The organism is Roseobacter sp. MH60115, from assembly GCF_015644665.1.
Taxonomy (GTDB): domain Bacteria; phylum Pseudomonadota; class Alphaproteobacteria; order Rhodobacterales; family Rhodobacteraceae; genus Roseobacter.
This window is the reverse complement of the sequence record NZ_JADOBQ010000001.1, coordinates 1081812-1139482: the sequence shown is the minus strand read 5'-3', so window position 1 is coordinate 1139482 and position 57671 is coordinate 1081812. Positions and strand designations below refer to the sequence as shown.

At 63.1% G+C, this 57671-nt stretch carries 52 protein-coding genes (2 of these 52 cut by a window edge); 15 read left to right on the top strand and 37 right to left on the bottom strand.

Annotated elements, in window-relative coordinates; all coding sequences use genetic code 11:
* The 3 genes from ISX84_RS05345 to ISX84_RS05335 all read right to left on the bottom strand — a co-directional run.
* Nucleotides 1-546: the 5' portion of a sugar ABC transporter substrate-binding protein gene (locus ISX84_RS05345; RefSeq protein ID WP_195819267.1), read on the bottom strand. The gene continues 366 nt to the left of window position 1, outside the view; 546 of the gene's 912 nt are visible here — the first part of the coding sequence; the start codon lies at nt 544-546; the stop codon falls past the left edge of the window.
* 67 nt (nt 547-613) lie between these two features.
* A complete protein-coding gene (locus ISX84_RS05340; RefSeq protein WP_195819266.1) occupies nt 614-1600 on the bottom strand; it encodes an ABC transporter permease in 987 nt (328 codons plus the stop codon).
* Nucleotides 1597-2391 (bottom strand): ATP-binding cassette domain-containing protein, encoded by a 795-nt coding sequence (locus ISX84_RS05335; protein ID WP_195819265.1) that lies wholly within the window; start codon nt 2389-2391, stop codon nt 1597-1599. Before ISX84_RS05335 ends, ISX84_RS05340 begins: the two co-directional genes overlap by 4 nt.
* A 172-nt stretch (nt 2392-2563) precedes the next feature.
* Here ISX84_RS05335 and ISX84_RS05330 point away from each other — a divergent pair, with 172 nt between their 5' ends.
* Genes ISX84_RS05330 through ISX84_RS05320 form a run of 3 tightly spaced genes read left to right on the top strand, consistent with a single transcriptional unit; the run spans nt 2564 to nt 4972 of the window.
* A complete protein-coding gene (locus ISX84_RS05330) occupies nt 2564-2806 on the top strand; it encodes a UxaA family hydrolase (RefSeq protein WP_229884073.1) in 243 nt (80 codons plus the stop codon).
* 8 nt (nt 2807-2814) lie between these two features.
* Nucleotides 2815-4005, top strand: coding sequence for a UxaA family hydrolase (locus tag ISX84_RS05325; RefSeq protein WP_195819263.1), 1191 nt, complete (start codon nt 2815-2817; stop codon nt 4003-4005).
* Between the two features lie 4 nt (nt 4006-4009).
* Nucleotides 4010-4972, top strand: coding sequence for an aldo/keto reductase (locus ISX84_RS05320; RefSeq protein ID WP_195819262.1), 963 nt, complete (start codon nt 4010-4012; stop codon nt 4970-4972).
* 336 nt (nt 4973-5308) lie between these two features.
* Here the strand turns inward: ISX84_RS05320 and ISX84_RS05315 are convergent, their stop codons facing one another.
* The 4 genes from ISX84_RS05315 to ISX84_RS05300 are packed head-to-tail and all read right to left on the bottom strand — an operon-like array spanning nt 5309 to nt 8628.
* Nucleotides 5309-5860, bottom strand: coding sequence for an OsmC family protein (locus tag ISX84_RS05315; RefSeq protein WP_195819261.1), 552 nt, complete (start codon nt 5858-5860; stop codon nt 5309-5311).
* Nucleotides 5861-5874: 14 nt separating this feature from the next.
* Nucleotides 5875-7110 carry an NAD(P)-binding domain-containing protein gene (locus ISX84_RS05310; RefSeq protein WP_195819260.1) on the bottom strand — a complete coding sequence of 412 codons (1236 nt, stop codon included), beginning with the start codon at nt 7108-7110 and terminating at the stop codon, nt 5875-5877.
* 28 nt (nt 7111-7138) lie between these two features.
* Entirely contained in the window at nt 7139-7699 is a 561-nt protein-coding gene (locus tag ISX84_RS05305; protein ID WP_195819259.1) for an OsmC family protein, read from the bottom strand.
* A gap of 38 nt (nt 7700-7737) precedes the next feature.
* Nucleotides 7738-8628, bottom strand: coding sequence for a class I SAM-dependent methyltransferase (locus ISX84_RS05300; RefSeq protein ID WP_195819258.1), 891 nt, complete (start codon nt 8626-8628; stop codon nt 7738-7740).
* Nucleotides 8629-8821: 193 nt separating this feature from the next.
* Here ISX84_RS05300 and ISX84_RS05295 point away from each other — a divergent pair, with 193 nt between their 5' ends.
* A complete protein-coding gene (locus ISX84_RS05295) occupies nt 8822-9514 on the top strand; it encodes a winged helix-turn-helix transcriptional regulator (protein WP_195819257.1) in 693 nt (230 codons plus the stop codon).
* A gap of 251 nt (nt 9515-9765) precedes the next feature.
* Here the strand turns inward: ISX84_RS05295 and ISX84_RS05290 are convergent, their stop codons facing one another.
* The 23 genes from ISX84_RS05290 to ISX84_RS05180 form a co-directional block, all read right to left on the bottom strand.
* Entirely contained in the window at nt 9766-10494 is a 729-nt protein-coding gene (locus ISX84_RS05290) for an SDR family NAD(P)-dependent oxidoreductase (protein WP_195819256.1), read from the bottom strand.
* Nucleotides 10495-10498: 4 nt separating this feature from the next.
* On the bottom strand, nt 10499-12091 hold the full coding sequence (locus ISX84_RS05285) for an isochorismatase family protein (RefSeq protein ID WP_195819255.1): 1593 nt from the start codon (nt 12089-12091) through the stop codon (nt 10499-10501).
* Between the two features lie 36 nt (nt 12092-12127).
* Nucleotides 12128-12976 (bottom strand): N-acyl homoserine lactonase family protein, encoded by an 849-nt coding sequence (locus ISX84_RS05280; protein ID WP_195819254.1) that lies wholly within the window; start codon nt 12974-12976, stop codon nt 12128-12130.
* A gap of 13 nt (nt 12977-12989) precedes the next feature.
* Entirely contained in the window at nt 12990-13868 is an 879-nt protein-coding gene (locus ISX84_RS05275) for an amidohydrolase family protein (RefSeq protein ID WP_195819253.1), read from the bottom strand.
* On the bottom strand, nt 13865-14953 hold the full coding sequence (locus ISX84_RS05270) for a vWA domain-containing protein (protein WP_195819252.1): 1089 nt from the start codon (nt 14951-14953) through the stop codon (nt 13865-13867). The genes ISX84_RS05275 and ISX84_RS05270 overlap by 4 nt, the downstream gene beginning before the upstream one ends.
* Complete coding sequence (locus ISX84_RS05265) at nt 14950-15825, bottom strand: AAA family ATPase (RefSeq protein WP_326838703.1); 876 nt, start codon at nt 15823-15825, stop codon at nt 14950-14952. Before ISX84_RS05265 ends, ISX84_RS05270 begins: the two co-directional genes overlap by 4 nt.
* Before the next feature lie 11 nt (nt 15826-15836).
* Complete coding sequence (locus ISX84_RS05260) at nt 15837-16868, bottom strand: xanthine dehydrogenase family protein molybdopterin-binding subunit (RefSeq protein ID WP_195819250.1); 1032 nt, start codon at nt 16866-16868, stop codon at nt 15837-15839.
* Nucleotides 16868-18691 (bottom strand): xanthine dehydrogenase family protein molybdopterin-binding subunit, encoded by a 1824-nt coding sequence (locus ISX84_RS05255; protein WP_195819249.1) that lies wholly within the window; start codon nt 18689-18691, stop codon nt 16868-16870. Before ISX84_RS05255 ends, ISX84_RS05260 begins: the two co-directional genes overlap by 1 nt.
* Complete coding sequence (locus ISX84_RS05250) at nt 18688-19170, bottom strand: (2Fe-2S)-binding protein (RefSeq protein ID WP_195819248.1); 483 nt, start codon at nt 19168-19170, stop codon at nt 18688-18690. The genes ISX84_RS05255 and ISX84_RS05250 overlap by 4 nt, the downstream gene beginning before the upstream one ends.
* Nucleotides 19170-19946, bottom strand: coding sequence for an FAD binding domain-containing protein (locus ISX84_RS05245; protein ID WP_195819247.1), 777 nt, complete (start codon nt 19944-19946; stop codon nt 19170-19172). Before ISX84_RS05245 ends, ISX84_RS05250 begins: the two co-directional genes overlap by 1 nt.
* Entirely contained in the window at nt 19943-20389 is a 447-nt protein-coding gene (locus ISX84_RS05240; RefSeq protein ID WP_195819246.1) for an SRPBCC family protein, read from the bottom strand. Before ISX84_RS05240 ends, ISX84_RS05245 begins: the two co-directional genes overlap by 4 nt.
* A 41-nt stretch (nt 20390-20430) precedes the next feature.
* A complete protein-coding gene (locus ISX84_RS05235; protein WP_195819245.1) occupies nt 20431-20868 on the bottom strand; it encodes an SRPBCC family protein in 438 nt (145 codons plus the stop codon).
* Nucleotides 20869-24075 carry a flotillin family protein gene (locus ISX84_RS05230; RefSeq protein WP_195819244.1) on the bottom strand — a complete coding sequence of 1069 codons (3207 nt, stop codon included), beginning with the start codon at nt 24073-24075 and terminating at the stop codon, nt 20869-20871.
* A complete protein-coding gene (locus ISX84_RS05225) occupies nt 24072-24911 on the bottom strand; it encodes a phosphoenolpyruvate hydrolase family protein (RefSeq protein ID WP_195819243.1) in 840 nt (279 codons plus the stop codon). The genes ISX84_RS05230 and ISX84_RS05225 overlap by 4 nt, the downstream gene beginning before the upstream one ends.
* Nucleotides 24912-24914: 3 nt before the next feature.
* On the bottom strand, nt 24915-27080 hold the full coding sequence (locus ISX84_RS05220; RefSeq protein WP_195819242.1) for an ABC transporter permease: 2166 nt from the start codon (nt 27078-27080) through the stop codon (nt 24915-24917).
* The gene (locus ISX84_RS05215) at nt 27077-27847 is read right to left on the bottom strand and encodes an ABC transporter ATP-binding protein (protein WP_195819241.1); all 771 of its coding nucleotides are present in this window, start codon (nt 27845-27847) and stop codon (nt 27077-27079) included. Before ISX84_RS05215 ends, ISX84_RS05220 begins: the two co-directional genes overlap by 4 nt.
* On the bottom strand, nt 27844-28893 hold the full coding sequence (locus ISX84_RS05210) for a branched-chain amino acid ABC transporter permease (protein WP_229884072.1): 1050 nt from the start codon (nt 28891-28893) through the stop codon (nt 27844-27846). Before ISX84_RS05210 ends, ISX84_RS05215 begins: the two co-directional genes overlap by 4 nt.
* Before the next feature lie 7 nt (nt 28894-28900).
* The gene (locus ISX84_RS05205) at nt 28901-29923 is read right to left on the bottom strand and encodes a branched-chain amino acid ABC transporter permease (RefSeq protein ID WP_195819239.1); all 1023 of its coding nucleotides are present in this window, start codon (nt 29921-29923) and stop codon (nt 28901-28903) included.
* A 175-nt stretch (nt 29924-30098) separates the two neighbouring features.
* On the bottom strand, nt 30099-30914 hold the full coding sequence (locus tag ISX84_RS05200; protein WP_195819238.1) for an AraC family transcriptional regulator: 816 nt from the start codon (nt 30912-30914) through the stop codon (nt 30099-30101).
* Between the two features lie 132 nt (nt 30915-31046).
* On the bottom strand, nt 31047-32477 hold the full coding sequence (locus ISX84_RS05195; protein WP_195819237.1) for an aldehyde dehydrogenase family protein: 1431 nt from the start codon (nt 32475-32477) through the stop codon (nt 31047-31049).
* Nucleotides 32478-32489: 12 nt separating this feature from the next.
* Nucleotides 32490-33575, bottom strand: a complete 1086-nt coding sequence (locus tag ISX84_RS05190) for an iron-containing alcohol dehydrogenase (RefSeq protein ID WP_195819236.1) — start codon at nt 33573-33575, stop codon at nt 32490-32492.
* Between the two features lie 103 nt (nt 33576-33678).
* Nucleotides 33679-34944 carry an ABC transporter substrate-binding protein gene (locus ISX84_RS05185; RefSeq protein WP_195819235.1) on the bottom strand — a complete coding sequence of 422 codons (1266 nt, stop codon included), beginning with the start codon at nt 34942-34944 and terminating at the stop codon, nt 33679-33681.
* Nucleotides 34945-35208: 264 nt separating this feature from the next.
* Nucleotides 35209-35898, bottom strand: a complete 690-nt coding sequence (locus ISX84_RS05180) for an ArsR/SmtB family transcription factor (protein WP_195819234.1) — start codon at nt 35896-35898, stop codon at nt 35209-35211.
* 72 nt (nt 35899-35970) lie between these two features.
* On the opposite strand from ISX84_RS05180, the gene ISX84_RS05175 reads away from it, so the two are divergent.
* The 4 genes from ISX84_RS05175 to pobA all read left to right on the top strand — a co-directional run bounded on the left by ISX84_RS05175 (nt 35971) and on the right by pobA (nt 40077).
* The gene (locus ISX84_RS05175) at nt 35971-36294 is read left to right on the top strand and encodes an NIPSNAP family protein (protein WP_195819233.1); all 324 of its coding nucleotides are present in this window, start codon (nt 35971-35973) and stop codon (nt 36292-36294) included.
* Nucleotides 36291-36656, top strand: coding sequence for an antibiotic biosynthesis monooxygenase family protein (locus ISX84_RS05170; RefSeq protein WP_195819232.1), 366 nt, complete (start codon nt 36291-36293; stop codon nt 36654-36656). The genes ISX84_RS05175 and ISX84_RS05170 overlap by 4 nt, the downstream gene beginning before the upstream one ends.
* Before the next feature lie 109 nt (nt 36657-36765).
* Nucleotides 36766-38811: a putative bifunctional diguanylate cyclase/phosphodiesterase gene (locus ISX84_RS05165; protein WP_195819231.1), complete on the top strand. Its 2046-nt coding sequence runs from the start codon at nt 36766-36768 to the stop codon at nt 38809-38811.
* Between the two features lie 96 nt (nt 38812-38907).
* Nucleotides 38908-40077, top strand: coding sequence for a 4-hydroxybenzoate 3-monooxygenase (pobA, locus tag ISX84_RS05160; protein WP_195819230.1), 1170 nt, complete (start codon nt 38908-38910; stop codon nt 40075-40077).
* Here pobA and ISX84_RS05155 read toward each other — a convergent pair.
* From ISX84_RS05155 to ISX84_RS05140, 4 genes are all read right to left on the bottom strand, one after another.
* Nucleotides 40074-41474 carry a TRAP transporter large permease gene (locus tag ISX84_RS05155; protein ID WP_195819229.1) on the bottom strand — a complete coding sequence of 467 codons (1401 nt, stop codon included), beginning with the start codon at nt 41472-41474 and terminating at the stop codon, nt 40074-40076. The genes pobA and ISX84_RS05155 overlap by 4 nt on opposite strands.
* Nucleotides 41474-42103 (bottom strand): TRAP transporter small permease subunit, encoded by a 630-nt coding sequence (locus ISX84_RS05150; RefSeq protein ID WP_195819228.1) that lies wholly within the window; start codon nt 42101-42103, stop codon nt 41474-41476. The genes ISX84_RS05155 and ISX84_RS05150 overlap by 1 nt, the downstream gene beginning before the upstream one ends.
* Before the next feature lie 68 nt (nt 42104-42171).
* Nucleotides 42172-43188 (bottom strand): TRAP transporter substrate-binding protein DctP, encoded by a 1017-nt coding sequence (gene dctP / locus ISX84_RS05145; RefSeq protein WP_195819227.1) that lies wholly within the window; start codon nt 43186-43188, stop codon nt 42172-42174.
* 419 nt (nt 43189-43607) lie between these two features.
* Nucleotides 43608-44204 (bottom strand): hypothetical protein, encoded by a 597-nt coding sequence (locus ISX84_RS05140; protein WP_195819226.1) that lies wholly within the window; start codon nt 44202-44204, stop codon nt 43608-43610.
* A gap of 188 nt (nt 44205-44392) precedes the next feature.
* Between ISX84_RS05140 and ISX84_RS05135 the strand changes: the two genes are divergently transcribed.
* From ISX84_RS05135 to ISX84_RS05125, 3 genes are all read left to right on the top strand, one after another.
* Entirely contained in the window at nt 44393-45004 is a 612-nt protein-coding gene (locus ISX84_RS05135) for a TetR/AcrR family transcriptional regulator (RefSeq protein WP_195819225.1), read from the top strand.
* A gap of 73 nt (nt 45005-45077) precedes the next feature.
* Nucleotides 45078-45464, top strand: a complete 387-nt coding sequence (locus ISX84_RS05130; RefSeq protein ID WP_195819224.1) for a hypothetical protein — start codon at nt 45078-45080, stop codon at nt 45462-45464.
* Nucleotides 45465-45610: 146 nt separating this feature from the next.
* The gene (locus tag ISX84_RS05125) at nt 45611-46051 is read left to right on the top strand and encodes an SRPBCC family protein (protein WP_195819223.1); all 441 of its coding nucleotides are present in this window, start codon (nt 45611-45613) and stop codon (nt 46049-46051) included.
* A gap of 82 nt (nt 46052-46133) precedes the next feature.
* On the opposite strand, the gene ISX84_RS05120 is transcribed toward ISX84_RS05125, so the two are convergent.
* Nucleotides 46134-46586 carry a GNAT family N-acetyltransferase gene (locus tag ISX84_RS05120; RefSeq protein ID WP_195819222.1) on the bottom strand — a complete coding sequence of 151 codons (453 nt, stop codon included), beginning with the start codon at nt 46584-46586 and terminating at the stop codon, nt 46134-46136.
* Nucleotides 46587-47032: 446 nt separating this feature from the next.
* Here ISX84_RS05120 and acs point away from each other — a divergent pair, with 446 nt between their 5' ends.
* Both acs and ISX84_RS05110 read left to right on the top strand, forming a co-directional pair.
* Nucleotides 47033-48997, top strand: coding sequence for an acetate--CoA ligase (gene acs / locus ISX84_RS05115; RefSeq protein ID WP_195819221.1), 1965 nt, complete (start codon nt 47033-47035; stop codon nt 48995-48997).
* A 175-nt stretch (nt 48998-49172) separates the two neighbouring features.
* Nucleotides 49173-49700, top strand: a complete 528-nt coding sequence (locus tag ISX84_RS05110; RefSeq protein ID WP_195819220.1) for a flavin reductase family protein — start codon at nt 49173-49175, stop codon at nt 49698-49700.
* On the opposite strand, the gene ISX84_RS05105 is transcribed toward ISX84_RS05110, so the two are convergent.
* On the bottom strand, nt 49694-53305 hold the full coding sequence (locus ISX84_RS05105) for a translocation/assembly module TamB domain-containing protein (RefSeq protein WP_195819219.1): 3612 nt from the start codon (nt 53303-53305) through the stop codon (nt 49694-49696). The two genes, ISX84_RS05110 and ISX84_RS05105, sit on opposite strands and share 7 nt — an antisense overlap.
* Nucleotides 53305-55122, bottom strand: a complete 1818-nt coding sequence (locus ISX84_RS05100; RefSeq protein ID WP_326838702.1) for an autotransporter assembly complex protein TamA — start codon at nt 55120-55122, stop codon at nt 53305-53307. Before ISX84_RS05100 ends, ISX84_RS05105 begins: the two co-directional genes overlap by 1 nt.
* A gap of 728 nt (nt 55123-55850) precedes the next feature.
* On the opposite strand from ISX84_RS05100, the gene ISX84_RS05095 reads away from it, so the two are divergent.
* Both ISX84_RS05095 and ggpS read left to right on the top strand, forming a co-directional pair.
* Complete coding sequence (locus ISX84_RS05095) at nt 55851-56615, top strand: HAD-IIB family hydrolase (protein ID WP_195819218.1); 765 nt, start codon at nt 55851-55853, stop codon at nt 56613-56615.
* Nucleotides 56616-56618: 3 nt separating this feature from the next.
* Nucleotides 56619-57671: the 5' portion of a glucosylglycerol-phosphate synthase gene (gene ggpS, locus ISX84_RS05090; protein ID WP_195819217.1), read on the top strand. Its footprint extends 447 nt past the window's final position; 1053 of the gene's 1500 nt are visible here — the first part of the coding sequence; it begins with the start codon at nt 56619-56621; its stop codon lies off the right edge, out of view.

The window sequence follows — 57671 nt, the reverse complement described above, 5'->3', positions numbered from 1 at the left end:
GACTTCGTGACCCGCAGCTTCTGCCGCTGTGAGGACGCCGTCACGACGGGCGTTCCCGGTTTGGTGACCCGCAGAGCCGCCCAGGATCAGAACCGACCCCTCACCGCCCAATTGTTCCACGATGTAGTCGCCTGCGATACCGGCAGCCGCCAGATTGTCGGTCTGAACGAGGCTCGATACATGTGAGTGGTCAATGCCTGTGTCAACGGCAACCACCGGAATGCCCTTGGACGCCGCATTGTCGAGCGAGGCATCAAACGCGCGATTGTCGACGGAGCCGATGATGATCCCGTCCACACCCATATCGATCGCGCGGTCCACAGCATCTTTCTGCGCGGCTGAATCCGGCGAGGAGGCCGTCATATCGATGAATTCGATCCCCTGCGCTTTGGCTTCACCCGCAGCGGCGGTCGCGACGCCGATCCAGAAGGTGTTATCCGTGGAATAGCCCGTATAGGCGATCCGCAGGTCCTCGGCGTAGGCCGCACTGGCAATGCCGACAGCCGTTGCAGCTGCAAAAACAGTCTTTGTGATATTGAACTTCATAGTTTCCTCCCAGAAGTACTTGATGACGCCCGTTGGCGGGCTTTGATATGCGCGGCGATAAGATCATTCACCGCGCCGTGCGTCGCCAGACATCCCAATAGACGGCGACAATGATGATCGCCCCGATTGCAATGCGCTGGTATGAGGTGCCGACACCCAGGTAGGACAGTCCGACAATGATGGTTTGCATGATGAACATGCCCAGAAGCGTCTTTCCGACCCCTCCACGCCCGCCAAAAAGACTGGTGCCGCCGATGACCACAGCCGCAATGGCGTAGAGTTCATAGCTTTGACCACGCGCGGGCATGGCAAAGTTCAACTTCGCGACCTCGACAATTGCCGCAAGACCCGCCAGCAGACCGCCCAGCATGTAGTAGTAGATGCGGCTTTTGGCGACCGGCACGCCGGACAGGCGCGCAACCTCCTCGTTGCCGCCGATGGCAAAAGCCCGGCTGCCAAGGCGTGTCTTGGTCAGGAACAATCCGGTCAGAATGGCCGCTGCAAACATGATCAGCATGGGCACGGTGTTGCCGGACCCGAGAAACTTGAACCCATCAGGAAAACGCGACAAATCACGCCCGCTCGCCAGGATTTCAGCCAGCCCCTTGTAGGCAGTCAAACCCCCAAGCGTGACAATGAAGGCAGGGACCTTTGTCAGCACCTGTATGGTTCCGTTCAGCGCGCCCAAGGCGGCCCCGATCACCAGCCCGAGCCCGACGGCAGCAACCGGCGGCAGGCCCCATTCGGCCATGAAAATACCAACCGAAACACCGACCACCGCAAAGATCGAGCCCACGGACAGATCCAGCCCGCCCGAGATCAGAACAATCGTTGTGCCACAGGCGAGAATGGCCAAAATAGACGCCTGCCCGAAGATCGACAGCAACGTGTCGATGCTGCGAAACGGCGGCGACATCAGAAAGAAGAACCCGTATATCAGCGCCAGCGCCGCGAGGACCTGCCAGATCTGCATGAAGTTGTGCCTGGCCAGCTCTAGACCTCCCGCGCTGGTGCCGGGGTTTGAAATACCGGTTTGGCTGTCTGCGCTACTCATGCCTGGCCCTCGGTTTCTTTGGCGCCCGTGATCAGGCCGACCAACGTATCGCCGTCCACCTCCGCCACCTTGCGCACGGCAACCAGGCGGCCCAGTCGGAGCACCATCACGCGGTCACAGTAGTTCAGGACATGCTGCATATTATGGGTGATCATGATCACCGACAGACCGTGGTCTTTGAGAGAACGCACCAGGTCCATCGCCATCTTGCTTTCGCGCACCCCCAGCGCCGCTGTTGGTTCATCCAGAATGGCAACGCGTTTGCCGAACATGACCGTCTTTGACAGCGCAACGGCCTGACGTTGGCCGCCTGAGAATGCTTCCGCGTCGCGGTAGATATCTGCGATCCGAATATCGAGTTTGCCGAAGAGGTCGCGGATCTCGGCGTCCATCTTCTTGAAATCGAGGACACCAAACCAGCGCCCGAGCCAGTCGTCGCGCACGATCTCGCGCCCCAGAAAGACATTCTTGGTGATCGAGATTTCATTGACCAGCGCGAGGTCCTGATAGACGGTCTCTATCCCGGCCGCTTTCGCATCGCTGGGCGTGTCGATCTTTGTCTCTGTCCCGTCAAAGCGAATGACCCCCGTTGTCTTGGAAATCGCACCGGTCAGCGCTTTGATCAGCGTCGATTTACCCGCCCCATTGTCGCCGACCACCGCCAGGACTTCGCCTTCGTTCAAGGTGAGGCCCACCTCATCAAGCGCCACGATCCCGCCGTAATGCTTTGATATCCCACGTGCTTCCAGCACTGGTGGCTTTGCAGCTCTATCGGCTCCAGGGCCCGTCATTCTTGTTCCACACCTCAAAATTGCTCTTTATGCGTAAAAAACATTTTAGGTTGTCGTCAATTGTTTTTTTTGCAAATAATACATTCAAGCGGGGGTAAACGTGATGTCAGAGGGTGAAAAACCGGCGGTCAGACTGCTTCATCTGCACCGAAATGATAACGTGGCGGTATTGATGCAGGACGCTGAAATCGGTGCGACGACACGGCATGGGGCGCGCTGTATTTCCATCCCCACGGCATTGGGCATGGGGCACAAGATTGCCGTTGCGCCAATTGCCAAGGGGGCTGACGTGCTCAAATACGGCGCACCCATCGGTTTTGCAGCCCGCGACATCGCCATCGGCGAGCACGTCCATCTGCACAATGTAACCAGCCGGTACACGGTGATCGAGGACATGGAAGCGGGTCAACGATGACACATGCAATGAGCGGATGGCTGCGCGAAGATGGCCGCAAAGGCATCCGCAACGTGGTGCTTGTCGCCTATTTGGTGGAATGCGCCCATCACGTCTGCACACGCATCGCGCGGTCGTTCTCTGACAGTGAGGCGCAGGTGATCGGATTTTCCGGATGCTTTCCGAGCCGGTACGGCCAGGACATGATGGAGGCGCTCTGTACCCATCCCAATGTCGGCGCTGTGCAACTGGTCTCGCTGGGCTGTGAGAATTTCCGCAAAGCCGATCTGATGCGCCATATCGAAGCCTCTGGCCGTCCTGTGAACCTCATCACCATCCAGAACACGGGCGGGACACGGGCCGCGATTGCAGATGGCACGGCCTGGGTCCGTGAACAGGTGGCCCATCTGCGCCAGATGCCAAAGGTTGCCATGTCCCCATCTGACTTGGTCATCGGGACAATTTGCGGTGGGTCTGATGCCACGTCCGGACTGACCGGCAATCCTGCCGCGGGCCGCGCATTTGACCGTCTGGTGGCGGACGGGGCAACCTGTCTGTTCGAGGAGACGGGCGAATTGATCGGCTGTGAACACATCATGGCCGCACGTGCGGACAACCCCGTGCTGAAAGAAGCATTGATCAGATCCGTGGAGAAAGCCAGCCGCTACTACCGCGCCATGGGGTATGGCTCGTTTTCCCAGGGCAATGCCACCGGCGGCCTGTCCACCATCGAGGAGAAATCCCTGGGCGCCTATGCGAAATCCGGCGACAGCCTGATCAACGGGATCTTGCGCCCCGCCGAGCGACCGCCCGGCGCAGGGCTCTATCTGCTTGATGTGGTCCCGGACGGCCCGCCGACCTTTGGCTTTCCCAACATCAACGATACCGCGGAAATCGTCGAGCTGATCTCTTGTGGGGCCCATGCGGTGATATTCGTCACGGGCAGAGGGTCGGTCGTGGGATCAGCGATCTCACCTGTCCTGAAAGTCTGCGCAAACCCCAGAACCTACGCGGCCCTGCAAGAAGACATGGATATCAACGCGGGGCGCATTCTGGACGGAGACGCCACGCTGGATGACGTAGGGGGCGAAATTTACGACGCCCTTCTGGGCCTGGCCGCCGGGGGAACGACCGCCTCGGAGGACCTTGGGCACACAGAATTCGTGCTCACCTACAAAAACGCCAGCGCGCCGGAACCCGGCTGTCACCCGGCGGCATAACGCGATGGTTTTGACGTCAGATCACGCGTTGTCCTTTGGCACCGCAAGCCTCGGCGGGCTCTACCAGCCCGTGCAGCCCGAAGACGCCCAGGCGGTTCTGCAAACCGCGTGGGACGCCGGTATCCGCTACTTCGACACAGCACCGCATTACGGCAATGGCGCGTCCGAACACCGGTTGGGTGATTTTCTGCGGGACAAGACCGGCTGGGTGCTGTCCACCAAGGTCGGACGCCTCCTGACGCCCGATGCCGCCCCACCCGCCGTTATCAACGGCTTTCACAGCGCGCTGCCACTCAAGCAGCACTTCGACTTCACCTATGATGCTATCATGCGGTCTGTTGAGGATAGCTTTCAGCGACTGGGCCTGAACCGGATCGATATCCTCTATGTGCATGACATCGGCGACCCCGGTGCGGGGACAGACACGGCGCATCATCGCGCCCAGCTTTTGGATAGCGGGCAGAAGGCCTTGCGCCAACTGAAAGCGGAAGGCGTTGTCGCTGCCGTGGGTCTGGGCGTGAATACGGTCGAGATCTGCGAAGAGCTTCTAGGCCAGGTCGAAATGGATCTGATCCTTCTGGCCGGGCGCTACACCTTGCTGGACCAGACTGCTAAGGACCGGTTGTTCCCCCTGCTGTGCAAACACGGGACGAAATTGGTCATCGGCGGGGTTTTCAACTCGGGCATCCTGGCCACCGGACCGCTGCGCGGGGCGATGTATGACTACCAGCCAGCCCCGCAGCATATCCTGGACAGAACGGCCGGGATTGCGCGCATGTGCGACCGGCATCAGGTCTCCATGGCGGCTGCGGCTTTGCAATTCCCGGCGCAAAGCGACCATGTTGTCTCGACACTCATTGGAACGTCAAAACCCGGCTCGCTGACGCGCAATATTGCGCAATACCATCAAGAGCTGCCGCAGGAGCTCTGGGCGGACTTGCGACAAGCGGGCGTCATACGCGAATGAGTGACGTACCAGAGTTTCCGAATGTCGGCACGCGCAGGCTATAGGTGGTCAGAAGCCGCCGTGACCCCGATGATCTGATGGATTTCGGGTCCCTATAGAGATCGCGCAAGCGGTTCCGGTTCAGGCAAAGGACGTTATCGCGCAGCAGACGGTTCCGAAGCTTGCCGAACAGCATCGGTTTACCGCGCCCGGCGGGACGGTGGATTTGCCCGCCCAGCCGATCAGGATGGCCACTCGGCCAAACACACCCCAAGCCTGCGCCCTACCGTTACTACCGGGCTTACGGGTGGGGTTCTGGATCAGCCTGTGAGCCGCGTGCCAATGCATAGGGTCCCGTCACACCGACCTCCGCTGCCATGCGACCGATACTTTCTGCGGATCGCGCAAGGCCAGAAACCAGGGGTCCATCTCGAGGACCCGATTGACCAGATCAGACACGACGTCATCAGGTTCCTCCGTGTCGATCTGAAGTGTGATCCGGGTCTCAAGGGGTCCCGCGTTCCCGCCCCCCAGACCGAAGAGAGCAAGATCGTCGCTCTCCATTTCAAGGTCCACGTGAACGGACCGGAAGACAAGACCTTCGCGGGCCGCGGCCATTCTAGTGGCAATGGCCACGCAGCCGACAATGCCCGCACGGGCAAAGAAACCGGGCGAGGGCCCCCGTGCGTCGCCCCCCATGGCGGCCCCCATGTCCATAATTGCCCGGTGCTTTCCCTGGGTGACATGGCACGCCAGCCCGTCATCGACGGTGCCGGACATTGCCAGCGTGACAACGGCCTTTTCCGGGTCGGCAGACAGACGGTCCATGACCTGTTTCTGGCTGGACCGAATGTGTCGGTCGCGGTCTGTCTGGCGCTGCTTGCTCAGGTTCCTGGTGGTGACTGTCATGATCGTCTTCCTTGTCATGCCACGCGGCTTGCGCGGTTGTGAATGAGATGGTTGGCCAGCACTTCGGCATCGGCGCCAACACCGTCGATGAACGCGGATTTCCGACGCTGCTGGGCGGGCATCCCCAGGACATAGAGGCCGGGGCCAACGACCCCGAATGTATGGTCGAGCCCGCCTTTTGCATTGAACACAGGCAGATCCAGCCAGTGGAAATCCGGGCGATATCCGGTGGCCCAGATCACGGTGCGGATGTGCCCGTCATCCAGCCGCAGTCTCAGGACCGGGTCCCTCCCCACCTCGGTCGGCTCCAGCCGGTGGGGCGGTTTCAACCCGCTGAGGGTCTGGCTCTCCGCCCAGGCGTCGAAGCTCTCCAGCAATCGGTTCAGTTTCAGATCCGACAGCGCGCAGTGATTGGCCAGCGCTCCTGAGAACTGCGCATACCCCTCCCGAATACCAGCAATCCTGCCGACGATCTGAACGCCGCGCGCGCGCAATGTGTTGAGATCCAGTGCCGCAAGTGTCGCGTCCCCGACCAACTGCATAGAGGGCAAGCGCCGGATGCGATCAATGTCGTCGAGGGGATCAAGGCAGGCATCCAGAACACCGCTTCGATCCAGCCACCACTGGATGTCGCGCCCGCGATAAGACCGTGGCGCCCGCAAATGCGAGCCGACCGCGAGCGTGACCTCATGACCGACCGCGCGCAGTTCGGCGGCAATCTGCGTTCCACTGGCCGAGGCGCCGACCACCAGCACGCCGCCGGGATCAAGTTGCGCGGGGGATTTGTAGGACATCGGTGTCATGCTGGTGACGCCCGGTGGCAAGTTGTTGGCCAGCTGTGGGATCTGAGCCTGTGCGCAGGCCCCTGTGGCCAAGACGACATTGTCGCACTGCCAAGCGCCCTGCGTCGTCTCAACCCGATATCCAAAACCCTGAGACGTCACGGATGTGACGGTTGTCCGCTCTTCGACCGGCGCTGCACAACACGCCGCATAGCCGCGCAGATAATCTGCGATCTGCGGCATTGTCATGAAGCCGTCCGGGGCATCACCCGAATAGGCATAGCCCGGTAGTCGGCTTTGCCAGTTGGGGGTCAGCAAACGCAGGCTGTCCCAGCGCTCGCTGATCCAAGCGTGCGCGATCTCTCCCCGCTCGATCACCACATGGGTGACCGACCGGTCCGAGAGACATTTGCTCATGGCGAGCCCGGCCTGACCGGCGCCGATGATGACGGTCGATATGTGTCTCACGCCACGCGCCCTTTCTTTTGAGTGTGCCTTAGGCCACGTCCACAAAGACGTTGGTGGGGTTGGTCAGCAGATCGAAAACGGCGGAGCGCTTCTGTGATTGGGCGACCAGCGCGCGGATGTCGCTCTCAGACGCATCTGCGTCGATCTCGAACCGGACGCGGATCGCATTGAAACCGTTGCGGATGTCGGGGTCCATCCCGAGGATGCCGCGCACGTCGATTTCGCCTTCGATGATCGCCTGCACCTTGCGCAGCTGAATGCCACGGTGCTGGGCCACGGCAGCCACACCGCCTGTGAGGCAGCTGCCAAGCGCGGACAAGACAAGCTCCGGCGGCGTCGGCGCGGTATCAGCGGCTGCGAAAACCTCGGGGTGATCGGCGTTGACCACAAAGGTTTCCTTGCGGATCTGTTCTTCGCCCAGACCGAAATAGCCATTGATCGTATTGCTGCTTTCGGTGCCGCTGACCCAATCACAGGTGCTGCGGAATACGAAAGACGCCGCCTCGGGCATCTGGGAGAACGCCCCCCGGGCACCGATCAGCGCTTCGGTGTTGACGCCATTGTCGACCTTGGTTTCTACGGTATTCATTGTCATTCCTTTCAAAGGTTTAGCTGTGTTGATGGAAGTTACGTGTCCGCAGGATTGCGGGCGGTGATGAGCCAGGAGGAACTGTCCATCCACAGTCCCTGCTCATTCGTCTCAACGGGTGCGAACATCTCGGCCAAAGCAGCCTCGACTTCTGCGCGGCACTCTTCGCCAAGCGCGCCGGCTTCGCGGAATGTCTCACCCGCCGGGCCGATCGCCAGTTGAAAGGCAATCGCCTCCTCTACCGTGCGTCCGACCATGACCTTGGCGTCGATGCGCTTGAAGGCGATGTCGGTGAAACCGGCAGCAATCATCTGGGCGCGGGTGGTGGTTTCGTCCGCCATGGAAAACGGACCGGGGCCGCATGTCAGCGCGTCCTCGCCGGGTTTGGGCAGGATCGTCTGCACAACGTCACGCGCCGCGATCAACCAGGGATTATCGGCGCGCCTGCGCCAGACGATATGGGCCATCCGCCCCCCGGGCCGCATGGCCGCCCGCATGGCACGCAGCCCCGCGACCGGGTTGGCAAAAAACATCGTGCCGAAGCGGGCAAAGACGAAATCAAAGGCACCCGTCCCGACGCTCTGTTCGACATCCCCACAGGTGAAACGCAGGTTTTGCATCTCACTCAACGCGGCCAATTGCGCGGCGTGATCGATAAAGGCCGCGCAGCAATCCACCCCCAGAACGTCACCGCCGGGCCCGACGCGGAGGGCAAGCTCCACCGCCGTGTCGCCAAACCCGCAGCCGACGTCGAGCGCCTTGTCGCCGCTGCGAATGTCCAGCACGGGCATGATTTCGGCGCTGTGCCGGGACAGGCCGCCCACCAGAATATGACGATAGGTCATAAACTTCGGCGCAAGCACGTCGTTCCAGAAGTCAACCAGAGGTGACGGTTCACCCCTGAAAGTCAGTGTATTATGTACGTTCATCTTTGGTCTCCCGTGCCCAATGGGCATCGCTGAAAAGAGCTGTCCGGATGGTGACCGGACTGGATGAGCGAGGTTTTAGGGAGATGGGAGCAGCGCGAATACTTCACGGACAGTAGCGATGCACTACAGAAATCAAAGCAACGAACTACACAAAATGAAGTAACGGTGTTATACTCGCCGTCAGGAGCGCGGCATGACACAGTACAACCAATTTTGTCCTATCGCCAAAGCCACCGAGATCCTCGGTGAAAAGTGGACCATTCTGATCGTGCGCGAGATCCTTCTCGGCAGCACGCGGTTCAACGAACTGCAACGCGGGCTTGGCGATATTTCTCCAGCGCTGCTGACCAACCGGCTGAAGATGCTGGAAGGCAAAGGCATGATCGCCCGCCGCAGAATTTCGGGACAACGCGGATATGAATACTTCCCGACCGAGGCCTGCAAAGCGCTGCTGCCGGTTATCATCTCTCTGGGAGAATGGGCCCTGCTCTGGGCGAGACACACGATTCTGGATTCGGATTTCGACGTCGAGTTTCTGATGTTCTGTCTTGAACGCAGCATCGATCCCTCAAAGCTGATTGGGGGTGAGACAGTCATCAAGTTTCGCTTTACCGATCTGGCCGAACAACCCAACTGGTGGCTGCTGGTTCAAAACGGCAAGGCGCAGGTCTGCCTCAAAGATCCGGGCAAGGACGTAAACGTCTATTTCGACGGCTCGGTCCGCACGATGCATGATGTCTGGATGGGGGACCGCACGTATAAGGACGCGATGAAGTCCGGCGATCTGTCCATTCAGGGGGATCCGGCCCTCACGCGCAACGTGCAGTCATGGCTTACGCCGGCACATTACGTCAACGCAAAGCGCGCGCCGATCCCGGCGGTGTAGACGTTGCTTTGAGGCGGCAAAGGGGCCCGGAGTTTTTCCGGGCGCCTTTTGCAATCGATCCCAGCAGGTGCCGCATGTCATCCTGTCCATCCGACCGTTGTGATGGCGACCCGCAGTGTCACGAAGGCATCGGCCCGGGCCTTTTGAAAGCCCACAGGGATGGGCAGACGAGCCATGTATTTGCGCCGGGAACGTCGCCAAACACGATGATTGATCCCCTCGGGATGGTCCGCTTGTGTCTTTTCAAGCGCCTAGTAGGTTGCGCGCCCGCCCGACAGATCAAAGACGCCGCCCGTCGCAAAGCCGTTCTCGGCGCTGCAGAGCCAGCAGATCATCGCGGCGGCCTCGTCGACCTGCAAAAAGCGGCCACGTGGGATCTTGGACAGCATATAGGCAATGTGCTCCTCGCTCATCTGGTCGAAAATGCGCGTCTTCGCGGCGGCGGGCGTCACGCAGTTGACCGCGATATCGAGCGTGGCGCATTCCTTGCCCGCGGATTTCGTGAGCCCGATCACCCCGGCCTTGGAGGCTGAATAGGCAGAGGCCATCGGGTTGCCCTCCTTGCCCGCCACGGACGCGATAAGCACAATACGCCCGTAGCCGCTGGTCTTCATCCCCGGCAACACGGCGCGCAGCACGTGAAAGGACCCGGTGAGGTTCACGTCGAGGATCTTGCCCCAGTCCTCCAGCGGATACTCTTCTATCACCGCGTTGGGCCCCGCAATCCCTGCGGAATTCACCAGCTGCGTGATCCCGCCCAGCGTCTTTTCCGTCTCTTTCTGCGCCGCCGCGACACTGGCGAAATCCGCCACATCGACCACGCAGGTCACGGTCTCTGGTCCGAGCTCCGCCTTGGCGGCCTCCAGCGCGGCAGGATCACTGTCCCAAAGCGCCACGGCACTGCCTTCGTCCTTGAACTGGCGCGCACAGGCGAGGCCAATCCCCTGGGCCCCGCCGGTAACAACTGCAATCTGTTTCATATCCCTACCTCAAAGCTGCGATCACCGCGTCGGTGCGTGTCACAGTCGCCACATTCTGCATGGCATAGTCAATGGAGGCGCGGTGCCAATCGGCGTTCATCGTCGAACAGGCATCCTCGGGCACGATCATGTGAAAGCCCTTGTCCGCCCCCGTGCGCGCCGTGTGCTCGACACTCATGTTGGTCCAGGCGCCGGTGTTGATGATCGTATCGCGCCCACCATGCCGCAGGTAGCTTTCCAGCCGCGAGGTCTCCCAGGCGCTCATCAACATCTTCTCCACGACCAGATCGCCCGGCTGCGGCTCCAGCCCCGCGGCAGGGGCCACGCCCCAGGTGCCCCGGACCAGCGCGTTTTCGCCCTTCAGACCGCGCATCAGCTCACAGTGCTGCGCCAGATGCGGATGCCCTTCCTCGCAGACCATCCAGACGTGGATGACCATCACGCCCTTCGCGCGCGCAGCCTCGGCCAGACGCCGGGCGTTGGCAACGACATTCTGGGCGGTCGCGTGATCGGGGCTGCCGGTGCCGGCAAAAGCCCCGCCCGCAATCATCACGTCGTTTTGCAGGTCCTGCAGGATCAGCGCCGTGCGCGCGCCAGTGATCGGCGCCAGCGCCGCCTGCGGCTGCACATCCGCCGACTGCGCAGGACTGGTCTCTGGCGGTTTAACAGCGGCGGGCTGCGCGGTCATGAAGGCCTCCATCTTGCCCTGCGTCTGGGTCCGTACCGCGTAAACGGAGGTCTCCGCGCAGATGTAGAGGGTGCCCCAGTCGCTATCGCCCCAATGCAGGTTCGCGGCCATCTCCGGCAATTGGATCTCGCCCAGCTTCATGCCGTGGAAATCATAGACCCAGATGCCGCCGGGGGCCGTGACATAGATGTTGCCGTCCTTGTCCGACTTCATGCCGTCAGGCACGCCACGGCGGAGATCCTCGCGGATGCCGCTGGCAAAGATGCGGCCGTTCTGCAGCCGCCCGTCTGCGCCCAGATCGAATTTGCGAATATTGGCCTGATCGGTGTCATTGACCCAGATGAACTTCTCACACGGGCTCAGGCAAAGCCCGTTGGGCTGGCTGAACATGTAGCGGTCCGAGACCAGCACCGGCTCCTGCCCCGGCTGATGGCCGGGCGGCAGCATGTAGACGCCCTGAAACCCCATCTGCAACGGGCGCGGCACGCCGAAATGCTCCATCCGCCCGTAAGTCGGATCGGTGAAGAAGATCGCCCCGTCGCGCCGCATCACGATGTCATTGGGGGAGTTCAGCTCGCGCCCCTCGAAATGACTGGCCAGCACCGTGCGGCTGCCGTCCCGGCCCAGCCGCACCACGGAAGACGTCGCATGTTCGCAGACCAGCAGGTTGAGGTCGGCATCGTAGGTCATGCCGTTGCCCTTGTTAGAGGGCCGCGCCAGCTCGCGCACGCCCTGCCCGGGCACGTATTGGCGCCGCACGTCGCCCGGCATGTCCGAAAAGAGCAGGGTCTGCTCCTGCGGATGCCAGAGCGGCCCTTCGGTGAAAATATACCCGGTGCCGATCTGACGCACCGGCGCATGTGCCTCCACCAGTGCGGCAAACCTGTCGTCGGTTGCGATATGTCCCATGCGTCCCTCCCTGCGCGGCCAGACGGTCAAGCCCGCCTAGACCGGAAACCAGTCGCGGCTCGGCAGGGTTTCGGTCATCGGCCCGGGCACCTGCATGCCCAGGCGCCCGACCACCTGCGCATGTTCGATCTTGGCAGGCCGGTCGTGGATCGGCAGCAGAAAGGTGAAGTTCTGCAAGAGTTTCTTGACCGCACCCTTCTCGGCCCGCTTGGAGCCCGCGTGATTGCCGGTCACCTGCGGCTCCATATGGTTGTTGACCCGCACGTGGTTGACGATCTGGTCGTTGAAATCATAGATCACGTCGCCGCAGATGCAGGCCAGCCCCTCGGCGGTTTCCACCACCACATTCATCGAGCCTTCGGTATGGGCGCCCGCCAGTTCGCACCACACACCGGGGATGATCTCTTCGGCGGCGGTGATTTCCAGATCGAGGAAACGCATCGCCTCGGGCTCGTAGATGCGATCAACCAGATGTTTGATGTCGGGCTTGGGGTATTGCGGATACATGATGCCGGAGACGGAGAACTCCATTTCGCGGCGATTGATGCAGACGGTTGTGTTCATCGGGAAAAGGTCATCCTTGCCCGCATGGTCGATGTGCAGATGGGTGTGCAGAATGTAGCGGATATCGCCCAGTTTCAGCCCGTGTTTGGCCAGTTGGTTTTCGATCATATTGTCGTGAAACTGCAGCCCGCGCATGCCGAGGGATTCCATGATGGCATTGTCGCGATAGCCCGTGTCCACCAGCACCGGATAGGTGCCGCCGGTGATCAGGAACCCGTAGACCGGCACCCGCCGCGTGCGGCCGCATTCATGGCCGAGCACCAGAAACGAGGTTTCCAGTTCGATATCGCCATAGTCCAAGACGTGAATTTGAAGAGCCATCAGGTCACTCCCTTTAAGTGTGGTTATTCAGGCCGTAGACGCGGGCGGCGGTGCCCGCGAAGACGGCGTTTCGGTGGGATTTCGGCACCGCGTCCATGTAGGCGGCGAAGAGATCGGCGTAAGAGGTCCAGAGTTTCTCGATCGGGTAGTTGGAGCCGAACATGCAGCGCTCGGGGCCAAAGAGCTTGAGTGCGGTTTTGACCTGATCGGTAATGTGTTCGGGGTCATTGCGGTGAATGAATGTGCCGAGCCCGGAGAGCTTGCAGATCACGTTGGGGCAGTCCGCAAGCGCGGTCATGCCGGTGAGCCAGAGCGTGCGCCCGGCTTTGGAGTGGTCCTCCAGCATGCCCGCGTGTTGCAGCACAAAGGTAACTTCCGGGCAGGCCTGCGCGAGGCTCACCGCCCCCGGCATCTGGCTGGCGAAGACCTGCAGATCGAAGCTGAGGCCCAGGTCGCCCAGCCGGGCGATGTTCTCCATCACCTGCCCCTCCTCGCAGAGATCGGGGCCCGGTGCGAAGCGGTAGGCAGGGTTTTCATGCCAGTGGAACTGGTGCCGTATCCCGCAGACCCCCGGCACATCCGTCAGCCGCTTGAGCGCCTCTGCCGCCCGGCGGCTGCGCATATCCGCAAAACCGACAATCGCCATTGGCCAACCGCTGCGCGCGCTTTCTGCCGCGACCCAGCGCGCCTCGTCCAGTGCCCAGTTCGGCGCCCAGTTGGCCTGCACATAGACCGATCCGGTGATGCCGGTGCCGTCGATGTCCTCAAGGAATTCCTCGATCATATAGTCGCGTTTGATCGGCGCGTAGGAGCCAAAGATGCGCGGCTGTTCCGGCCCCAGAAGCCAGGGCAGATCCGCCTGCCGCCAGATGTGATGATGTGCGTCGATCATGCCGCCCTCGCCAGGTTGAGTACATGCGCACAGATGGCCTGTACGCTCGCGCCGTCGCCCAGATCATCGATCCAGGGCAGGATGCCCGTCAGCGCCGCCGTCTCGGGCCGGAACGCCGGGTCAGCGGCAAGCGGGGTCAACCAGTGCAGCCGCCAGGCCTGCCGTGACAGCCGCGCCGTGGCGTCAATCATCATCTGCGGATCGCCCCGCTCCAGCCCGTCCGACAACACCAGCACCAGCGCCCCGCGGGCAAAACCGGCATAGCGCGGCACCGCCAGAAACGCCGAGAGCGCCGCACCCAGCCGGGTGCCGCCATCGAGATCGGCGATCTGCTGGCCGACCCGGGCCATGGCCGCCGGCCGGTCTGAGGGGCTGAGCCCTGCGGTGATCCGCGTCAGCTGTGTGCCCAAGGTGAACACCTCCACCCGCTCAGCGGCCTGCACCAGCGCATGGGCAAAGGCCAAGAGCGCGTCCGAGCGCTCTTTCATCGATCCCGACACATCGATCAGGCAAAGGATCCGCCGCTGCCGGGTCTTGCGCCTCGTGCGTGGCAGTGCAAAGAGATCGCCATCCGTGCGGGCCGCCTGCCGCAGCGCGCGGCGCAGATCAAAGCGGTCGCCACGCCGGGCGGGGCTGCGCCGGTAGGACAGCCGCCGGGGCAGCCGTCTCGGAGCCTCCCGCTCAAAAGCGCTCAGCGCCGTCGCCGCCGTCGGCATCACCGCCCGTGAGGCCAGTCGCTCCGCCGCCGTGGCCTCGGCGCCGCTGGGATCGGGGCCTTCGTCCAACTCGATCTCCGTGGTGGTCTGCTCAGGCTCCAGCGCCTCGGTGTCATCCTCTTCGCCGGGCGCATCGGCGGCCAGGCTTTGACCGGCAAGGATCATTTGGAAAATCGCATCGAATTCCGCGCGCCGCTCCGGCGGGATCGCAAAGAGCGCCAGCGCCGCGGCGTGCACATCGGCAATGCCGCGCGGGCCCAGCACGCCCGTGGCCGCAATGAAGCCCGCTGTCTGGTCGGGGGCGATGGCAAAACCTGCCTGCCGCAAGGCAGCGGCCAGCGCAAAGAAGGGCTCCAGCGCGCGCGTCATGCCGCCGCTCCCGGCAGGAACGCGTCAAGGTGCGGCTCCAGATAGTCGAGATCATCGTGATCCTTTATCGCCACCCCGATGGACCGGCGGAAAGCATCAGGCCAGGCCGCGCCCTGCAGGTTCAGGAGCGTCGCCGCCTCGGCCCATTCTACGGTTTCGGCCACGCCGGGCGGCTTGGCCAGCGGTTCGGCCCGCATCAGCCCGACCGAGGCCACAACCGCCTGTGCCGTGGCCTCGACCACCGCCGAGGCGCGCATCTGCACGATCTGCGCCTCCAGCGCCGGATCGGGATAGTCGATCCAGTGATAGACGCAGCGCCGCCGCAGCGCTTCGTGCAGATCGCGGGTGCGGTTGGAGGTGAGCACCACCACCGGCGGGCGCGTGGCGCGTTCGGTGCCGGTTTCGGGGATCGAAATGGTGAAATCCGACAGGAACTCCAGCAGGAAGGCCTCGAATTCCTGATCCGCGCGGTCGATCTCATCGATCAGCAGCAGCGTGGTGGCCGGGTTGCGCAGGGCGGTCAGCAAAGGCCGTTCCAGCAGGAAATCCGGACCGTAGAGATTGGTCTCGCCCACCTCCATCTGGCGCAGCGACAGCATCTGCCGCGGGTAATTCCATTCATAAAGCGCCGCCGCCGCGTCGATCCCCTCATAGCATTGCAGGCGGATCACCTGGCGCCCCAGCACGCCGCCAAGCGCCTTCGCGGCCTCAGTCTTGCCCACACCCGGCGCGCCTTCCAGCAGCAGCGGTTTGGCAAGGGCCAAGGCCAGATAGGACGCGGTGGCCAGCGCGGGAGCAGCGATGTATTGCGCGTCGCGCAGGGCCGCGCCCAGCGTCTCCGGGCTGGTGATCCCCGCGATATTCGACTGCACCGCCACGCCGCTCAGACGCCCGGCCGGCGCGGACCGGGCCGCGCGCCGCCATTGGTCCGGATCCCGCGCAGGATCTTCTCGGGCGTGATCGGCAGCTTGTCGACCCGCACGCCCACCGCATTGTAAACCGCATTCGCCACCGCCGGCAGCACCGGGTTGGCGCACATCTCGCCTGGCCCCTTGCCGCCGTAAGGCGCATCCGCCGCCGGGCGTTCCAGCACGGCGATGTCATGCGGGACGATCTCGCCGGGTCCGGGCATCAAATAGGTGTTAAAATCCTCCGGCCCGTGGCTGCGATCGGGATAGTAGGGTTCCGTGGTTTCATAGAGCGCGTGGCTCACCCCCATCCAGGCCCCACCGATGAGCTGTTGCTCGACCAGCTTGGGATTGAGCGCGCGCCCCACCTCATAGGCAGAGTTGATCTGCGTCACCTCCACCTCTCCGGTCTCGTCATCGACGTCGAGATCGACGATGAGCGCGGCATGGGCATAGGTGGTCACGGGGCTCATCTCGCCGGTATCCGGGTCCACGCCCGAGGGTTCGATCAGGAAGATCCCCCGCCCCGACAGCGTCCGCCCCTGTTTGAACTGCGCGGCAATCGCGGTGTCCGCGACGGTGATCTGACGGCTGGGCGCGCCCTTGACGTGGATGTTGCCCGCCCCATCGGTATCGAGGTCCTGCGCGCTGACCTCCAGCTCTTCCGCCGCGGCCTCCATCATCTGCGCGCGCGCCTCGGAGGCCGCGCGGATCACCGCATTGCCCACCCGGTGCGTGCCGCGCGAGGCGAAAGAGCCCATGTCATGCGGGCCGGTGTCGCTATCGGCGGTGTCGACATAGACATCCGCCAAAGGCACGCCAAGCGCCTCCGCCGCGATCTGCCGCGTCACGGATTTCATACCCTGGCCAAGATCGATGGCCGAGAGCGTGACCATGAATTTGCCATCGGGTGTGGAATGCACCAGCGCCTGCGCCGGATCGCCGCCGAGGTTCATGCCGATGGGATAGTTGATGCAGGCAAAGCCGCGTCCTGAATGTCGGGTCATCAGCGCCTCCTTGATCCGGAGAGAAACCGCGATACGCCCGGGCGTTTGACCCCGCGGCTGAACGGCTTCTCCGGCGCATAGGGGGCCGTCGGTTCAGGGACAGCCGGGGGTGTCGGTGCGGCTGCGGGCGGCACAGGTGCCGGGTCAGCGGCGGCGGCGGGCAGTGCCGGACCCGGCGCGGCGGCGGCTGGGTCATTGGGCAGGCGGGCGGGCGCGGTCGGCGCAGCCGCCGGGGCCGGGCCGCCCTCCGGGATCTTATGGCCAATCCGCTCGGCAAGGATCTGCATATCCGGTCGCTGCACTGGCACCGCGGCCATCGCACGCCCCTGAACGCCTGCGGGCAGCCGCCGCGTCCCGGGTGCCGGATCGGCACTGGCGCAGCGCCCGGCCCGGCGCGCGCCTTCCTGTCCCTCGTCGTCCAGCGCTGTTTCGGGGATCGCAGCGCGCGCCGCCGTCGTACCGGTCAAAGAACTCGCCGCCATATCCTGCGCGCTCAGCCCCCAGCCCGCCTTGCCCGCCGCCACCTGGCAGCATTCCACCAGCGCGCAATTCTTGGCACTGCGCCGGTGCGCCTTCATATCGCCGTCCCGGTAGGCGTTGAGGATGCGCAGGCTGACCGGATCGACACCCACCGCCTCCGCCACCCGGTCCATATGGCACTCCAGGGCAAAATCGACACCCGTGATCCCAAAGCCGCGCATCGCCGTCGCGGGCGTCCGGTTGGTGAAGACGCAAAACACATTCGAGGCCACATTGGGGATCGTATAAGGCCCCGGCAGGTGGCCCGTCCCCTTGTGCCCCGCATATGAACTCAGCCGGGTGTAGGCCCCCGCATCGAAAAACCCGGTGAACTGACGTGCCACGATCCGCCCGTCAGCCATCACCCCGTCCTTGATCCGCCAGCGTTCCGCCCCGCGCGGCGCGCCGACCTGCATTTCCTCCATGCGATCCCACTGGAACTTCACCGGACGGCCCGTCAGCATCGCGCCCAAAACGGCCATGGGCTCGGTGATGCTGTCGACCTTGCCACCAAATCCCCCCCCCACCGTACCGCCGATGAAATGCAACCGCGAGGAGGCGATATCCAGCAGCTTCGCGGTGGTGCCCAGCGAGAAAAACAGCGCCTGCGTGCCGGTGTGGCAAACAAACCGATCCGCGGTTTCGGGTGCCGCAATCGCTCCGCAAGTCTCCATCGGGGCCTGCTCGATGGGCGACATCTCGTATTCGGCCTCGACGATGTGATCCGCCTGCGCAAAGCCTGCCGCCACATCGCCAAATCGCAGTTTCACATGGTCATAAGGCGCGTAGGTAAAGGTGTTGTCCGGATAGGCCGGGTTCACCGACGGCGCACCCGGCGCAATCGCCTCCTCCACATCCAGCACATGGGGCAAGACCTCCCAATCGACACGCACGGCGGCACAGGCCGAACGGGCAATGGCCTCGGTATCGGCGATGATCGCCAGGATCGGCTCGCCGCGATAGCGCACCACCGGGTCGGACAGCAGCTGTTCGTCGTCCTTGCCAAAGCCGATGAGGCTCAGCAACGTGTTGAGATTGCTGGGCACATCCGCAGGCCGCACCACCCGCCTGACCCCAGCCATGCGCTCTGCCTCTGCCACATCCACCGACCGCACCCGCGCGTGGTGATGCGGGGAGCGCAGACAGCGCATGTGCAGGAGACCGTCAAAGAGGTGGTCGTCGTAATAGGCGGTGCGCCCGGTCACATGGCCTTCGATGTCCTGGCGCAGCTTCGGCTTGCCGATCTCGTTGAGATTGTCGTCGCGCTCATCGGCAAAGAGATCCTTGCGAAATTCGATGCTCATGCCGCGCGCCCCTGCAGTTTCGCGGCGGCCTCAAGGATGGCCGTCACGATGGGCTCATAGCCGGTGCAGCGGCACAGGTTGCCGCTGATGGCCTCAATCACTTCCTCGCGGCTGGGGCGTGGATTGGCTGCCAACAGCGCCTTGGCCGCCATCAGCATGCCGGGGGTGCAATAGCCGCATTGCGCGGCGAACCCTTCCATGAAGGCGCGCTGCAGCGGGTGCAGCTCCGCGCCCTCTGCAAGCCCGGCGGTGGTGTCCATCCGGCGCCCCGCCACGGCCTCGGCCAGCGTCAGACAGCTCAGATGCGGCACCCCGTCGATCAACACGGTGCAGGCGCCACATGTGCCCTGGCCACAGCCGTATTTGGGCGACAAGTCCCCGGCCCCGCGCCGCAGCGCCTCCAACAGGTTCTGCCCGTCATCCACGAAGATGCCGGTTTCGGCATCGTTGAGCGTGAAGGCCAGCGGTGTCTTGGGCATCATGTCTCTCCCATCAAGCAGCGGCGCAGATGCACGGGCGCGACCTCGCTGCGGTACCAGGCGGAGGCCAGCGCATCGTCCGCCGGGCTTAACCCCTGCAAACAAACGGCCCCGGCGGCAGTGACGCTTTCTTCGGTCAACCCCCGGCCTTGCAGAGCAGATTCTGCCGCCTTGGCCCGCAAGGGCGTGGGGCCCATCGCCCCGAAGGCGATCCGCGGCGCGGACCCACCATTGGGCAGGTAAGCGGCAATCGACATCACCGACACGCCTTTGGGCCGCGTGCGGCTGACCTTGCGGTAGCGCAGCGCACCCGGCGCGATCCGCGGCACCCAGATGCCCGTCACCACGCCGCGCGCCGTATCCCGCGCCGAGAGAAAGCGTTCGATCTCCTCGCGCCGCCCATCCGACCACAGGACCTGCGCCTCCAGCGCCAGCAGCGCCACGGTGAAATCACCATAGGGATGCGGTGCAAAGAGGTTGCCACCGACGCTCGCCATGTTCCGCAGCGCCGGGCCGCCGATGCTGCGCGCGACGGGGGCCAGAGCGGCGAGATCGGGATGCGCGATGACCTGCGCCATGGTCACGCCCGCCCCGATCAGGTGGCCGTCCCCCTCGGCTCGGATCTCGCGCAGCGCCGGATCGGTGATGCGGATCAGCCGCGGCACGGTCTGCGGCGCCTCGTTCACCTGCCGCATCAGCAGCGTGCCGCCACCCAGGATCGCGCCTTCTGCACCCGCAGCCTCGGCGCTGGTGGAAAAACTCCGAACCTCGGTCATGCGGCCTCCAATCCCATCTCGGCCCGGATCGCATCGAACCCGGCCTGATAGATGTCGTCCCCCACCAGGGCAGCCAGCGAGTCTTCCTGCCCTTTGGGCGTGTCGAACCGGCTTTCCCACTCCCAGAAGGTCCAGTCGCCATCGGTCACGGGGGCCAGCCGCACGTGGGCCACGTAGTTCAGCAGGGGCACCGGCGTCTCAAGCAGGCAGTAGGAAAAGCTCGTCTCCATATCGCTCAGGGTCAGCAGTTGCTCGCGCAGCTCCGCCCCGTCGGTCAGCCGAAAGCGGCGCACTGCACTCACCCTGTCTGCCGGGTTGCCACGTTCGATCTGACTTTCCGCGATGGCCGGATGCCAGCGGTCGTGCCCGTTGAAATCGCGCAGGATGTCCCAGACCGCCTCAATGGGGGCCGGCAGGATGGTGCTGCGATAGACCTTTACCATGGGCGCCGTCCTCCGGCCTGCATCGATCCCGATGTCATCCGCTACCCTCCGAAATGCCGTTTGAGCGCGTCAAAGCCACCCTGAAACACGTTTGTCCCGATCCCGTCGACCAGATCCGCCTCATCCGTGGGTTCGCAGGAAAACTCCGCCGACCATTCGGCAAAACAGCGCGCGCCATCTGTCACGGGGGTGAACCGGATCGTGGCCATGTAGTCCCAAAGCGGCATCGGCCCGTCGAGCATTGTGTAGCTGTAGAAGAGGTCGTAATCGCTCAGCCCCACCAGCTGCTCGCGGATGTTGTCGCCGTTCTGCAGGTTGAAGTTCCGGATGCAGCCGACTTTATCGGCGGGCAGCGCATCTTCGATACGGCTGTCGCGGATGCGCGGATGCCATTTTGGCAGCGCGTTGAAATCCCGCACCCGTTCCCAGACCTGCTCCGCCGAGGCGCCAATCACCGAGGAGACGAAAACGCGGGCCATCTAGGACTTCTCCTCGGGCTTGCGCGGGGTTTTGGCGTTCTTCGCCCGCGCAATCTCGGAGGTGGCCCGGGTCATGTCGGAGGCGTTGCGGAAGATGTCCGATTTGCTCACGTTGGCCCCGTCGATGCCGATCTCCTGCATCAGACTGTCGACGAACGGCGCCTGTACGCGGTAGCGCAGGGCCGAGTTCATGACCTCGTCGGTGGGGCTTGGCGCATCGCTCTTGCCTGCGCCACCTCCGCCGCCGCCATTGGCCCAGTCGAGCCCCTGCGTGCCGGACCCGCCCAGCTGCATGATCTTGATATCGCTGACATTTTCCAGCGGCTTGGCGCTGGCCGCGATGATGCCCTCCACATGCTCCAGCATCTTGCGCTTGAAGAGCGAATGCCGGGCGCCATCGGTGAGCACATTTTCCGCCTCGTTGATAAGCCGCGCGGCTTCGGCCTCCACCGCGCTGCGGATCTTGTCGGCCTCGGCGATGACACGCATGCGGTCGGCCTCCTTCTCGGCGCGGATGGTCTCCAGTGTCTTTTCGCGGCTGGCACTTTCGGTTTCGGCGGCGGTCTTGGCCTTCTCGGCTGCCTCCAGCGCGCGGGCCCGGGCGTTTTCAGCCTCCACCGCTGCGGCACTTTCATCGAGGGATTTCTGATAGAGCGCGATGGCTTTTTCCATCGCCGCCTCCTCGACGGCCTTCTCGCGGGCGATCTCGCGGGTGCGGCGTTCGGTCTGGTGTCCGATACGGGCGTCATCCAGCCCGCGTTCGCTGGCGATCTTGGCCCGCTCCACGTCTTCCTGACTGGCGATCTCGGCCTCGCGCAGGGATTGCACGCGGGCGATTTCCAGCGCTTCCAGCGCCTTCTTGCGTTCGAGCTTTCTGGCATCGAGCTCCTGCTCGGCGGCGATCCGCTCCGCATCGACGGTCTTCTCCTTGGCCACGCGAGCGGCCTCCGTCGCCTCATCTGCGGCAATCTGTGCCGCATCCATCGCCTTGTTGCGGGCGATCTCCAGCGTGCGGATACGCTCGTCCCGGGCAATCTTGTCCGCGGTTGTCTCCGCCTCCTTCTCGATGCGCTGCTGATCGACCAGCCGGCGCGAGGAAATCTCTGCCGCCTCAATGGCTTCCTGCTTTTCGATCTCGCGCGACCGCAGCTCCGCCTCCTTGGCGATATCGGCGGCGCGGGTGCGTTTTTCTTCCTGGATGCGGGCCTGAGCGATCTCTTCCTGCGCGCCGACATTGGCCACATCCACGGCGCGGTTGCGCGCGATCTCGCGCTCGCGCAGGTCCTGCTCATAGGCAATCCGTTCGGCGGCCAGCTTCTTTTCGCGGGCGATGCGCGTGGCCTCAATGGCTTCGCCCTTGGTGATCTCGGCGCTTTCGATGGCCTTGGCGCGGGCAACTTCGCGCTCCTGCGTGCTCTCCTGGCTTTCGATCCGGCGCAGTTCGGTCGCGGCCTCGGTGGCAATCCGCTGCGCCTCCACCGCTTCGCGCGCGGCAATCTCGGCCTCGTCGATGGCCTTGTTGCGCGCGATCTCGAGGCTGCGTACCCGCTCCTCCTGCGCAATCCGCTCACGCGAGGTTTGCTCGGCGGCGTCGATCTGCTGTGCGTCAAGCTCGCGCTGACGTTCGATCTCCCGCGCCCGGGTGTCCTGTTCGGCAGCGATCCGTTCCGCCGCCAGCGCCTTTTCACGTGCAATGCGGGCCGCTTCGGTGGCTTGCTGCGAGGCGATCTCGGCCTCTTCCAGCGCCTTCTGCCGTTCGATCTCCAGCGCGCGGGTCGCCTTGCTGGAGGCGATGCGTTCGGCGTTGATCGTGGTCTCCTGCGTGATGCGCAGCTTTTCCGCAGCCTCCTGCGCGGCAATTGTTGCCTCATCCACCGCGAGATTGCGCGCGATCTCCTGCTCCCGAGTCGTGCGCTCCAATGCAATCCGGGCCTCCGTCACCTCGCGTTCCTGCGCGATGCGGGCCTTTTCAATGACCTCCTTGGCGGCAATATCCGCCTCCTCGATCTGGCGCTTGCGGTCGATCTCGCGCGCCTGCGTCTCGCGATCCTTCTCGATGCGCGCTTCGGTCAAGGTCCGATCCTGCGCAATGCGGGCTTTCTCGATGGCTTCCTTGGCGGAAATCTCCGCCGCTTGCGTGTCCTTGTCGGTTTTGATCCGGGTTTCGGTCAGAGATTTTTCCTGGGTGATCCGTGCCTTCTCCACCGCTTCGCGCGTGGCAATCTCGGCCTCGTCGATGACCTTCTGGCGCTCGATCTCCTGCTGGCGGATCTTGCGCTCCGAGGCGATGCGCGCCTCGGCGACCCTTTCCTCATTGGTGATCCGCGCGGTCTCGATGGCCTCCTTGCTGATCAGCGTCGCCTCCTCGCCCTCTTTTTCCCGTTCCGAGCGTTCGCGCGCCAGTTCGGCCCGCTGCTGGGCGCGCCGAAACTCGATGTCGCGCTCCTGCTCTAGCCGCGCCTCCTCGGAGGCCCGATCAATCGCCAGTGTTTCCTTCTCCGCCTGCAGATTGCGGGTCCGGATCTGGATCATTGCATCCTGCTCGATGTCATTGCGCAGCTTGCGCCGTGCCTCGACCTGCTCGATCACGGAGGTCAGGCCGATGGCGTCGAAGCGGTTGGAGGGGTTGAAATACTGCAGATCGGTCTGGTCGATATCCGTGATCGCGACGCTTTCCAGCTCCAACCCGTTCTTGTCGAGCCCCTCCTGTGCCAGTTCCGCCACCCGGGCGGTGACCTCTTTGCGCTGGGTGTGCAGCTCTTCAAGGGTCATTTCCGCCGCTACCGTGCGCAGGGCCGAGATGAATTTGCCCGACAGCAGCCGGTGCAGCCGTTCCGGCTCCAGCGTCCTGCGCCCCATGGTCGACGCGGCCAGGCTCACCGCCTCTTTGGTCCCGCGCACCCGCACGTAGAACTCCGCATCCACGTCCACGCGCAGATTGTCGCCGGTGATCAGCGCCTCTTCGCGTGCCCGTGTCACCCCCAGATCGAGCGAATTCATGTTCACCGGCGTGATGTCGTGGATGATCGGCCAGACGAAGGCACCGCCGTCGATCACCACCCGTTCGCCTAGAAACCCGGTCCGCACGAAGGCCACTTCCTTGGTGGAGCGACGGTAAAGCCAGTGCATCACCCAGTAGAGGATGAAGATGACGATGACCGCGAGGATCAGCCACAGGATGAGTTGCCCAATGAGTTGACCGGTCATGACGATCCCCCTTTGCGTCCGATGTTCTTGAAGGCCGCGGTCTGGTCCCGCAGCGCGATTTCCGTCGGCAGCCGTTCCATCGAGGAAGCGCCGTAAAAGCCGTGGCAGTGTCGGGTGTTCTTCAGCACGAAATCGGCATCCTCCGGCATGGCCACGGGCCCGCCGTGCACCAGCACCAGCACCTCCGGGTTGACCTTGAGCGCCGCCGCCGCCCAGGCATCGGTCAGGGCGGGCGCCTCCTGCAGGGTCACGCCGGTTTCCGCCCCGATGGCGCCACCGGTGGTCAGCCCCAGATGCACCACGATGATGTCGGCCCCCGCCTCCGCCATGGCCGTGGCATCGGCCTCTGAGAAGACATAAGGCGTGGTCAGCATGTCGCGCTCGTGCGCCATCGCGATCATCTCGACCTCATGGGCGTATCCCATGCCGGTTTCTTCCAGGTTGGCCCGGAAGGTGCCGTCGATGAGACCCACGGTCGGGAAGTTCTGCACGCCTGAGAACCCCGCCGCCTTCACCTGATCGAGGAACCTGTCCATCAACCGGAAAGGATCGGTAGCACAGACGCCCGCGAGGACGGGGGTTCTTTCGACCACCGGCAGCACCTCGCCCGCCATCTCCATCACCACACCGTTGGCATCGCCATAGGGCATCAGCCCGGCGAGCGAGCCGCGCCCCGCCATACGGTAGCGTCCGGAATTGTAGATCACGATCAGGTCGATGCCGCCCGCCTCCTCGCATTTCGCGGACAGGCCGGTGCCTGCGCCGCCCCCGATGATCGGCTCACCGGCGTCGCGCATGGCGCGGAATTTGGTCATCAGGTCTTGGCGGTCGAACATGGGTCAGGCTCCTCTGGCGCGGGCGGGTGTGCTGTGAAAGGACCGGAAGGTCCGCACCACCAGATCCGCAAATTCCGGGTCGTTGATATTGTGGGGCACGCGCACAAGCTGGCGGTTGGCGGTCTGGCGCACCGTGGCCTCGAGCGTGTCGAAAAGTGCTGCATCCGCCGCCGGGTCCCAGAACGGCTGGCCCGGCGCATCGAGCAGGCTAACGCCGCCTTCTGGCAGGAAGAACCGCACCGGCCCCGTCATCTGGTTGAGCTTCTCGCCGATGAACCGGGCCATGGCGCGGTTTTCCTGAACCGTTGTCCGCATCAGGGTGATCTGCGGATTATGCTCGTAGAAAAGCCGCCCTTGGTACTTTGCCGGAACCGTGTCCGGCGCGTTGAAATTCACCATGTCGAGCGCGCCTGCGGCACCGATATACGGCAACCCCGCACGGATGGAGGCGCCAAAGCGGTCGTCATCGGCGGCAAAAACCCCACCCGCCACATAGTCGCAGACCTCCGTCGTGGTCAGATCCAGCACCGCCGAAAGCATCCCACTGTCGAGCAGTTTCTCCATCGACCGACCGCCAACGCCCGTGGCGTGAAAGACCAAGCAATCGTAATCCGCCTCCAGCGCCTTGGTGACGTTCTGCACGCAAGGCGTGGTCACCCCGAACATGGTCAGCCCCAGCGCGGGTTTGTCGGGCGCGGACGCGGGCGCCTGCCGGGCCCGGGCGCGCACCATCCCGGCCAGCGCATGGGCGCCATTGGCCAGCACCTCGCGGGTGATCGAATTGATCCCCTGCACATCGGCCACCGAATACATCATGGTGATGTCCGAGGGGCCGACATATTGCTCGGTATTGCCCGAGGCGACGGTGGAGACGATGAGCTTGGGCACGCCAACGGGCGGCACGCGGAAGGCAGGGGAGACCAGCGCGGTGCCGCCAGAACCGCCTGCCGATAAAAGACCCGCCACATCGTAGCAGCCCGTGATCCAATGCTCGAACGCCAGCGTCATGCCCGCCACGGCGCTGCCGCGATCGCCGGTGAAGACCGCCGCCGCCCCTCTGGGATGATGCGCGGCCACCACATGCGGCGGTACATCCGCGCCGGACCGTGCGCCGGATGTGGAAAGGTCCACCGTCTGCACCGCCAGGCCCTGCGCGCGCACCAGCCCGGCCATGAACTCCAGCTCTCGCCCCTTGGTGTCAAAGGTGCCGCAGACATAGACAGTGCGCCGCGCCATCGGCAGCCGTTCCACGGCGAGCGGCACCACATTGCTGCCCCGGTCCACGGCATCGGTCACCGTCCGGGCGGAGCCTTCGAGGACCGCCACCGGCACCGGCGCCGTCCAACGAGTGGGTACTTTGGGATTGGAGAGATAGATCCGCGTGACCTTGGCCCGCGCCTCGGTCGCTGCCGTGGCCGGGGCCGTGTCGCGCGTCTCTGTCACCTCGTCGGTCTCGTCATGCGCGTGACGGCCCACGCCCAAAAGCGCCTGCTGCAGATCGCGGTCGGCGGCCAGAATGCTGCTGTCCATCACCCGGTTGATGCGTCCGTTGACCATGATCGCCACCTGCGAGGCCACATCACAGGCCACGCCGATGTTCTGCTCGATCACCAGCACGTCGATGTCGCCTTCCTGCCCCAGACGCACCAGCATCTCGGCCACCTGGTTCACGATCACCGGGGCCAGGCCTTCGGTTGGCTCATCCATCACCAGCAGGCGCGGGTTCAGCAGCAAGGCCCGTCCGATGGCCAGCATCTGCTGCTCTCCGCCCGACAGCTGCGCGCCGCCATTGCTCTTACGTTCGGCGAGCCGCGGGAAGACACCATAGACCCGCTCCACCGTCCAGGCGCCGCCGCGCTTTTCCACCAGCTTGAGGTGTTCATCCACGGTCAATGACTGCCAGAGCCGCCGGCCCTGCGGTACATAGCCGATCCCGGCGCGCGCAACCTCTGACGGACCCATGCCCGCCAGCGACTGGCCGTGAAAGGAGATCGACCCGGAGGTGACCGGCTGCAGCCCCATGATCGCCTTGCACATGGTCGTCTTGCCCATGCCGTTGCGCCCGACCACCGACAGCACGCCGCGCTCCAGCGTCAGATCCACCCCCTGCAGCGCATGGGACTGACCGTAGTAGACGTTCAGGTCACGGATTTCCAGCGCCGGGGTCATGCCGCGTCCCCCCCGAGATAGAGCGCCTGCACTTCCGGGTCGTCCTCGATCTCCGCCGGTTTGCCCTCCTTGAAGATGCGCCCGTTGTGCATCATCGATACGTATTCGGAGACGCGGAGGGCGACGTCCATGTCATGCTCGATGATGATGTAGCCCATGTGGTCGGGCAGCCCGTTGAGGATGGTGATGAGCTCGCGCCGCTCCGTCGGGCTAAGCCCGGCGGCGGGTTCGTCAAAGAGGATGAAGCGCGGCGCGCCCGACAGCGCCATCGCGATCTCCAGCTGGCGCTGCTGGCCGTAGCTGAGATCGCTGACCATGGTGTCGCGGGCATCCCAGAGGTTGACCATCCGGGTCAGCTCCTCGGCGGAGGCGACAAGCGCGTCGTCCCGGCGCGCACGTAGAAAGGAGAACCGCCCGCGAGAGACCCCGAGGCAGGCCAGATAGACATTGTCGATCACCGTCAGCCCCGAGAAGAGCAACGAGATCTGATAGGTGCGCCGCAGCCCCCGGCGGATACGCTCCTGCGCGGGAAAGGCGGTGATGTCTTCGCCAAAGAACCGGATCGAGCCTTCGGAAGGTGGAAAATCACCAGTGATGCAGTTGAAGAGCGTGGTCTTGCCCGCCCCGTTGGAGCCGAGCACCGCGCGCCGCTCACCCGGCCGCACGGTCAGCTCGATATCGCTGAGCGCGGCCAGCGCGCCGAAGCGTTTCGACACACCGCGCAATTCCAGTGCGTTTTCGGTGCCGGTGCTGCCGCGTGCATTCATGAGCGGCGCTCCCCGGTCAGCGGATCGCGGGCACGGCTGGCGCGCAGCTTGTGCCAGAGACCCAGGAGCCCGTCTTCGGAGAAAAAGACCACCAGCAGGAAGCCCAGTCCGATCAGCAACTGGAACCGGTCGCCGCTGAGCCCAAGGGCGATCAGCACATCGACGGCAAAGGTCTTGAGGATCACGTAGAGAAACGCCCCGATGAAGGCGCCTGCCGGGTGGCGCATCCCGCCCACCACCGCGATGATCAGGATGTCGATAGCGGGCTGGATGCCGACGGTGCCGGGGCTGATCTGCGCCGATTGCCAGGTCAGCAGGATGCCGCCCAGGCCCGCCGGAATGGCCGAAAACGCATAGGCCGCAACCCGGTGCGCGGTGACGTTAAACCCCAGCGCCGCCATGCGCCGCGGGTTGTCGCGCACCCCCTGCAGCGCCAGGCCGAAAGGCGCGCGCGAGATGTAGAGCACGGCAAAATAGGTTGCTGCCGCCCAGAAGAGCGTGAGGTAGTAAAACGCCTCCGGCCCGCGCCAGTTGACCCCGAAGAGCCGCGGCGGCAGGACCGAGTTGAAGCCCTGAAACCCGTTGAAAATGTCGTAGTTTTGCCGGGTGAAATAGAAAAACGCCGCCGCGATGGCCAGCGTGATCATGATGGTGTAGATGCCCTCGGTCCGCACCGCGAGCCAGCCGATGCAGGTGGCAAAGATCACCGCGATCAGCAGCGCCAGTGGGATGGTGATGTACCACGGCCAGCCCATGGATATGTTGGTGATCGCGCTGTCCCCAAAGATCGCCACCATATAGCCCGCGACGCCCGCAAAGGTCATCTGCGCGAGGCTGACCATGCCGCCGTAGCCGCCCAGAAACATCAGCGACGTGGCGATCATGCCAAGGATGAAGGTCCAGCCGAAGATCTGGAACATGACGAAATCGGAGGCGAAGGAGGGGATGATCAGGAGGATCACGCCGATGATCCAATAGGCTGGCGGGATCCGCTCCACCCAGAGCCGGCTGTCCTGCGGGGCCGCCGCGCGGGTGATCTCGGGCATCGCCATCTCAGCCGCGCCCCAAGAGGCCCTGCGGGCGGAAGGCCAGCACCACCACCATGATCAAGAAGGTCAGCACCACGGCATAGGTGGGGAAGTAGACCGAGCCGAACTGCTCGGCACAGCCGATCAGCAGCGCCCCCAGCGCCGCGCCCGGGATCGACCCCATGCCGCCGACGATGACCACCACCAGCGAGGCCAGCAGAAAGCGGATGTCCTCCCCCGGTGCGACCGACTGGAAGGTGCCGCCCACCACGCCTGCAAGCCCGGCAAGCCCCGCACCAAAGAAGAAGACGCCAACAAAGACAAGCTGAATGCGCGCGCCGGTGGCGCTCAGCATATCGCGGTCATCGACACCGGCGCGCACCAGCATGCCGATGCGCGTGCGGTTCAGTACCAGCCACATCGCAACCCCGATGACCACGGAGGCCAGGAAGATCACGATCCGCACCATGGGATATTTGAGGTAGGAGGTGACCACCTCGCCCGAGCTGCGCACCCGTTCGCTGGTGATCAGCCCGGTCTCCAGCGGGCCCGACAGCCAGCGGGGCGGGTTGATGTTGTAGAAATCACCCCCCACGCCCCAGAGCATCAGATCGGCCAGCACGATGGAAATGCCGATGGTGACCAGCGTCTGGCGCAGATCCTGCCCCTCCATCCGGCGAAAGACGAAGATCTGCAGCAGAACACCCAGAAGCCCAACGACCAGGAAAGCCACCGGAAAGGCCAGCAGCCAGAGCCCGGTCACATCCGCGATGAAAAACCCGATGTAGCCGCCCAGCAGGTAGAGCGAGCCATGCGCGAGGTTCACATTACGCATCAGCCCGAAGATCAGGGTGAAACCGGAGGCCACGAGGAAATAGAGCCCGCCGAGCGTGATGCCGTTGAAGAGCGCATTAAGAAAGACCTTCTTGCGGCCGATCCGGTCGATCAGCGCGTCAGGCCAGACTGCAAAGACCAGATAGAGCAGGATCAGGGCCAAAAGGGCCAGAACACCGGACCACACCGGATGCCGCGCAACCACGGCCCTCACGGCGCTGCCCCGACTGCGGCTGGATGATCTGCACAGACGTGCTGCAGCAGCATAGTGTCCTCCCTTGAAATGCGCCCGTTCTGCGCACTCCCACTTGGGAGGTTAGCCAATGCTTGTCTGCAGGCGCGTATCCAAAAGTCTTCACCAGTGCCCCAGCGTCGGTAATTCTGCGCCGCTAGTGATGGGCGACGCGTTTGTATTCGGTGGGGGCGATGCCGATGTTGCAGGTAAAGAAGCGGGTGAAGGACGCCTGCGAGGCAAAGCCCAGATCATGGGCGATCTCGGTCACGGATTTATCAGTGGTCACCAGCGTCTCGATCGCGCGTTCCGACCGCAGGGTGTTGAAGTAGATGTTCGGCGTCACCCCGGTCTGCTTTTTGAACAGCTTGAAGAAATGCGGACGTGACAGCCCGACCTCGGCGGCGAGCCGATCCAGCCCTTCGTGATCGCTGAGGTAATTTGTCATCAGCTTCTGCGACCGGCGGATACGGAAATCGCTGAACCGCAGGGCCGACTGGTAGCTGCACTTGCGCGTACCATGGCGCCAGGACAGCGCATAACAGCTGGACGTGAGTTCGATCAATAGCTGTTCCACGCCCATATCGGTCTCATCCATCACCATCAGGCTGGTCAGCCGGTTGATCAGCGCCTGGATGTCCGGCGTGAGCGGCAGCTGGGCGGTGCCGAAGTCCAGCGCGAACTCGGAACTGCCGGTGTTTTCGAGAAACCACATCGGCTTGATGTAGAGCACAAGCGACAGGCAGGGGCCTTGCGGCGTGTCGAAGGAATGCGGCTCCCACGGGCTGACGGCAGCGGCGTATCCATTGCCACAGCGGACGAGCTTGTTGCGGATCCGGACATTCGGTACGGCTCCTCCAACGCGAAAGATCAGATGCCCTTCGCGGTGCGCATGGGTTGTGATCGGACGGTCGAGATCGTAAAGCGCCGCGCGTCCAAACTCCCCATGACTAACTGCAAGCGCTTTGCTCATGCAGCAGTCCTCCCTATGTGCGCGTCGGCTTCTGTGGCCGTTCATCGCGGGCTAGAGGATGCGGCAGCGCATGTGACTTGGCAACGAAAATGCGCTGGAAACAGACGATTCGGTATAAATGCATCGCTCTGATTATGCCCAGGTGTAGGCGGTCTTGACGGTGGTGAAGAACTCCGCGGCATAGCGGCCCTGCTCGCGCGGGCCCATGCTGGAGCCCTTGGTGCCGCCAAAGGGCACGTGATAGTCGACCCCGGCGGTGGGCAGGTTGACCATGACCATCCCCGCCTTTGCATGCCGCTTGAAGTGCTGGGCATGTTTCAGCGAGCCGGTGCAGATCCCGGCGGTGAGCCCGAAGTCTGTGTCATTGGCGAGGCTCAGCGCATGATCGTAGTCACGCGCGCGCAGGACCGTGGCCACCGGGCCGAAAACCTCTTCGCGGTTGATCCGCATCGCAGGGTCAGTGTCCGTAAAGAGCGTCGGGGCGAGAAAAAACCCCGGCGTGTCGCAGCGCACAACCTCACCACCCGCACGTAGATTGGCCCCGTCGCGCCGCGCCCCTTCAATGTAAGCGAGATCCTGATCGAGCTGGGTCTGATCCACCACAGGGCCAATCTGCGAGTCGGGGTCCAGCGCGGGGCCCACCTTCAGCGCGCGGGTCTTTTCGGTCAGCATCTCGACGAAACGGCCGTGGATGCCGTCAGTGACAATCAGCCTTGAACTGGCCGTGCAGCGCTGGCCGGTAGAAAAGAACGCCCCATCGAGGGCGGCATCGGTGGCGAGATCCAGATCGGCGTCATCCAGCACGACAAGCGGGTTCTTGCCTCCCATCTCCGCCTGAAACCTGCGCGCGTGCCGCAGGCTCGCCTCGGCCACGATCCGCCCCGTGGCCTGTGAGCCGGTGAAACTGATGGCGCGCAGCTCTGGCGCGTCCAGCATCGCCTGGCCGACCACGCGTCCGGGGCCCATGACGAGGTTGAAAACGCCAGCAGGCAGCCCGGCACCCGCAATGATCTCGCTCAGGAGCCACGCCGTGCCGGGCACCAGTTCCGCCGGTTTGAAAACCACCGTGTTGCCATAGCAAAGCGCCGGGGCGATTTTCCAGGCGGGGATGGCAATGGGGAAATTCCACGGGGTGATCAGCCCTACAGGGCCGACCGGCTCGCGGGTCACCTCGATGCCGACGCCGGGACGCACCGAGGGAAGCATTTCCCCTGAGAGCCGCAGGGCCTCCCCGGCGAAGAAGTGGAAAATCCGCCCCGCGCGTTCGGTCTCGCCCAGGGCCTCGCGCAGGATCTTGCCCTCCTCGCGGGCCAGCATCTCGGCGATCTCTGATTTGCGGGCGAGGATGTCATCGCCGATCCGCCGCAGGATGTCGTGGCGTTGCTCTACCGGGGAATGGCTCCAGCCCTCAAAGGCCGCTGCTGCCGCCGTAATCGCCGCTTCTGTCTCTGCCCGCCCCGCCTCGGCATAGGCGCCGATGACGTCACGCGTGTCGGAGGGGTTGATGTTGTCGCGCGCACTGCCCGCAGGGACCCATGCACCGTTGATCCAGTTCGGTTTCATGCCCACCCACCCTCAATAGACATCCTGCAACACCTGTCTCAGCTGGGCCTGCGAGCGCATCTGCGGCGTGCCGAATTTCGGTTCCATGAACCCCACCGCCTGTTCGACTTCGTCCCAGCGGATGTCCATCTCCTGCAACGTCCCCGGCAGGGGAAGCGCGGCCATCTGCCCGGCCACGAATTCGGGCAGCCCGGCGCCCGGGGGGACGCCCAGCACACGGGCGATCATCGCGGTGTCTGGCGCTTCTGCCGCATCCAGCATCCGCGCCAGCATCACCCGGTAAAGCAGCGCCCCGTCCAACTCGCGCCCCACCGCCTTGCCGAAGGAAAACCGCAGGGCTTCCACCAGCCCGGTGCCCTTTTGCAGCGCCAGAGCCCCGTTCAACGTCGCGGCCATCACATCGCGCAACCGGTCGTGGGGCGCCATCACCGGGGCGCCATCATCCATCATCCGCGCCAGCCGCGCCAAGCCGTCGATGGCCAGCCCGTCCGCCAGCGGGTTGAAGGCCTGCGCGCCCAGCACGTTCAGGCACCGCCCCATGGTCTGGGCAACCGCGCGGGCAATCTCGACCTCGCTGGCCGCGTCGATCACCGAAGGGTCGCAGATGATCACGCCGGGCGGGGCGGTCTTGAAACTGCTCTGCGTTGTGCTTTCCAGGCAGGGATCAGGCAGCCCCTCAATGCCCGGGATCACGAAAAATGCGGGCTGCAGCGCAGTCTTGCGCGCCGGATCACGCCTGCGGCCCGCCAGCTGCCGGTAGCGCGCTGTCACAATCTCGTGCCGGCATTTGCGCCCGTGGGCAATGCATTCCATGGTCCCGAAGGCGATGATAACATCGACGGTTCGGGCGCGCTCGACCTCCCGAGCATACGCCCCCGTATCATATTTGCTCTGCGCCGGGGTGATGACGCGCAGCGTCACCTCTGCGCAGCTACTGAGCCCGCTTTCCACCCGCGACAGAAATTCACCCTCACAAAAGGCAACGGGACAGAGCAGCAGCGCATGCGCGAGACGGTTTTCATCAACCTCGGCGCGCAGCGCTTCTTCGAGCACATCGCGCGCGAAATGGATCCGGGAGTGCAGCGTGATCAGGGTCATATCGAAAAAGCAAAGGGAATTGGCCCGCATGTCGCAGCAGACAGGTGAAGACGATGCGGTGAGACGCAACTGGCCCGACCATCACGGCCGGGCCAGCAGGTGTTCAGTAAGAGCTCTGACAGGCCGGTGTGTCGCGTGATGGCAGGCCGACCCCGTCGAAGGCGGCCTTTTCCAGACCGAGCGTCTGGTTCACGCCATCCACCTTCTTGACCATCTGCGTCACCAGCGAGCCATCGTCCAGCTCCACCACTTCGGAGACGAAGTTGGACCCGATGGCCTGACGGTTTTCATCCAGCGTGATGGTTCCGTTGGGCGCATCAAGCTCCAGCCCGGTGAGGCACTCGCGGAAGGCCGCCTGCCCGTCCGACAGATCGCCCCCAACTTCGCCCAAACATTGCAGCATGGCCGAGGTGGCATTGTAGTACCCCGTGGCCAGCAGCGACGGTGATGGGAAACGATCCTCAGGTGCGAAGGTATCCTGATAGGCCTTGACGTAGGCCTGCCAGTCCGGATCGTCCCAGGTGTCGGCCTGCGGTCCCGAGGACGGTGTGCCGATAAGTGCGTTCTTGGCGTCGCCCTTGGAATTGAGCACGGTGCCATCGACCATGATCGAGCCCCCGATGAGGTTGGCATCGCCGCCCGCCTGTTGATACTGATTGAGGAAGTTGACCGCATCGCCGCCGCCTAGCCCGAGATAGATCGCGTCGACGTCATCCGGCAAAGCCGCAATGATCGAGCCGAAGTCCTTGGTGCCTAGAGGCACCCAGAGCCGTTCAGTCACCTCGCCGCCCGCCTGGCAGAAATCAGTCACGAAGCCCATGACCTGCGTGTAGACAAAGGAGTAATCCTCGCCCACGGTCGCGACGACCTCCCATCCCTTCTCGTTGAAGACATAATCGCCCAGCCCCACGGACCATTGCGCCCCATCGGTGTTGAAGCGGAAGAAATTATCTGACGGCGTGACGTAGGTCGTCTCCATCGCGCCCGAGATGCCGTTGATGAAGGTCACATCAGGCTGCGTCTTGGAATAGTCGCGAATGGCGATCCCTTCGGATCCCGACAATGGGCCGATCACGATCGCCACGCCGTCCTGCTCGACCAGTTTGCGCGCGCCGCGCACCGCGCTGTCGGGGCTGGTGTCGGTTGACTGGATGATCACTTCGATTTCGCGGCCACCGGCCTGATTGTCCGCTTGCGCCAGAGCGGTCCGGAGCCCGCGCACACCGTCTTCGCCCAATGCCGTGTAGGTGCCTTCCAGCGTGGCCAGCACCCCCACCTTCAGCGGTCCACCATGAGCATCGGCCAAGGCAGCCCCGGCCCCCAGCAGCAGCGCCAGCATCGACGTACCCGTCATGAAATTCTTGTACATTCTGTCCTCCCAATGATCCGGGCCGTGCTGCACACGCACCCCTGCGCCAGCCTGCCACGGGCAGGGAGGGTTCTCAGATATCCAAAGGTTTACGAGGCATTGCGAAATGTCTGTTTTTTGGTGCTGGCGATCCGGTCAGAGGCGCAGGAAACGGCAGACATGGGAAAAGAGAGGTCATTTCCGCCTGCGGCGCGTGACCCTTGTGTCCCGCAGATCCACGCCCTTTTTGCGCAGGTCTGCCCCGTCGCAGCGCGCTTAGATGGATCAGACCGGCGTGACCGCAAGCCGCTCCGCAAAAGCGGCCTCGCCGCGCTGCGTGAAGATCACGGCGCGGCTGCCCGCGTCCCGTCTGGCCCAACCCAGCGTTTCAATCCGCGCAAGCAATGCGCGCCCCAGACTGCCCGCCAGATGAGAGCGCCGCGCGCTCCAGTCCAGGCATTCCCGGCACAGCGGCGATTTCTGCGCGGTGAGGCTGTCGAGATCGATCCCGAACCCGGTCATGAACTCCGCACCAGTGCGCGTGAGTTGGAGGTTTTCATCCTCCAGCGCCAGGAATCCACGCCCGTGAAAGCTGTCGAACATGCGGATGCCCATGTCACCCGCCAGGTGGTTGTAACAGACCCGCGCCTTGCGCAGCGATGCATCGCGAGGCCCGGTGCGCGTGCGCAGATGGCCGCTCTTGGCCGCCAGCCCCATCAGCCCTTCCAGAACCGCAGCCACGTCATCTGTCGCAAGGGAGAAGTACTTGTGCCGCCCCTGCTTGCGCACCCGCAGCAGGTTTCCACCATCCAGCTTGGCCAGATGCGTGCTGGCGGTCTGGCTGGTGATGCCCGCCTCCGCCGCCAGTTCCGTCGCGGTTAGCGCCTTGCCCGTCATCAGCGCGGTGAGCATGTTGGCCCGCGCCGGATCTCCGATCAGCGCCGCCACACGGGCGATATCCGGTCCTTCTTTCATAGTTCGACGTTAATCGAAGCATCCGCAGAGATCAATTCGCTATGACACAGATGTGCATCAAAGGAGATTGACATGCTGACCTGTATCATTCGCTATCAGATCGACCCGACCAAACGCGACAACTTCATCAGATACGCCCGCAACTGGGGTCAGGCGATCCCGCGCTGTGGTGCCGATCTGATTGGATATTTCGCCCCACATGAAGGATCATCGACCCTGGCCTATGGGCTTTACAACATCCCCAGCCTTGCCGCCTATGAAGCGTATCGCGCGCGGCTTGCCGATGACCCCCTGGGCCGCGAAAACTATGCCTTTGCCCAGTCGGAGAAGTTCTTGCTGCGCGAAGACCGAACCTTTTTGACGCTGGCCTCAGCGCCGCATGGAGAGCTTAAGTGATTGCCGTGATTTTCGAAGTGGAACCCGCCGACGGGCGCAAGGAAGACTACCTGGATATCGCGGCGAAAATGCGCCCGATGGTCGATGAGGTCGAAGGATTCATCTCTGTGGAACGGTTCCAGAGCCTGACAGATCCAAAGAAGATCCTGTCGCTCTCGTTTTTCGAGGATGAAGAGGCCATCGCTCGCTGGCGCAGGCTGAGCGCGCATCGCGCGGCGCAAAGCGCGGGCCGTGGCGGCATTTTCGACGGCTACCGTTTGCGCATCGCCAGCGTGATCCGCGACTATGGCATGGAAGACCGGGCGGAGGCGCCGGAGGACAGCAGGCGTCACCACGACGCAGGCGCCGGAACGGCGAAATAGGCGCAATATGAACTAAATGCTACGGCTTATTTTTCGGTATCGTATCAATGTGTTTACTGGTTTCATGTGATCCCGGCACATCTATGTTTGGGCGAGTGCCAGGACGACAATGAACCGCTTTATCGAATGCCTTACTCAGGAACACAACCACTGGCTGGTTGCGCTTGCGGCGTTCATTTGTGTCATTGGCAGCTGTTTGTCGATCCTGCTGGCGCGGCGACTGATCCATTCCAGCGGATCGCGCAAGGTCGTGCAACTGGCCTTGAGCAGCCTGATCGCCGGATCGACGATCTGGTCGACACATTTCATTGCGATGCTGGCCTATGATCCGGGATACGAACATGGGTACGAGCCCGTGGCCACCGGCCTGTCGCTGGTCGTTGCGGTGATTGGACTGCTCGCGGCAAACACCATCCTCGCCTATGCCCCCAAAACTGTCTATGCACTGCTGGCTGGTGCGGTGATGGGCCTCACCATTTCGTCGATGCACTACATTGGCATGTCCGCCTATCTTCTGCCGGGGGTGATCGTCTGGACGCAAAACACCGTGACAGTCTCGGTCGCGCTTGGCGCGCTGCTGGGCGCCGGGGCCTATCACCGGGTCGTATTCCCGATGACCAGATACTGCTGGCTGGGCGGCTCCCTGCTCATGGTGCTTGCGATCTGCGCCATGCACTTCACCGGGATGAGCGCCATTACAATCGAGTTGAGCCCCCTGTACCAGGTACCTCCGCAGGTCGTCTCGGATGAAACGCTGGGGATCGTCATCATGGGGGTGATGGGGGTGGTATTGCTGGTCGGCTTCGCCTCTGTCAGCATTGAGACGAATATCGAGGATGAAGCGCGGGATCGTCTGCAACGGGCAGCCCTGCATGATCCGCTGACCGGCCTGCCGAACCGTATGCATCTCAATCAGAAGATGACGGAGTATTCGGCGCGGCTGGAACAGGATGAAACCCAGCGTGCTGCCGTTCTGACCATCGACCTCAACCTCTTCAAGGAAGTGAACGACGTCTATGGACACGCGGCCGGCGACGCCGTGCTGTCGACCGTCGGCAAGCGCCTGTCCCAATCTCTCCAGCCGGATGAGTTCATCGCCCGCGCGGGTGGCGACGAATTCGTGGCCCTCAAGCGGGGCTTTCGCCGTCTCGATCAGGTGACCGCCTTTGCCGAGCGGGTCCATGCCCTGATCGTTGAGCCCATCAATATCGACCAGGCCTCCGTTGTGGTCGGCGCCTCCATCGGCATCGCCTCGACCATCGAAGACGGTCGGGAGCTCCATGACCTGCTGCATAAATCCGATCTGGCCATGTACCGCGCCAAGATGGAGCCGGAGCGCCACATCTGCCACTACAACGCCGAGATGGACCAGCAGAGCCGCGAAAAGAAGGTCATGATCAGTGATCTGCGACAGGCCTGTGAAAAGGGTGAGTTCGAGCTGGCCTATCAGTTGCAGAACGACATCCAGTCGCTGGCGCCGGTGGGGTTCGAGGTCTTGCTGCGCTGGAACCACCCGACGCGGGGACGTGTCTCACCTGGGGAATTCATCCCCATTGCCGAAGAGACCGGGCTGATCCGCGAGATCGGTCTTTGGGTCTTGCGCACAGCGTGTTTCGAAGCGACGCAATGGCCCAAACCTTACAGCATCGCCGTCAATGTCGCCCCGCAGCAACTGGTGCAGCCCTCCTTTCTCGAACATGTGTCGGATATCCTGTTTGAGAGCCGCCTGCCCCCGGAACGGCTGGAACTAGAAGTGACCGAAGCCAGCATCATCGACGATCAGGCCCATACGCTGCGGGTGATGCACCGTCTCAAGGAAATGGGCATCCGCATTGCGATGGACGATTTCGGCACCGGCTACTCCTCGCTCGCGACCCTGCAGACCTTCCCCTTTGACAAGATCAAGATCGACCGCAGTTTTGTCCAGAATGTGCATCTGGACCAGCAGCGCGCGGCCATCGTGCGATCCACCCTGCTGCTGGGTGCCGCGCTGAAAATTCCGGTTCTGGCCGAAGGCGTCGAGATTGAGGATGAGTTGACTTTCCTGCGGTCGGAACGCTGCGATTCCGTACAAGGCTTTTACTTTGGCCGCCCAATGAATCGCGAAGAAATGCTCAAAATCTTCGACAGCACCCCGGATACCAAGGCCTCCTGACGCATCCACATCCGTCCATCGCCGTTTCATCCTCCCCATTGGCCATTGCCTGATGGTCCTCTATCCTGCGCCCTGCGGGGAAGAGGAAACGGGATCATGCGTACACAGGTTGTCATCATTGGCGGCGGCCCATCTGGCCTGATGCTGTCGCAGCTGCTCTACACCAAGGGGATCGACAGCATTGTGCTGGAACGCCAGACCCGCGACCACGTGCTGGGCCGCATCCGCGCGGGCGTGCTGGAACAAGGGATGATGGCGCTGATGGCCGAGGCCGGGGTCGACGCCCGCATGAAGGCCAAGGGCATCGCGCATCATGGCACGCTGATCTCTTATGATGACACGCTTTTTCGCATCGATTTTCAAAAACATACCGGCACCTCGGTCATGGTCTATGGCCAGACCGAAGTGACACAGGATCTCTATGCCGCCCGCGAAGCCCATGGCGGACAGATCGAATTTGAGGTGGCGGGCGTTGCCATCCACGACGCAGATCGCGACGCGCCTTATGTCACCTACACGGTCGAGGGCGCGGAACGCCGCATCGACTGCGACTTTATCGCGGGCTGTGACGGGTTTCACGGGGTCAGCCGCAATTCCATTCCACAGAGGTCGCGGCGCGAATTCGAAAAAGTCTATCCCTTTGGCTGGCTGGGCGTGCTGAGTGAAACGCCGCCCGTGAACGATGAGATCATCTACGCCAATTCGGAGCGCGGCTTTGCCCTCTGCTCCATGCGCAACGATCAGCTGTCGCGCTACTACATCCAGTGCAGCATGGCGGACAAACCGCAGGACTGGTCGGATGACGCCTTCTGGCAGGAGCTGAAACGCCGCATCCCGCAGGATCAGGCGGCGCAGCTGGTCACCGGCCCCTCCATCGAGAAATCCATCGCCCCCCTGCGATCATTCGTGACAGAACCGATGCGCTGGGGGCGCCTCTTTCTCTGCGGCGATGCCGCCCATATCGTGCCGCCCACGGGGGCCAAAGGCCTCAACACTGCCGCCTCAGACGTGCATTACCTCTATACCGGGCTCTGCCAGCACTACCTCGATGGCACGGACGAGGGGTTGGAGCGCTATTCGGAAAAAGCACTGGCGCGGGTGTGGAAGGCCGAGCGGTTCAGCTGGTGGTTTTCCTCCCTCATGCACCGCTATCCCGACCAGTCCGCGTTCGATCTGCGCATGCAACGCGCCGAGCTTGAATTCCTGCGCAGCAGCGATGCCGCGCAGAAAGCCCTGGCCGAAAACTACGTGGGCCTGCCCTATTAACCGGCCAGCGCCGGCAGGAAAAGCACGATGCCCGGGAAGGCGACCAACAGCGCAATGGTCACCGCATCCGCCACGAAGAAGGGCGTCACGCCTTTGAACACATCTTGCACGGTCAGGTCATCGCGTACGCCCGCCACCACGAAACAGTTGAGACCAATGGGCGGCGTGATCAGACAGAACTCCGCCATCTTGACCACCAGAATACCGAACCAGATCGCGCACATCGGCCCCGACATGCCAAAGGCACTGTCTGCGGCGCTGACGAACTCGCCGCCATTCAGCGCCATGACCGCGGGGTAGACCACGGGCAGCGTCAACAGCAGCATGCCGATGGCATCCATGAACATGCCCAGCACCGCGTAGGCCAGCAGGATGCAGACCAGGATCAGCATCGGCGACATTTCCAGCGAGGTGATCCAATCGGCAAAGGCTTCCGGCAGTTCGGCAAAGCCCAGGAACCGCACGTAGATCAGCACCCCCCAGATGATGGAAAAGATCATGACGGTCAGCTTGGCGGTGTCCAGCAGGGCGTCCTTGAGCTGGGCCCACCGCATGCCCCGATAAAGCGCCATCAGGAAGATGATGAAGGCCCCGATGGCACCACCTTCGGTCGGGGTGCCCCAGGCATCGCCAAAGGGGTTGTAGACAAAGAAGATGATGATCACCACGACCGCCAGAATGGGCAGCGCGGGGGGCAATGCTTCAAAGCGTTCGCGCCAGGAAAACCCGCCGACGGGCGGCCCCACGGTTTTGAAAACCACGGCGATGCCGATGATCAGGGTGGCATAGACCACGGCGGAAAACATGCCGGGCAGGAATCCCGCCAGCAGCAGTTTGCCCACATCCTGCTCCACGATGATCGCGTAGATCACGAGGATCGCCGAGGGGGGGATCAGTGAGGCCAGCGTACCGCCCGCCGCCACGACACCGGCTGCGAATTGTTTGTTGTAGCCGATCTTGAGCATCTCCGGGATCGCGATGCGGGCAAAGACTGCCGCCGTCGCAACTGACGCGCCCGAGACCGCGGCAAATCCGGCGGTGGCAAAGACGGTGGAGACGGCGAGCCCCCCCGGCACCCAGGCGATCCAGCGTTTTGCCGCGACAAAGAGGGCTGTTGTGAGCTTGGCGTAATAGGCCAGATAGCCGATCAGGATGAAGACCGGGATCAGGCTCAGCACCTGTGCGGAGACTTTGGAATGCGGGGTGAGGCCTGCGATTTTCACGCTGATCTCAACCGCTTTCCAGAACCGTTCCGGGTCGTAGTCAAACCCGTTCCAGCGCAGCCAGACAAGCCCGACAAATCCGGCCAACCCAGCGGCAAAGGCCACGCGCATACCGAGGACGACAAAGACCAGAAGGCCCCCGCTGACCCACAATCCGATTTCAATGGGTTCCATCAATCCGCCCCATCCAGCGCTTCGGCCTCAAGCCGCGCCTGTTCGGCAACCGAGAGGTTCAGCGGCACCGCAACCGGGCTTTCGAGCCCCAGCACCAGCGCCCGCCCATAGCCCCAGGCCTGCAGCAAAAGCCGCAGGCAAAGCACACCAAAGGCAATGGGCACCACCAGTTTCGAGGGCCAGATCGGCAAGCCGATGTCGATGGAGCTGTCGCGGCTGCACAGGGGCCGCGCGCAGTCAAAGGAGCGGTCGAAATGATCCCACGCCCCCCAGGTCAGCGCCACGATCAGCACGAGGATCAGCAGAACGGAGACCAGCTCGAAGAACCACAGAATCCGCCCCCTCAGCGCGCTGACCAGCATGTCCATGCGCACATGGGTGCCATCCCGCTGCACGTAGGATACGCCCATGATCGCGATGATCGGCATCGCCGCCTCGATGTAATCCACGTAGCCCGCAAGCGGCGAGGCAAAGAACTTGCGCCCGGTGACCGAATAGGCCGCCAGGAACATCAGCGAGAAAATCGCCAGCCCGCTGAGCAGCGCGCAGAACCGTTCGATTGGTAGAAGTGTGCGATCCAGTCGGCTCAGCAGACTGGAATCTTCGAGCACCGCAGCGGATCCCGCCATCGCTCTGCCCCCCGGTTGTTATAGGTGGGGCCGCCCCCGAAGGCGCGGCCCGGTCAGATCGTTTCAGATCAGCTGCCGCCCTTGGCTTCTTCGAGCGTTGTCACGACCAGATCATAAAGCTCCTGGCCCGGCAGGCCTTGCGCTTCCATGTCCTTGATCCACTGATCGCGGATCGGGTCTGCGGCCTTGGCGCGGAATTCCTCAATCACTTCCGGTGCGATATCGACTTTCTGCACGCCCTTCTCTTCCAGCACGGAATCCCAGCGCTTGAGCAATTCGCCGTAGTTGGCAAGGTAGTGATCCAGCGCTTCGGAGACGGAACTGTCGAGCGCTTCGCGTTCCGCATCGCTCAGGGATTCATAGGCGTCGATGTTGACCACGACGGGGCAGTTCACCGTGCCGGGGTTGAGGTTGGCCGTCCACCAATCCGCCTGGTTGATCGTGCCGAAGCTCAGATGCGCGTGCTGGGCAAAGGCCACGGTATCGACAACGCCGCCTTCCATTGCCTGATAGGCCTCGGTCGCCGTCACGGAGGTTGGCACGCCCCCCACCGCCTTGAAGGCTTCACCCAATCCGCCGGTGGCGCGCACCCGCATGCCGTCAAACTCGGCCAACTCGTCGCGGGGCTCGCCGGTGCCGACGATATTGTATTGCGGCATGGGCGAGGTCATCAGCAGTTTCGCGTTCCATTGCGCCATTTCTTCGGTTGCGGCGGGGTGTGCGTAAACGGCAGAGGAAACGGCCACTTCCTGTTCCAGGTTCTCAACGCCGAGGAACGGCAGTTCCAGCACGGTGATCACACGGTTCTTGTCCCGGTGGTAGCCGGCGCAGAACTGCGCCATTTCAAAAGCGCCAATGGAAATACCATCGAGGTTCTCGCGGTTTTTCGACAGGCCGCCGTAGCTGATGTTCATGGTGAATTCGCCGTTTGTCTTTTCGGACACCAGTTCAGCCAGTTTTTCAACGTGCTCGGTAAAGGCGCGGCGTTTGCCCCAGACGGAGACGTTCCATTCCGTGGCGGCGGCCTCCGAGACAAATGCGAAGCTGATGGCGGCGACGGCGGCGCCGGACAGATATTTGTTCATGTGATTTCTCCCTATATACGCACCTCATCTGGGGCACGCTTGACGCAAAGCTACCCAAGCTGCCCCTCACTGCCAAGCCCAGAATGCCAGCATCCGCCGTCTCGCGTGATCGCCGTAATCCTGAGATCGTCTGAGATGCGCCGCGCATGCATAGAGTTTTCACAAGAACACGCTGTAAGAGGCTGTAAAATATAACTTTCTGTATCGTCTTGGGAGTATTCCGGCCCGAAACGGTCTCTTGTTTCAAGCCGAGAAGGTTCGCCAAGCTTAAGCAATATTCCCGTCGGGGCACCGCCCGGATCGTGGCGAAGAATGACAGGATGCCTTTGAAGATGACAGCAAAGGCCTTCGACCAATCCGCCGAGCAGGATGCCGATCCGTGGGGTTGGCCATGATCCGACGTGCCGAGCCCGCTTCAATTAACCCGCACGGTAGGGTTCTTCCTGGACGGCGTGACCGAGGACCATCTTGATGAAGAGGCACGGGATGAACCACTCCAACCCTGCACCCAAGGGTAGCAGATACTGGTTCCCGAACAGCGCAAGAACGGTGAGGCCGGTTGCCACCGCGCGGCGCAGGTAGAGCGGCAGGACCAGCACCAAAGCCACGCTGGCAAGCAGCAGGATATACCAGACCACCGCGTTCAAAAGGCTGCCCCCGAGGAAATAGGCAGTGATGATCGGGTGCACATGGATCGCGGTGAAAAGCATCGGGGTCTTGGCCAGCCGGGCGCTGAGCCCCTCACCCGGCTGCAGGTCGTTGTGATAAAACCGCTTACAGGAGTTGAGCATATTTGCGACGGCCCCACCCGCGATGTCGAAGGCGAAAAAGGCAAGCAAGAAAATCCGCCACCCCTCGGCAACCGGCACCTCCCGGTGGTGATCGAACAGCAGAATAAGACCCATGAAAAGACTGGCCATACCATAGGCCAGCAGCCGTTCGGCGGGCGAAGCCCCGGTGCCGCACAGCGGGTCTGTGCCGCCGGTATACGTCCAGCGTATGGGAGCAGTTTGCATCTTTCGTCCTTCCATTCGAGCGGCGCACCGATGTCCGGATCAGGCCGGGACAACCAGTCGGCTTCGTTCTCGATGGGTTTATTATGACTATCGGGTCATTAAAATGGGATGCGGCAAAATGACCGGTCGGTCATAATAAGCCTAATGTCTATGCTGCCGCTTGTGCGCCATGAAGAGGATACCGACAGATGCCAAAAATCGTGGACAAGGCAAAAATGCGGGACACCATCCTCGACGCTGCGATGACCGTTTTCGCAGAGCATGGGGTTCACGCATCGTCGGTCAGTGATATCGCCCAGGCCGCGGGGTTGGCCAAGGGAACGCTATACCTCTACTTCGACAGCAAGGAGGCGATGACGACGGCGATTGTCGACCGTCATTTTGCCGCTCTGGAGGCGCAGATCGCGCGCGGCGCACCCGGTGAGACCTTGAACGGCTTTCTGGAGGACCTTCGCCGAACGATGGATATCCCGGCCGAGCAGTCCTCCTTTCATCGCGTCTTCTTCGAAGTCTTTGGTCCCAGCTTTGCCTCGGATGCCTTCACGTCGCATGTCGCCGGCTTCTTTGACCGGCTGGGCGCGCATTACGCGGAACGGATCACGCATCTGCAGGATCTGGGCGAAATTACGCCCCATCACCACGCACCGTCCATCGGTCGCGTGCTGGCCAGCATGATGGACGGGGTGGTGCTGCACCGGGGCCTCTTCGGCATCGCCGAACGGCGACACCAGCGGATGATCCGGGAGGCCGTCGCGGTGCTGGGCGATGGGTTGCGCCCCCTTCCCCCCGGACCGGAATAACCTGCCGTCCCGCAGCTGGGCTTTGACCCCAACCGGCCACGCCGCCATATCCATCGCTTCAAGGAGACATCACATGAATATCTGGGTTTTCAGCGTCGCCTGCATCACGCTCGCTGCCTTTCTGGCGCATCTCATAATCGGTACACGAGAAACCGCCAGCATCGCGCCCGCGGCGTCGGACGACAAGCTGACGACGCATTGGGTGCAGGCGATGTGCGCGTTTCAGATGCTGTCTGTCGATCTTTTCGTCGTGGCGGTGGCCCTCTTCGGGATCACATTCACTGACCTGGGACCGCTGGAACGCCCGGCGATCCTGTTGCTGAGCGGGCTGTTTTTCCTCTGGGGTCTGGTCTGGATTGTCCAGATGAAATGGCTCAACCGGCCAGCGGTCACCCTATGGCGGCTCCCGCATTGGCTTGTGTGGTTTGTCTGCGCAGGGCTTCTCTACTTTGGCGGATGAAATCCGCGCGACGGGCCTGCGCGCCCCTGTAAAGGGCACCCATATGACGCTAAAGGAGATGGCCGCCGTGACACCCGCCGGTGGTGCGGGTCACCCACGATGTGGGGTGTCTATCGACACCCGGAATGTATCCCGCGGAGGATGACGTGAAGACGATAACGGTTCAAAACGACTATCCCGTCTGTGCCAGAAGGCTCTGGGCGCTGGCCACCGACTACGCGGCTCTGCGCGAGGTCATGGCAGGCCTGGTCTCTTTTGAAGGGCTGCCGGACGGGCGCACCCGAACCGGGCAAAGGCTGGAGGTGAAAGTTTCACTCTTTGGCAGGCTGCCCGCACAGCCCTACCGCATAGATGTTCTGGAGTGCGATGATCAGGCCATGATCCTGCGGTCGTCTGAACAGGGGGCCGGGGTCAAACGCTGGCTGCACACATTGACGGTCATCGAAACCGAAGCGGGCAGTCGTCTGCAGGATCGGATCGAGATCGACGCCGGGCTCCTCACGCCTGTCTTCGCGCTCTGGGCAGGGTATCTCTACCGCGCCCGGCACCAGCCGAGGCTGCGCCTGCTGGAAAGCGGGCGATACTGATCCCGCGATCCACCGGCGCAAAGACAGCATTTTTTCAGTTGATGGGTGTGTTGCAGGGCGACAATTGCCGCCCCGCCGTTTCTCAACCCATCAGGCGCATGCGGATGTTCTCGAACGGCAGCCCATCGTCATCCGTCGCCTGCCTCGAAAGCTCCGTGAACCCCAGCGCCCGGTAGACGGCGACGGCCTGCGCGTTCTGGGTGTAGACCTCCAGCGTCAACGCGCCCTTCAACGCCAGGGCTTGGGCGATCAAGGCCCGTCCGATCCCCTGCCCCTGACAGTCCGGCGCAACGAACAACCCGCCGATGAAGCTGTCCATCAGGCTGATGAAACCGACTGGCACGCCGGACCGGCAGGCCACCCAGGTTTCTGCATTGGGCAGATACACCGTCTCCACCCTGATGCGCTGGTCACGCAGACGCGGTTCACCGATAAAGCCATGCGCCAGCAGAGAGGCGTCAAACCAGATCGCCGACAGTGTTTCGAGGTCCGTGGTCGCCCTGTAGGCACGGATAGAAATTTCCATGTTTTTCATGATTTTCCTGCAGATGTTTATGCAAACAGAAACAGCGCCAAAGCGACGCTGCGAGACACCGCACCATGCGGTTCAACCAGGGCTTCTGTGCATAAATCTCCTTCTGCGGATGGTGCCTGGATAGGGTGTAGCGGCAAAACGCGCAAGGGGTGCTCTGCAATGCCGGATGGGTGCCGCCTTGTGCGGTCCCGCCGCCGGTAGAGGGCGCGCACCGCATATCACTTGACCAAGTCGAGGCTGCGATCAGCGCGACCCACCCATCCCCATCCACGCCCGCGATAAGAGCCCGACCGCCGATATCCTGCCATGATCACAGCTTGTTCGAAGCGTGTTCCCTTCTTTTCCGATCACGCTATGATCCGCTTCGGAGGAGAGGACAGACCACGCGGGCAGACGCGCCCGTATTCCGTTCCTTCGCACTGTGACGACCCAAGGGAGGAGCCTTCATGTCCGACACCGCCACCGCAGCCAAAACCTATCCGCCATCGCCCGACATGGCCGCCAACGCCCATGTCGACGCCGAAAGCTACGCCGCGATGTATGCGGCATCGATCAAGGATCCGGAAGGTTTCTGGCGCAAGGAAGCGGCGCGTATCGATTGGATGAAACCCTTCACCCAGGTCAAGCATGTCGACTACACGCTGGGCAATGTCTCCATCAACTGGTTTGCCGACGGGACGCTGAATGTCTCTGCCAATTGCATTGACCGGCATCTGGCAACACGCGGCGATCAGACCGCGATCATCTGGGAGCCCGACAGTCCCGACGACGAGGCGATGCACATCACTTTCAAGGAGTTGCACAGCGCGGTCTGCAAAATGTCCAACGTGCTGAAAGACTTTGGCGTCAACAAGGGGGACCGGGTGATCATCTACATGCCGATGATCCCCGAAGCGGCCTATGCGATGCTCGCCTGTGCCCGCATCGGCGCCATCCATTCGATTGTTTTTGCCGGGTTTTCACCCGATGCGCTGGCAGCGCGCGTCAACGGTTCCGATGCCAAGGTGGTGATCACCGCAGACCACGCGCCGCGGGGCGGGCGCGACACACCGCTGAAATCCAACGCGGATCAGGCGTTGCTGCACACGGCGGACGATGTGAAGCTGCTGGTGGTCAAGCGCACGGGCGGCCAGACCACGTGGATCGACGGGCGCGATTTCGACTACAACGCGCTGGCCGCCGAAGCGTCCGAGGACTGCGCCCCCGAAGAAATGGGGGCCGAAGACCCGCTCTTCATCCTCTACACCTCCGGCTCGACCGGCCAGCCGAAGGGCGTGGTGCACACCACCGGCGGCTATCTTGTCTATGCCGCGATGACGCATGAAATCACTTTTGACTATCACGACGGCGATATCTACTGGTGCACGGCAGACGTCGGTTGGGTCACCGGCCACAGTTACATCGTCTACGGGCCGCTTGCGAATGGGGCCACGACGCTGATGTTCGAAGGGGTGCCCACCTATCCCGATGCCAGCCGCTTTTGGCAGGTCTGTGAAAAGCACAAGGTGAACCAGTTCTACACAGCGCCCACCGCCATTCGCGCGCTGATGGGTCAGGGCAACCAGTTCGTGGAGACCTGCGATCTGAGCAGCCTCAAACTGTTGGGCACCGTGGGCGAACCGATCAACCCCGAAGCCTGGAATTGGTACAACGACGTGGTGGGCAAGGGCAAATGCCCGATCGTGGATACCTGGTGGCAGACCGAAACCGGCGGGCACCTGATGACCCCCCTGCCCGGTGCCCATGCAATGAAACCCGGCGCGGCGATGAAGCCTTTCTTCGGGATCAAGCCGGTTGTGTTGGAGCCGACCACCGGGGAGGTGATCGAGGGCAATGATGTGGAAGGTGTCCTTTGCATTGCCGACAGCTGGCCGGGGCAGATGCGGTCCGTCTGGGGCGATCACGCGCGGTTCGAGAAGACCTATTTCGCAGATTACAAGGGCTATTACTTTACCGGCGACGGCTGCAAACGCGACGCGGATGGTGACTATTGGATCACCGGGCGTGTCGATGATGTGATCAATGTCTCGGGCCACCGGATGGGCACCGCAGAGGTCGAAAGCGCCCTTGTCGCCCATACCAAGGTCGCCGAGGCGGCGGTGGTTGGCTATCCGCATGACATCAAGGGTCAGGGCATTTACTGCTATGTCACTCTGATGAGCGGCCAAGAGCCCACCGAAGAGCTGCGCAAGGAGCTGCGCACATGGGTCCGGACAGAGATCGGCCCGATTGCCAGCCCGGATCTCATCCAATGGGCGCCCGGCCTGCCCAAGACCCGGTCGGGAAAGATCATGCGGCGTATTCTGCGCAAGATCGCGGAGGATGATTTCGGGGCTCTGGGCGACACCTCCACGCTGGCCGATCCCTCGGTGGTGGAGGATCTGATCGAGAACCGGATGAACAAGGGCTGAGGCCGAGGCTATTGGAGCGAGCGGGCCGGTGCCATGTGTGCCAGCCTGTTCCCGTGCGGGTAGGTCCCGCCAAGGGCCTTGCCCTGCGCGGTTCATGCCATACATGGCGTTACAAGACTGACCCGGCGAGGTGCGATGATCCATTTTGAACCAGGCAAGGCCAGCGGACGCCGGAATGTCCGCTGACACGGCGCTCTTTTCGCCTGACCCTGATCGCCTGCCAGACCTGCGGCGCGCGTTTGGCTGTTACGGCACCGGTGTCACCGTGATCACCACGCAGACGCCCACGGGACCGCTTGGGATGACAGCGAATTCCTTTTCCTCCGTGTCGCTGACCCCGCCCCTGGTGCTGTGGTCGCCTGCGGTATCATCGCGCCGCCACGACGCCTTCGCCGGGGCGGAAAGCTTTTGCATCCACGTTCTGGGGGCCGATCAACTCGACCTCGCGCGGCACTTCGCAACCAGCGGGGACGGGTTCAAAACACTGGCATGGGAGGCAGGCCCGCTGGACACCCCGCATCTCGCCGGATGTCTTGCCGCGTTTTTCTGCACCACCCACGCGGTGCACCCGGCGGGCGATCACTCGCTGATCCTGGGCGAAGTGCGCCATGTGGCGCAGGGCATGTCAGAGGCGCCCGGGCTGCTGTTTGATCGGGGCCGCTTTGGCCAGTTCACACCGGATGCCGCCGCCGCCGATCAATAATCCCGCTCAAAGAAGATACCGAGGGCGGTATTGCCGTCCTGTTCCAGCGTGCCCTTGGCGGTCAGCGATTCCGTCACATCCAGATTGATCGACAATTCCGTCTCTCCGCCACCCGTGGTCACATCCGTATAGATGTTATCGGAGATGTATTTACCCGCGCGCACCGCGGCCTCGCCGTCATCGGTGGTGGTCACGTCGAAGTCGTCGAGGCCAAAGCCCTCTCTGAGATTGCCGATGACATCGGACCCCTGACGCCCGGCCAGTTCGGCCACCGCATTCGCCAGTTGCAGCGCCTGAAAGGCCGAGATTTCATCGATATTGCGTCCGAAAAGCAGTTGCGCCAGCACCTGATCCTGTGGCGCATCAGGGGTTGAGATGAAGGACACGTCGGGCGTTGTCGCAGGGCCGTCGAGCACGATCCCGGCGCTGCCGGTTTCGGTACTCGAGGAGGTCACGAAACGTATGTAGGGCACCAGATTCCCCTGAAACTGGATCGACCCTTCAACCAGATCAAACCGCTTGCCCAGAATATCGAGCCGCCCGCGCACCAGGTCGAACTGACCGGCAGAGATCACCCGCGCCGTGGTGCCGGTGATCTCCAGCCCGCCGCCCAGTTCCGCATCGATCCCGCGTCCGCGCACAAAAATCCTGCGCGGCGCGTTGATCTGAATACCAAGGCGGTAGGCGGCGCCACCGGACGCGCCCGAGGCCTGCGGCTCCGGGATCACATCCGCGCGGCGGCGTGTCCGGGTCACTGCCGCGGGCGCGCCCACATGGGTGATGTCGGGTATTTCGCCGATGCTGGTCAACCCCGACGATGGCACCGTCACGAGGGTTTCGCCGACGTTGATTTCCCCCGCGATCCGGGCCCCGCCGGTCAGCGGCCCCGTAACGGAAATCGCACCATCCAGAACGGTCGAGAAGAGGCGCGGATCGGCAAAACCGACACCGTTCAGCGCCACCTGCAGATCGGAGGAGAGGCTGGTCAGGTTCAGCGTGCCTGACGCCGTCACGCCCCCGCCGCCTTCGACCGCGCTTTGTGCATCGATGCGCAGCGCCCCCCCGTTCAGATCCAGCGTTGTGTCGAGATCGGTCAGCGCAAGCCGCAGATTGGGCGCGGCAAAGGTGGCACCATCCGTGGTAATGCGCCCCGAGACGGAGCCAAGCGCCGGTGGCCCCTGCACGGCCAGATCAAATCGGGCCTGCCCCTGAAGGCTGCGGGGGGCCAGAAACGGCTCGGACAGCCCCAACGGCAGCGCGCCTGCGACGTCAAGGTCAAGTGTCCCGTCCTCCCGCACAAGCCCCGCGATCGTGGCATCCGTCCCGGCGGGTCCTTGCGCAACCGTATCGATCTGCCACCCGCCAGTGGCCCGATTTGCATCCCCCGCAATGGAGAATGGGCCCCGGATGTTGGGGACAAAAACGCTAATGTCCGGGAGTGCTGCGGAGAAGGTGACGGCGGCATCGGGTCCGGTGGCGAGCCCCGCGACGCTGACATCCGATTGGTAGGGCCCGCCCGCGTCCACATCCACGTTATAGCCCTGCTCGGTCAGCCAGATGCGTCCGGTGGCTTGAAGCGGCCCCTGCACAGTGGGCACCAGCGGCTTGACCTCAGGTACGGAGAGATCAAAGACCACATCGGTTTGCGGCCCGGTGGCGCGTCCCTTGACGCTGAGCGCGCTGTCATAGGGCGCATCCGCGGTCAGATCGACCTGCCAGCCGAGGCTGTCCTGCGTGGCGTCGGCCACCACGCTCACCGGCCCCTGATATTGCGGCAGCACCACTGCGATATCACGCAGGGTCGCGCGGGCGGAGACGACACTGTCATCCGTGCGCAGCTCGAAATCACCCGCCACGTCGAGCGCGGCATTGCGCAGGATCAGATCCTGCACGAAGGTCCCCGACACATCGCGCCGCGCCTGCAGGGTCAGCGCCGTTTCGCCCGCCAGCACCGCATCCGCCTGCGGAATGCCCACCGTCAGATCGTTGGTTGTGCCCTGGATAGCGAGGTCAAACATGCTGCTGAGCGGGGTGACGTTCCCTTGAATGTCCAGCTGCGCGCCGCCCGTCAGAGGTTGACCGGAAATCCCGGCAAAACGCGCCAGCTCTTCGGCCCGCACGCTCAGGTCCAGTTCGGTCGGGAAGCCGCCCGCCAGCCCGTCGATGATGACATCCCCCATCAAGCCATAGTCTTCGCCCGTAAGCTCCAGACCGGTAATCCGGATTGGCTGGCCTTCGACATAGTCGATATTGGCCTTGCCCTGCAGGTCCTGCCCCAACGCCTGTGCAGCCTGCGGATCGGACAATTCCAGCCCTTCCGTCGTCAGATCAAGATCGCCCAGAAAACGACCAACCGTGCCCGCGGCACTTTCCAGCGTCCCGTCGAGCACCAATGCGGCCTCGGCGAAACGGACGTCCTGGCGATCAAGGTCCACGATGTCGAAAACACCGCGAAACGCATCGCCATCCGCAGCGTCAAAATCCACGCTCAGCGTCACAGCCTGCACCGTGGTTTCCACATCCGATCCGGGCAAGACAACGGGTCGCTGATCGGACCGCGCGATCTGTCCATTGATGTCAATGAACACCGGCCAGGCCTCACTGTTGAGCCGCACCGCGCCACTCAACTGTGCAGACTGCGCATCAAGGCTGAATTCCGAGACATCAACGGCGCCATCAGCGGCCAAAACCGCAACCGCCGCGATCTGAACGTCAGTGCCGAAGAAATCCCGCGACTCCGGTGCAACCAGGGCGGTGATATCGCCGCCAAGGTTAGCCCGCACGCGGCGATCAGGCACAGCGCCCTCGACCGCCACGGGCAGCGTGCTCAACACCACCTGCCCCGCGACACGGTCCTGCCCGTCGGTGGCCAGCGCGATATCCGCTGTGAAATCATCCAGCGGTCCGGTGCCCGCCACGGTCAGATCGATAGAGGGTTGGCCCGGCAGGTTCATCACCCGCCCGACCAGCCCGCCCGCGGCTTCGTCCAGTTCCATCTGCACCGAAATCTCTGACGTCTCCCGCGCAAAACTGCCCTGCACCACATAGGTGCCCGCCGTATTGTCCACCCGGTTTGCCGTCAGATCGACAAAGGCCCCCTCGTCATCCAGCCGCGCGCTGGCCTTCACGTCCAGAACAGCGGCGGCACCCAGAACCGGTTCCCCCAGGGCGATGCGGGAGACTTCGAACTGCTGGATGTTCACCGACACCGGCAGGTCTGGCAGCGCAAATTCCGTGGCTTCAGCAGCGGGCACCTCCGTTGTTTCCTCGACCTCCGGCAGGCGCGGCAGATCAAGCACAGCAGCGCTCAGGTTGTCCACTTCGAGCCGTCCGCGCAGCAGGGCCAGCCTGCTCCAGTTCAGCTTCACGTCTTCGAGTGTCAGCCAGATGCCCTGGTCATCGGCAATGGTCATGCGGTCAAACGATGCCTCGGAGCTCAGCGCCCCGGCAAAGCCTTCGATGTTGACCTCGCGCCCCGCGCCTGAGAGCAGGTCTTCGATCGTGCGGGTCAGAAAGCCGCCGTCATCCTCATCGCTCTGCGCCTGCGCATGGGTAACGCCCCAGAGCAGCGCGATAACGGCCAGTATTTTCACCCAAACCCGCATCAGAATGCCTGCCCTATGCCAATGTAGACCTGAAACGATGACCCGTCGTCGTCGCCCGATGTGGGCACCGCCAGGTCGAGACGGATGGGCCCGATGGGCGTGGCATATCGCAGGCCCACCCCGGCGCCACTGTGCCATTCGCCCGATCCGTCGGGAAAGACCTCCTCCCCGATATAGCCCGCGTCCAGAAATCCGACATAGCCCAGATTGCCGGACGTCCGCATGCGTATCTCGGCGGACAACCCAAGGAAGGACCGGCCCCCGACCGTCTGACCTCCGCCCAAATCGACGCCAAGCGACTGGTATTCATGTCCGCGCACCGTGTCACTGCCGCCGGAATAGAACAGGAAATCAGCCGGTGCCACGGAGAGCGCAGGCCCGATCAGCGACCCAAGCTGTCCGCGCAGGGCAATGGTTGTGGGACGCACCTCACCGAATGTCCGGTACCCACGCAGATCGAGCTTGGTCAGCAGCCCGTTGTCCGCGCCGGAGGCGGCCAGAAACGGGGTCACCTCCGCGTCCAGAAAATAACCGCGCCGGGCATCCAGGGTCCGATCGCGGTAATCGAAGGTCGCGCCAGTAGGTGCCAGAAGCAGCGTGTAGTCGTTTTCGCCAAAAGCGTCGCGGGTGGTCGCGCGCCGGACCGCCAGCCCGAAGCGGTAGCTGCGCTGATCCGATGCAATCCGTTCGATCCCCGCGCCGATGGTGCCCTGCCGCGAGAAAAAGTTGATCTCGTCCTGCTGTTCAATCTCACCAAGTATGTAGAGCCCGGTATCCTCATTGAAGGTCGCCGGGCGCTGATAAAGCGCACGCGCCAGGAAGTCCGTCCCGCCGGTATCGCCGCCGATCCCCTCGATCTCCGCATCCAGACGCAGCCGCTCCGCGCCACCAAAGAGGTTGCGGTGCATCCAGAACGTGCTGACGGACAACCCTTCCACAGTCGAGATTTCACCACCAAAGCCGAACCGCCGTGGTTTCTCTTCGGCCACACGCGCGGTGATCGCCAGGGTATCGCCCGGCCCGGGCTCCTGCGCCTCGATCATGGCAACCGAACTGAAGGTGCCGGTGCGCCGCAGGCGGGCCGCAGCCTGTTGCAATTCCTGGGGCGAATAGGTGGTGCCCACGGGCAGGCCCGCGATTTCGACAATGCGTTCGGTGCGCACGGCCTGATTGCCCCGCACGCTCAATGCCCCAAAGCGCAGCTTGGGCCCCGGGTCGACACGCAGCGTCGCGTTCAGCGTGCCGTCGTTGTGCCGTGCCGTGACACGCTGGCTTTGAAGCTCCGCCTTGGCATGGCCCACATCGCGCCAACCATCCGTGGCGGCACTGGCGGCATCGCGCAACAGGCTCAGCCGTGCGGTTTCACCGGACCGAAACCCATCCGGCAGCGTCGTGTCCGGGGCCAACGGCCCGATCTCGGCCCTGCCAAACCGGAATGCCGTGCCGGGCGTGATGTCAATTTCCGCCCGCGACACGCTGGGCGGCGGAGCAACGGATTTGATCGTGGATGCCTCGCGCCCATCCAGGGTGATGCGAATAACCGCGCCGTAATACCCGTAGTCGTAGAGGACGGCGAGCAGACGTTGGTAATCCGCCTGCGCGATGGATACGATTTCCTGTGGGGAGACGTCTGCCTCTGACAGCTCCTGTTCGATCAGCAGCGAGCCGCCTTCGAGATCACTGCGCAGATCGTCGCTCAACGCGCCCTGCAAGGTCACATCCAGCGCCATCGCGGGCTGCGCCAAAAGCGCGGCCAGACTGATGGCGCTGACAAGACCACGACCCGGCAGCCCCCTGCCCATAATGGTTACCTGCACAATTTCCCCCTGATCGGCCCGTCCATATCACCCCACCGCGGCAGCATGTGGTGGATAGGCGGACTCACCTCTTTCTTCCGTTTTAGCGGAAATAGACTGCGCTCTGCAAATGGACAGGGCATAAGCGGGGCGTTTGAGCAGGAAAGCCCGAGGGATTTTCCATCCACGCAATGCGCTTCGGGCAAACCGCCGGAGACGGGCGGTGTCGATGGTGGATTCAAAGTCCTGAAAACGACATCTGATCTGTTTCAGGTCGGAGATTTTCAGGACCTTGCGCACGTAGCGCACCGAGGTCTTTCACTCACCCAAGTGCAGGTGCATCGTATTTCATTAAATCAATTGGTTAATCTCCGCCATTAAAGCTGGATGTCAGGTTATTCCGTCCCGTATCTTGCCAGTTCGGGGAAAACTCGACAGTCCGAATCCAGCGATTCCGCCCCTTTTTTAAGCGTTTTGCCAAAAATCCCGTCACGTGAATGTCGTAAACGGATCATAGGGTTGAAGCTGGGCACAATCCCGTTACCTGACAGGGTGATGCTATTTCAGATGTCAAAAAAAATGGTGCGACGGATTGCTTTGACAGGCGAATACCCGTCTAAAGCGTGTCGCCGGCCAGCCCTTGAGACCAAGACCCCGAAGGTGATTGTCAGCGGCGAGTTCCGCAACATGCTCCCCGAAAATCGCCAACACGCCGGTCTCTCACAGTCAACACCGCGAGGAGACACGCCGTGAGCAACCCCCTTTCCGAGCGGCAGTTTGTGCTGGCCACCGACCTGGATGGGACCTTTCTCGGTGGCAGTGCGGCGGACCGGCAGGCCCTCTACGACTGGATCGAGGCGCATCGTAGCTCTGTCGGGCTTGTGTTTGTCAGTGGACGCGACCCGGCGTTCATTCACCAGCTTTGCGGCAGCGGTGAAGTGCCCTGGCCGGAATATGTGATTGGCGACGTCGGCACGACAATTGCGCATGTGGCCCCGGATCGCACCATCGCACCGATCACGGATCTGGAAAGGCAGATTGCCGAGCGCTGGCGGGATGGGGGCGATCAGGTCAGATCGACCCTTGAAAGCGCGCCGGGTTTGACGCTGCAACCAACCGACTTCCGTTACCGCGTGAGCTATGACTACGATCCGGATCAGTTCGACCCGACCACGACCGCGACGGTCGAGGCAATGGGCTTTGACGTGCTGATTTCTGACAACCGGTTCTTTGATGTGCTGCCGCAAGGCGTCAGCAAGGGCCCCTCTCTGCTGCGTCTGCTCGATCATCTGAACATCCCGCAAACCCGAGTGCTAGCCGCTGGCGATACCCTGAACGATCTGTCCATGCTGGTGGCGGGTACGCCCGCCGTTGCCGTGGGCGGCTCCGAACCGCCGCTGTTGAGCGCCCTGCCCGACGCTGCCCATATCTACCGCGCAGAGGGTATTGGCACCGCAGGCATCTTCGAGGCCATCGCTCATTTCGAATTGCACCCAACCCCGGAAAGGGTCTGATCCATGCCGTCTGATCTCGTGATCGTCTACCACCGCCAACCCTATGAGGAAGTGGAGGAAAACGGCCAGACGGTTCTGCGTGAAAACAAGAGCCCAAATGGTATTGTCCCCACGCTCAAGAGCTTTTTCGGCACCGCAGAGCATGCCGCCTGGATCGCCTGGAAACTGGCCGACGACCCGGCCAATCCCGACTTTGAAAAGGTGGTGGAGATCAGCGATGCCCATGGCACCTATTCCGTGTCGCGCCTGCCCCTGACCCACGAACAGGTCAGCAGCTTCTACCATGTGTCCTCCAAGGAGGCGTTCTGGCCGATCCTGCACAGCTTCAAGGAGAAATTTAACTACGACCCCGTGGACTGGCCCACCTTTCGCGAAGTGAACTGGGCCTTTGCCGAAGCCGCCGCGCGCGAGGCGGCGCAGGGCGCGCGGGTCTGGATACATGACTACAATCTCTGGCTCGTGCCCGGGTATTTGCGGCAGCTGCGCTCCGACGTGACCATCTCGTTTTTCCACCACACGCCCTTCCCGGCGGCGGATATGTTCAATGTGCTGCCCTGGCGGCGCGAAATCGTGAAAAGCCTGCTGGAGTGCGACATCGTGGGCTTTCACATCCCGCGCTATGCCGCGAATTTCGTCTCGGTCGCGCGCAGCCTCTTTGACGTGGACGTTGTGAAGCGGGAAACGGTGGCAGCAGAACTCGTTTCGGACGGCACCGCGCTCAGCGAACGCTCGGCGCCGACCCTGCTGTCTTTCGAGGGGCGGCAGGTTGCGGTCAGCTCTGCCAGTGTCGGGGTCGCCGTGGATTTCATCGAAGAGCGCGCCACCGACCCGCAAGTACAGGCGGATGCCAAGGAAATCCGCAAGGGACAGGGAGAGCGCCGCCTGATCCTTTCCGTGGGCCGCACCGATTACACCAAGGGCGGCGTCGATCAGCTGGAAAGCTTCGAGCGCGTGCTGGCGGACAACCCCGACCTGCGCGGCAAGGTCAAACTGATGCATGTCTCGGTCAGCGCGAACCGCAATATGTCGGCCTATGCGCTGACCCAAACCGGGATC

What these genes read in the sequence shown, in the direction of transcription:
- ISX84_RS05340 (WP_195819266.1), bottom strand. Translation starts at nt 1,600, where the DNA reads ATGAGTAGCGCAGACAGCCAAACCGGTATTTCAAACCCCGGCACCAGC.
- ISX84_RS05335 (WP_195819265.1), bottom strand. Translation starts at nt 2,391, where the DNA reads ATGACGGGCCCTGGAGCCGATAGAGCTGCAAAGCCACCAGTGCTGGAA.
- ISX84_RS05330 (WP_229884073.1), top strand. Translation starts at nt 2,564, where the DNA reads ATGCAGGACGCTGAAATCGGTGCGACGACACGGCATGGGGCGCGCTGT.
- ISX84_RS05325 (WP_195819263.1), top strand. Translation starts at nt 2,815, where the DNA reads ATGAGCGGATGGCTGCGCGAAGATGGCCGCAAAGGCATCCGCAACGTG.
- ISX84_RS05320 (WP_195819262.1), top strand. Translation starts at nt 4,010, where the DNA reads ATGGTTTTGACGTCAGATCACGCGTTGTCCTTTGGCACCGCAAGCCTC.
- ISX84_RS05315 (WP_195819261.1), bottom strand. Translation starts at nt 5,860, where the DNA reads ATGACAGTCACCACCAGGAACCTGAGCAAGCAGCGCCAGACAGACCGC.
- ISX84_RS05305 (WP_195819259.1), bottom strand. Translation starts at nt 7,699, where the DNA reads ATGAATACCGTAGAAACCAAGGTCGACAATGGCGTCAACACCGAAGCG.
- ISX84_RS05300 (WP_195819258.1), bottom strand. Translation starts at nt 8,628, where the DNA reads ATGAACGTACATAATACACTGACTTTCAGGGGTGAACCGTCACCTCTG.
- ISX84_RS05295 (WP_195819257.1), top strand. Translation starts at nt 8,822, where the DNA reads ATGACACAGTACAACCAATTTTGTCCTATCGCCAAAGCCACCGAGATC.
- ISX84_RS05290 (WP_195819256.1), bottom strand. Translation starts at nt 10,494, where the DNA reads ATGAAACAGATTGCAGTTGTTACCGGCGGGGCCCAGGGGATTGGCCTC.
- ISX84_RS05285 (WP_195819255.1), bottom strand. Translation starts at nt 12,091, where the DNA reads ATGGGACATATCGCAACCGACGACAGGTTTGCCGCACTGGTGGAGGCA.
- ISX84_RS05280 (WP_195819254.1), bottom strand. Translation starts at nt 12,976, where the DNA reads ATGGCTCTTCAAATTCACGTCTTGGACTATGGCGATATCGAACTGGAA.
- ISX84_RS05275 (WP_195819253.1), bottom strand. Translation starts at nt 13,868, where the DNA reads ATGATCGACGCACATCATCACATCTGGCGGCAGGCGGATCTGCCCTGG.
- ISX84_RS05270 (WP_195819252.1), bottom strand. Translation starts at nt 14,953, where the DNA reads ATGACGCGCGCGCTGGAGCCCTTCTTTGCGCTGGCCGCTGCCTTGCGG.
- ISX84_RS05260 (WP_195819250.1), bottom strand. Translation starts at nt 16,868, where the DNA reads ATGACCCGACATTCAGGACGCGGCTTTGCCTGCATCAACTATCCCATC.
- ISX84_RS05255 (WP_195819249.1), bottom strand. Translation starts at nt 18,691, where the DNA reads ATGAGCATCGAATTTCGCAAGGATCTCTTTGCCGATGAGCGCGACGAC.
- ISX84_RS05250 (WP_195819248.1), bottom strand. Translation starts at nt 19,170, where the DNA reads ATGCCCAAGACACCGCTGGCCTTCACGCTCAACGATGCCGAAACCGGC.
- ISX84_RS05245 (WP_195819247.1), bottom strand. Translation starts at nt 19,946, where the DNA reads ATGACCGAGGTTCGGAGTTTTTCCACCAGCGCCGAGGCTGCGGGTGCA.
- ISX84_RS05240 (WP_195819246.1), bottom strand. Translation starts at nt 20,389, where the DNA reads ATGGTAAAGGTCTATCGCAGCACCATCCTGCCGGCCCCCATTGAGGCG.
- ISX84_RS05235 (WP_195819245.1), bottom strand. Translation starts at nt 20,868, where the DNA reads ATGGCCCGCGTTTTCGTCTCCTCGGTGATTGGCGCCTCGGCGGAGCAG.
- ISX84_RS05230 (WP_195819244.1), bottom strand. Translation starts at nt 24,075, where the DNA reads ATGACCGGTCAACTCATTGGGCAACTCATCCTGTGGCTGATCCTCGCG.
- ISX84_RS05225 (WP_195819243.1), bottom strand. Translation starts at nt 24,911, where the DNA reads ATGTTCGACCGCCAAGACCTGATGACCAAATTCCGCGCCATGCGCGAC.
- ISX84_RS05220 (WP_195819242.1), bottom strand. Translation starts at nt 27,080, where the DNA reads ATGACCCCGGCGCTGGAAATCCGTGACCTGAACGTCTACTACGGTCAG.
- ISX84_RS05215 (WP_195819241.1), bottom strand. Translation starts at nt 27,847, where the DNA reads ATGAATGCACGCGGCAGCACCGGCACCGAAAACGCACTGGAATTGCGC.
- ISX84_RS05210 (WP_229884072.1), bottom strand. Translation starts at nt 28,893, where the DNA reads ATGCCCGAGATCACCCGCGCGGCGGCCCCGCAGGACAGCCGGCTCTGG.
- ISX84_RS05200 (WP_195819238.1), bottom strand. Translation starts at nt 30,914, where the DNA reads ATGAGCAAAGCGCTTGCAGTTAGTCATGGGGAGTTTGGACGCGCGGCG.
- ISX84_RS05195 (WP_195819237.1), bottom strand. Translation starts at nt 32,477, where the DNA reads ATGAAACCGAACTGGATCAACGGTGCATGGGTCCCTGCGGGCAGTGCG.
- ISX84_RS05190 (WP_195819236.1), bottom strand. Translation starts at nt 33,575, where the DNA reads ATGACCCTGATCACGCTGCACTCCCGGATCCATTTCGCGCGCGATGTG.
- ISX84_RS05185 (WP_195819235.1), bottom strand. Translation starts at nt 34,944, where the DNA reads ATGTACAAGAATTTCATGACGGGTACGTCGATGCTGGCGCTGCTGCTG.
- ISX84_RS05180 (WP_195819234.1), bottom strand. Translation starts at nt 35,898, where the DNA reads ATGAAAGAAGGACCGGATATCGCCCGTGTGGCGGCGCTGATCGGAGAT.
- ISX84_RS05175 (WP_195819233.1), top strand. Translation starts at nt 35,971, where the DNA reads ATGCTGACCTGTATCATTCGCTATCAGATCGACCCGACCAAACGCGAC.
- ISX84_RS05165 (WP_195819231.1), top strand. Translation starts at nt 36,766, where the DNA reads ATGAACCGCTTTATCGAATGCCTTACTCAGGAACACAACCACTGGCTG.
- pobA (WP_195819230.1), top strand. Translation starts at nt 38,908, where the DNA reads ATGCGTACACAGGTTGTCATCATTGGCGGCGGCCCATCTGGCCTGATG.
- ISX84_RS05155 (WP_195819229.1), bottom strand. Translation starts at nt 41,474, where the DNA reads ATGGAACCCATTGAAATCGGATTGTGGGTCAGCGGGGGCCTTCTGGTC.
- ISX84_RS05150 (WP_195819228.1), bottom strand. Translation starts at nt 42,103, where the DNA reads ATGGCGGGATCCGCTGCGGTGCTCGAAGATTCCAGTCTGCTGAGCCGA.
- dctP (WP_195819227.1), bottom strand. Translation starts at nt 43,188, where the DNA reads ATGAACAAATATCTGTCCGGCGCCGCCGTCGCCGCCATCAGCTTCGCA.
- ISX84_RS05140 (WP_195819226.1), bottom strand. Translation starts at nt 44,204, where the DNA reads ATGCAAACTGCTCCCATACGCTGGACGTATACCGGCGGCACAGACCCG.
- ISX84_RS05135 (WP_195819225.1), top strand. Translation starts at nt 44,393, where the DNA reads ATGCCAAAAATCGTGGACAAGGCAAAAATGCGGGACACCATCCTCGAC.
- ISX84_RS05130 (WP_195819224.1), top strand. Translation starts at nt 45,078, where the DNA reads ATGAATATCTGGGTTTTCAGCGTCGCCTGCATCACGCTCGCTGCCTTT.
- ISX84_RS05120 (WP_195819222.1), bottom strand. Translation starts at nt 46,586, where the DNA reads ATGAAAAACATGGAAATTTCTATCCGTGCCTACAGGGCGACCACGGAC.
- acs (WP_195819221.1), top strand. Translation starts at nt 47,033, where the DNA reads ATGTCCGACACCGCCACCGCAGCCAAAACCTATCCGCCATCGCCCGAC.
- ISX84_RS05110 (WP_195819220.1), top strand. Translation starts at nt 49,173, where the DNA reads ATGTCCGCTGACACGGCGCTCTTTTCGCCTGACCCTGATCGCCTGCCA.
- ISX84_RS05105 (WP_195819219.1), bottom strand. Translation starts at nt 53,305, where the DNA reads ATGCGGGTTTGGGTGAAAATACTGGCCGTTATCGCGCTGCTCTGGGGC.